The following is a 55,245-nucleotide window of genomic DNA, read 5'->3' as shown; positions in this document are numbered from 1 at the left end:
GCTGGAGCAGGGCGAGAAGCCGGACCTGGCGCTGCGCTTCGACCTCACCGTGCCGCTGGCGCGCTACGTGGCCGAGCACGAGCGCGAGCTGAGCTTCCCGTTCCGCCGCTACCAGATGCAGAAGGTGTACCGCGGCGAGCGCGCCCAGCGCGGGCGCTTCCGCGAGTTCTACCAGTGCGACATCGACGTGATCGGCAAGGACAGCCTGTCAATCCGCTACGACGCCGAGCTGCCGGCGGTGATCTACAGCGTCTTCCGCGAACTGGCGATCGGCCCGTTCACCATCCAGCTCAACCACCGCAAGCTGATGCGCGGCTACTTCGAGAGCCTTGGCGTGGCCGACCCCGAGCAGCAGATGCTGGTGCTGCGCGAGGTGGACAAGCTGGACAAGCGTGGCGCCGACCATGTGCGCGACACGCTCACCGGCGAAGGCTTTGGCTTGGCGCCTGATGCGGTGGCGAAGATTCTCGCCTTCGTGCAGGTGCGTTCCACTTCGCTGGCCGATGCCTTCGACAAGCTCGACGCGCTGGGCGCCGGCCCTGAGGCGCTGGAACAGGGCCGCGCGGAGCTGAAGGAAGTGCTCGGCCTGATCCGCGACTTCGGCGTGCCGGAGACGCATTACGCACTCAACCTCTCCATCGCGCGCGGCCTCGACTACTACACCGGCATCGTCTACGAGACCACGTTGAATGACCACCCGCAGATCGGCTCGATCTGTTCGGGCGGCCGCTACGAGAACCTCGCCGGCCAGTACACCAAGTCGCACCTGCCCGGCGTGGGCATCTCGATCGGCCTGTCGCGCCTGTACTGGCAGTTGCGCGAGGCCGGCCTGGTGCATACCGCGCAGAGCACAGTGGACGTGCTGGTCACGCAGATGGACGAAGCACAGTTGCCCGCCTACCTCGCGCTGGCCGGCGAACTGCGCGCCGCCGGCATCGCCACCGAGGTGGTGCTGGAAGGCGGCAAGCTGGGCAAGCAATTCAAGTACGCCGACCGTGCCGGTATCCGCTTCGCCGTGGTGCTGGGCGAGGACGAACTGGCCAAGGGCGTGGTCACGGTGAAAGACCTGCGTCGCGGCGACCAGTTCGAGGTGGCGCGCGCCGAGCTGGTCAAGACCCTGCGGGTGGAACTGGAACAAGCCGCAGCAATGGGGTGACGGATACATGTCGCGGCTGAAACCGCTCCTGCGAGGCAGCGCGTCGCGGGAGCGGCTTCAGCCGCGAACGGACTGGTTCTTGGCGTCGTTGGGCCTGCGGGCCTGCTGGAGCATTTGTGAGCGAAACCATTCTTCTCGACGGCAGCAGCCTGACCCGGGCGCAGCTGGTGGCAGTGGCCCGCGACGGAGCGAACGTGGCGCTGGATGCGAAACGGCTGCAGCGCGTGCAGCGCGCGGCCGATTTCCTCGCCGACAAGGTCAACTGCGGCGAACCGACCTACGGCGTCACCACCGGTTTCGGCAGCAATGCCGACAAGCTGCTGGGCGCACATCGCGTGCGCGACGAGTTGCCGGGCAGCCGCGCGCAGGTGCCGGAAGGCACGCTGATGGAGGAGTTGCAGCACAACCTGATCACCACCCATGCCGTGTGCGTGGGCAAGCCGTTCGGCGCCGACGTGGTGCGCGCGATGCTGGTGATCCGCATCAACACCTTGATGCGCGGGCACTCGGGCATCCGCGTGCAGACGCTGGAAGCGCTGACCGCGATGCTCAACGCCGGCATCGTGCCGGTGGTGCCGGAGAAGGGCTCGGTGGGCGCCAGCGGCGACCTCGCGCCGCTCTCGCACCTGGCCATCGTGCTGCTGGGTGGCGGCGAGGCGTTTTTTGATGGCGAACGCCTGCCGGGTGGCGAGGCACTCAAGCGCGCCGGCCTGGCGCCGGTGCGGCTGTCCTTCAAGGAAGGCCTCGCGCTCAACAACGGCACCGCGCAGATGCTGGCGACCGGCACATTGGCCTTGCACGATCTCGAACGCCTGCTCGACGCCGCCGACCTTGCAGCGGCGATGACGCTGGATGCCTTCGCGGGCCGCAGCGGCGCCTTGCGACCAGAAGTCCACGCCCTGCGTCCGCATCCCGGCCAGACGGCGGTGGCCGCGCATGTACGCGAACTGCTGCAGGGTTCCACCCTGGTCGATATCCCCTATCACCTGGTGCCGCACTTCCGGCCGTGGACGGCCGAGGCGTGGAGCGAAGGCGACGACCAGGCGCTCAGTTTCGACATCGGCTGGAACTGGGTGCCGGCCAACCAGCGCCATGGCCGCGAGGCGTTCTACGCGCGCTTCCTGCCGTTCAAGGGCGGCAAGAAGCACCAGCCGCAGGATGCCTACTGCCTGCGTTGCATGCCGCAGGTGCACGGCGCGGTGCGCGATGCCTGGGCGCAGGCCTGCCGCGTGTTCGACATCGAGTTGAACGCGGTCACCGACAACCCGCTGATCTTCCCGGATGCCGAGGGTGCGCAGTTCATCGAGGAACAGGTGATCTCCGCCGGCCACTTCCACGGCATGCCGCTGGCACTGGCGATGAGCTACGTGAAGGCGGCGCTGCCGGTGCTGGCCTCGATCTCCGAACGGCGCCTCAACAAGCTGGTCGACCCGGCGACGAACGACGGCCTGCCGGCCTTCCTCACCGGCAACGAGGACGGCACCGATTCCGGCTTCATGATCGTGCAGTACACCGCCGCGGCCCTGGTCAACGACCTCGCCACCCGCGCGCATCCGGCCAGCGTCTATTCGGTGCCAACCAGCGCGAACGCCGAAGACCATGTCTCGATGGGCGCCAACGAGGCGCGCCACGTGATGGAAATGATGGAAGACCTCGGCCACGTGATTGCGCTGGAGCTCTACACCGCGGCGCAGGCGCTGGACTACCGCCAGGAGATGCTCAACGCCGCGCGTCGCCTCGCCCAGCGCGGCGGCTGGCGGGCACTGGCGGCCAAGGTGGCCAACGCACCGCATGAAGGCCAGCCGCACCACGAGCAGTTCGTCGCCGAGGTGCGGCAGCTGGCCGAGGCGCTGGCGGGCACCAGTGATTTCCACGCCGGCGCCGATGTGCGCAAGGCCCACCTCACGCTGCGCCGGCACATCGATTTCCTGCACCGCGACCGCGCGCTGGATGGCGACGTGCGCACCGTCTGCGAACTGCTGCGGCAGGGCGCCTTCCATCCCGGCCACACCGCCTGAACTTGGAGTACGACATGAGCCTGATCCAGACCCCGGTGTCCTACGGCGAGCTGATCGACAAGATCACCATCCTCGAAATCAAGTCGCGGCGCATCGCCGATCCGGCGAAGCTGGCCAACGTGCGCACCGAACTCGACCTGCTCAACGCGACTTGGGCCGCGCACCCCGCATCCAAGACTGACATTCGCGACGAACGCGCACGACTGCTCGCCGTGAACGAGGCGCTGTGGGAGATCGAGGACGAAATCCGCCTCAAGGAAAAGGCGCAGGCTTTCGACGCCGGCTTCGTCGAACTGGCGCGTTCGGTGTATTTCAGGAACGACGAACGCGCGGCAGTGAAGCGCGAGATCAACCTGAAGCTGGGCTCGCAGCTGGTCGAGGAAAAGTCCTATCAGGACTACCGCGCCCCCTGATTCACCCGCAGGGGTGTCCCAGATCGAGTTCGGGGCAGGCTCCATGCGCGAACGCTCTGGCGCTAATCGGAGCAAGCATTCGCGCACGGGGCGTGTTCCTGCGGAAGGTCGCGGCAGCGGTTGGTCGTGCCGTGCCTGGCCCTGGTGAACCCGTACCCCCGCGTCTGCAATGTTGCTCTGCAGCTCGATTCACGACGTGGCTTGGACTAGATTTGCGTCCTTGATTTAGATCGATCCAAAGTTGCGGCCATTCCAAGGGGACAGCTGTCCATGTGCAAGCGGAACCGGAACCGGAACAGCGCCAGGCCGAAGTTCTTCTCCCTCGCATGCCTGTGGGTGTCGGGCAGCCTGCTTGCGTTGGCGACGGCGTGCGCGACGGGGGCGGACACGCCGCCGGCCAATGCGGTCAATCCGCTGATCGGCAGCAGCAAGGGCGGCAACACTTATCCCGGCGCCGTCATGCCGTTCGGCATGCTGCAGTGGAGCCCGGAGAACACGCGCGGGCACCACGTTCGCACCGCCTCGCCCAGCGGTTACCAGTTCGATGCGCAGCGCATTCGCGGCTTCAGCCTCACTCATCTGTCGGGCGCGGGTTGCGCGGGGGCGAGCGGCGATGTTCCCGTGATGCCGATCACCGAGCCGGTCACCACCTCGCCTTCGGTGGATGCCGACGACACGCGTTATGCCGTCGACTTCAGCCATGCCGACGAACAGGCAGCGCCGGGCGACTACCGGCTGGCGCTGGCCAACGGCGTGCAACTGGAACTGGCGGCGGCGATGCACAGCGGCATGGCCAGCTTCACCTTTCCTGCAGGCAAGCCGGCGAACCTGCTGTTCCGCAGCTCGGATTCGGAAGTCGGTAGCAGCGCGGCCGAGACGCGGATCGACTCGGCGCAACAGACGATCAGCGGCTCGGTCACCAGCGGCAACTTCTGCGGCTACCTGGCCAAGGCCGACCAGCGCAGCTACTACACGCTCTACTTCGTCGCCCGCTTCGACCGGCCGTTCACCGCCATCGGCGCCTGGCAGGATGCGGTGGTGCATCGTGGCGCAACCGCCGCGCAAGGCGGTACCGACTACGACGCCAAGGGCTTCCCGACAGCAGGCAAGGGCTCGGGCGTATGGGTGTCGTTCGATCCGGGCAAGGGGCCGGTCGGGGTGCGCGTCGGCATCTCCTATGTGAGCGTGGCGAACGCGCGCGCCAACCTCGACGCCGAGATTCCACAGGGGACCACGCTGGCGCAGGTGCGGGGGCACGCGCGCGACGCCTGGAACCAGGCCCTGGGCCGCATCCGGGTCCGCGGCGGCAGCGCCGACCAGCGCACGGTGTTCTACACCGCGCTGTACCACAGCCTGCTGCACCCGAACGTGTTCAGCGACGTCGACGGCGAATACCGCGGCTTCGACCAGAAGATCCATCGCGTGCAGGGCAACCAGCGGGCGCAGTACGCCAACTTCTCCGGCTGGGACGTGTACCGCTCGCAACTGCAACTGGTGACCTGGCTGATGCCGAAAGTGGGCAGCGACATCGCGCAGTCGCTCTACAACCAGGCGCAACAGAACCGGGGCGAATGGGACCGCTGGACGCACAACAGCGGCGGCACCCACGTGATGAGCGGGGACCCCGCGGTGCCCGCACTGGCGGACATCTACGCCTTCGGCGGGCGCGACTTCGACCTGCATGGCGCGTATGCCTCGCTGGCCCGCGCAGCCACCGTGCCGACCGCGCACGACGGATCGGACGACGGTTGCAACGTGGAATGCGTGGGCGAGCGGCCATCACTGGACCAGTGGCTGAAGCTGCACTACATCGCCACCAAGTCACATGCATGGGGCGGTGCCGCCGAGACGCTGGAGGATGCGACGGCCGACTTCGCGCTGTCCGAATTCGCCGCCGACGTGGGCGACCGGGCAGGGCAGCGGCGCTTCCTCGACCGCGCCGGCTACTGGCGCAACGTGTTCAACACTAAGGCCGCGCCCGACGGTGGCTACATCCAGAACCGCAATGCCGACGGCAGTTGGCCCGCCTTCACGCCGTCCACCGACGACGGCTTCGTTGAGGCCAGCGCAGCGGTCTACGTGTGGATGGTGCCGTTCGACCTGCACGGCCTGTTCGACGCGATGGGGGGCTATGGCAAGGCGACGGCGCGACTGGACCGCTTCTTCCACGACGCCAATGGACACTGGGCCTTCACCAACGCCGGACCGCTGCATGCCGAACTGAACAACGAGCCGTCGGTGGAGACACCCTGGCTCTACGATTTCGCCGGCCAGCCGTACAAGACCCAGGCGACCGTGCGCGCGGTGGTGAACACGCTGTGGAAGAACACGCCGGACGGCATCCCGGGCAACGACGACCTGGGCGAGATGTCGTCCTGGTACGTGTGGTCGGCACTGGGACTGTATCCCGAGATTCCCGGCAGCGCGGACCTGGTCTTGGGCAGCCCGCTGTTCGAGCATGCCGTCGTCCACCGCAGCGGCGGCGACGTGGTGATCGATGCGCCGGGCGCTGCGGCCGACACACCCTACGTGCATGCGCTGCAGGTCGACGGCCAGCCGTACACGCGGCCGTGGTTGCCGACGACTTTCGCCACGCACGGCGGCCGGCTGCGCTTCTCGCTGCAGGCGGCGCCCGACAAGACCTGGGGCAGCGACCTGCGTGTCGCGCCGCCTTCCTTCCCGCCCGACGCCGGGCACGCCGGTACTTGACCGGCACCAGGAGATTCCCGCATGACCGCGAAACAACGCATGGTATTCGTGGCGGCCTGCCTGGCCTGCGGAACGGCGAGCGCACAGGCGCCCAATACGCTCACTCCGCAGGAAAAGGCGCAAGGCTGGCACCTGCTGTTCAACGGCCGCAACCTCGATGGCTGGCATTCCTACCTGCAGAAGTCGCCGGGGAAGGACTGGTCCGTCCGTGATGGCAGCATCGAGCTGCAGCGCGGGAGAAGCGGTCGCGCGGAGGATTTCGCCGACCTGGTCACCGATGGCGAATACGCCAATTTCGACTTGAAGCTGGAGTGGCGGATGACGCCGTGCGCCGACAGCGGGGTGATGTTCTACGTGAACGAGTCGCCGAAGTATGCGCAGACCTACGAGACTGGGCCGGAGATGCAGATCGCCGACCTGGCCTGCACGAAGCTGGACAGCCGCGTGCTGAACGAGCGCTCGGGCGACCTGTTCGACCTGATCTCCTCGCCGGTGGAATGGGTCAACCAGGCGCCGCAGTGGAACCGCTTCGAGATCGTCGCCGACCACGGGCACCTGCAGTTCTTCCAGAACGGCCACAAGGTGATCGATATCTGGCTGTGGACGGACGCGTGGAAAAAGCTGGTCGCCTCCACCAAGTTCAAGGCGTGGCCGGACTTCGGCACTTTCCGCAAGGGACATGTTTCCTTGCAGGGCACTGAGGACAAGGGCACGACGCCGATCCGGCTGCAGTTCCGCGACATCAAGCTGCGCGAGTTGTAGACGAGGCTCGCGGCTTCAGCCGATCCCGAGATGGGCGCTGGCCGCGTCGAAGCGTTCGATCGCGTCGCCGGTTTCGATCAGATCCATCACACCGGGCTTCTCGATCTTCGTGCCCCAGGCCAGCTCGCTCGCAGGCTTGCCCAGATACTTGCGCGCGGCCGCATCGTACTTGTCCACGCACCAGCGTCGATCCGAATAGGGGCCGGAACGATTCGGGTTGCTCGCTGCATGCAGACCCAGCACCTTGGTTCCTACCGCATTGGCCATGTGCATGGGGCCGGAATCCGGGGTCAGCAGCAGCTCGGCGCGTGAGAGTAGCGCCAGCAATTTCTTCAGCGTGTCCTTGCCGGTGAGGTCGAGTGGCGCGTGCTTGCAGTGCGCAAGCACCACGTCCGCCATCGCGCGCTCTTCCGGAGAAGGACCGCCCACCAGCGCCACCCGCCAGCCGCGCGCGGCGGCGTGGTCCATCACTGCCGCATAGCGCTCCGGCTGCCAGTTGCGCAGCGCATGGCTTGACGTAGGACTCACCAGCAGGGTGGGCGTGTCGCCCGGCAACTGCTCCGCGGCCCAGGCCTGCGCCTCGTCGGGGATGGGGATATCCCAGCGCACCTCGGTCTGCTTCAGTCCCAGCGGCTCGCAGAAGCTGCCGATGGCATCGAGCACGTGTTCGCCGCTGCGCGCCGGGATGCGCTCATTGACGACGAGGCCGTGCAGGTCTTTGGCCCGTGCCGCGTCGTAGCCGATGCGCCGGTTCGCCTTGATGCCCAGGCTCAGCAGGTTGGAGCGCAAAGCCACCTGCATCTGCAGCAGCGCGTCGAAGCGCTGGCCGCGCAGTGCCGTCCAGACTTCGCGCATGCCGGCCCAGCCGTTGCCCTTGTCGAAGGTGACAAACTCCACGCCGGGCAGGTCGCCCATCAGCTTGCGTTCCAGCTTGCCCACGATCCACGTGAGCCTGGTCTGCGGCCAAGCCGCCTGCAGCGTGCGCACCAGCGGCACCACATGGGTGACGTCGCCGATGGCGGAGGTGCGCAGCAGGCACATGGAATCGGGAGGGGACATGTAGAATCGCCGGAAGCTGACCGAGACGCACTCGCACCGATGCAAGAGCAACTGCGCGAAGACGCCGAAGGCGCGATTCTGTTCGACGCCGAGGCCTCGCCACAAGTCGACGCCGACTGGTTCGTGCCGGAGCACTGGCGCGAGCAGGGCGCATTGCGCTCGCAGGCGGGCGGGCGCGGCGGCGTTTCCGTGATTGCCACGCCGGCCGGCGAATGCGTGCTGCGGCACTACCGCCGCGGCGGCATGGTGGCTGCGTTGATGGGCGACCGCTACCTGTGGCGTGGCGCCGATGCCACGCGCTGCTTCGCCGAATTCCGCCTGCTGGCCGAGATCGCGCGGCTGGGCCTGCCCGGGCCGGTGCCGGTGGCCGCATGCTACCGTCGGCATGGCCAGTACTACCGCGCCGACCTGATCACCCGACGCATTGCGGACGCACAGACGCTGGCCGAATGCCTTGCTGCCGGCAAGCTGGATGCGGAACTGGCGCGCGAGACCGGCGCGCTGGTGGCGCGTTTCCATCGCGCCGGCATCTGGCACGCCGACCTCAATGCGCACAATGTGCTGGTGACATCCTCGGCGCTGCATCTGATCGACTTCGATCGCGGTCGCCTGCGCGTATCGGCCGAAGGCTGGCGGTTGGCCAATCTCGAACGACTGCATCGCTCGCTGCTCAAGCTGGGCGCTGCAGCCCAGGGCGAGGAAGCGTTTCGCGAGTCCATCTGGACACCTCTCCTCGACGCCTACGAGGCTACCTTCGGCGCATGAACTGGCATCTGCATTTCCTTGGCACGGGCGCGGCCCACGCGGCCGGCGAACTGGGTTCCTCGGCCGCGGTGCTGGAACGCGACGGCGTGCCGGTGCTGCTGGTCGACTGCGGCCCGGACACGCTGGACCGCTACCTCGATGCCTACGGCGCACTGCCGCCCGCGCTCTATGTCACCCACACCCACATGGATCATGTGGCGGGGCTTGAAGGGCTGTTCATCAAGCTGTGGTTCGACGAACACCTGCGCGGCACCATGCGGCTGTTCGCGCACGCCGCACTGGTTCCCTGGCTGCAGACGCGCGTGGCCGACTACCCCGGCGTGCTGGCCGAAGGCGGGGTGAATTTCTGGGAGGCGTTCCGGCTGGTACCGTGCACGCGCGGCTTCTGGCTGGACGGCCTGTGGTTCGACGTGTTCGCCACCCGCCACCACCGGCCCAACACCTCGTTCGGCCTCGCGCTGCCCGGCAGTTTCGTCTACACCGGCGACACCCGGCCGATCCCCGAGACGCTGGCCCGGCATGTCGACGGTGACGAACTGGTGGCGCACGATTGCGGCCTGGTCGGCAACCCCTCGCACACCGGCATCGACGACATCGAGCGCGAGTACGACGTGGCGCTGCGCGCACGGTTGCTGCTGTATCACTACGGCAGTGTGGCCGATGGTGCGACGCTGGTGGCACGCGGCTATCGCGTTGCCTCGGCTGGACAGCGCGTTGCCCTGGGGACGCCGCTGCCGCCGCCCGCGGATGCCGGTTGAGCGCCGTCGTCCCTTGTCAGTCACCGTGGTGGCCGGTATCCTTCCGGCTCTTCACCAGCCGCGATTGGGCTGGTGGGAAGGTTCTGCGTGCGGAGAGGTGTCCGAGTGGTTGAAGGAGCACGCCTGGAAAGTGTGTATACGGCTTATCCCCGTATCGCGGGTTCGACAAATTCGTAGGAACGAATTTGGACAGCCGCAGGCTGGCCCCGAGCGAAAGCGAGGGGTGAGGCTCAGGACGAGCCGAACCATCCCGCCCGGTGCGGGGTGATGCGACAAAGGTTCTGCGTGCGGAGAGGTGTCCGAGTGGTTGAAGGAGCACGCCTGGAAAGTGTGTATACGGCTTATCCCCGTATCGCGGGTTCGAATCCCGCCCTCTCCGCCAGTTGTTGAAAGACGCGACGGCTTCGGCTGGCGCGCCGGGCTCCCTAAAAAGCCCAACGTCCATGGTGGCCCCGTCGGTCCCCCCGCGACGATAGTCCGCAAACCCCGCCAGGTCCGGAAGGAAGCAACGGTAGTGGATGATTCGGGTGCCGGGGTGTGGCTGGCGGGGCCGCCGCCATTTCGGGCGGATCATGCCGGTCGAGGCTGAAGCCGCTCCTACCGAAACCGGCTTCGCCTTGGCACAATCGGGGTTCGCCCCAAGGTAGTCAGGCATGTCCTATCAAGTTCTCGCCCGCAAATGGCGCCCGCGCAAGTTCGCCGAACTGGTGGGGCAGGAGCACGTGGTGCGCGCGCTCACCAATGCGCTGGACACCGGGCGCATGCATCACGCCTACCTGTTCACCGGCACGCGCGGCGTGGGCAAGACCACCATCGCGCGCATCTTCGCCAAGTCGCTGAACTGCGAACGCGGCGAATCGGCCGACCCATGCGGCGAGTGCGCGGTCTGCACCGCGGTGGACGAAGGCCGCTTCGTGGATCTGCTGGAGATCGACGCGGCCAGCAACACCGGCGTGGACGACGTGCGCGAGGTGATCGAGAACGCGCAGTACGCGCCCTCGCGTGGCCGCTTCAAGGTGTACCTGGTGGACGAGGTGCACATGCTCTCCAAGCCGGCGTTCAACGCGCTGCTGAAGACGCTGGAGGAACCGCCTCCGCACGTGAAGTTCCTGCTCGCCACCACCGACCCGCAGAAGCTGCCGGTGACGGTGCTGTCGCGCTGCCTGAAGTTCAATCTCAAGCGCCATCTGCCGGAGCAGATCGCCAGCCATATGCGGCACATCCTCGGCGCCGAGAATATCGCCTACGAGGATGCCGCGATCGAGGAGCTGGCGCGCGGCGCCGACGGCTCGATGCGCGACGGCTTGTCGCTGCTCGACCAGGCCATCGCCTACGGCGGCGGCGCGCTGCGTGCCGACGACGTGCGCATCATGCTGGGCAGCGTGGCGAGCGGACAGGTGCTGGGCGTGCTGGATGCGCTGGCTGACGGTGACGGCACGCGCCTGCTCGCCGAGTGCGTGCAGATCGCCTCGTACTCGCCGGATTTTGGTGGCGTGCTGGGTGACCTCGCCGGCGTGCTGCATCGCCTGCAGCTGATCCAGCTGATTCCCGGCTATCGGCTGGACGAGGAAGGCGCCGATGGCGAGGCGCTGCACGCGCTGGCCGCGCGCATCGCGCCGGAGGACGTGCAGCTCTACTACCAGATCGCCATCGGCGGCCGCCGCGACCTCGCGCTGGCGCCCGATGCGCGCACCGGTTTCGAGATGACGCTGCTGCGCATGCTGGCGTTCCGCCCCGGCGACGAGGCAGTGCACCCGGTGGCGGAGCGTGCGGCACCGCCCGCGCGCGGCGCCGCGCCAGTCGCGCCGCCGGCTCCGGCATATCGGGCCACGCCGCCGGCCCCGGCCGCGGCACCGGCCGTGCGCGAATCCGCTCCGGCTGCGCCGATGCGCGACAGCGGTGGCCTGCCGCACTGGGAAAGCCTGATCGAACAGGCCGGCCTGCGTGGCCCGTTCAGCGTGCTGGCGCAGAACGCGGTGTTGCGCGAACGCGATGGCAACACCCTGGTGCTGGCGCTGCAACCGGCGCACATGGGCATGGCGGTGGAGCCGATGGTCAGCCAGATGGAGGAGCGCATCAGCCAGGCGCTGGGCGAACGCATCAAGCTGCGTTTCGTCGACATCGACAAGACGGCGGCCACCGCCACGCCGGCCGCGCGCGCCACGCAGGCGCGCAACACGGCGCAGGCGGCCGCCGAGCAGTCGATCGAGGACGATCCCTTCGTGCAATCCATGAAACGCGACTTCGGCGCCCGCGTGGTGCCGCAGTCGGTGAAACCCCTGAACAACCCGCAGTAACGGAGCCAGACGATGAGAGGTCAGATCGGCCAGCTGATGCAGCAGGCCCAGCGCATGCAGGAAGACATGAAGCGCGCGCAGGAGGAGATCGCGAAGCTGGAAGTCACCGGCAGCGCCGGTGGCGGCCTGGTGAGCGTGACGATGAGCGGCGCGCACGAGGTGCGCAAGGTGAGCATCGACCGCCAGACCTTCGCCGACGATCCGGAGATGGCCGAGGACCTGGTTGCCGCCGCGATCAACGACGCGGTGAACAAGGTCGCCCAGGCCAGCCGCGACAGGATGGGTGGTGTCACCGCCGGCATGAGCCTGCCGCCGGGTTTCAAGATGCCGTTCTGAACGCAGGAGTGAGTGGAGAGGAGTGAGAAACGAGAGAGAGCATCAGCTTGCTGCTCCTCGCTTTTCTCTCACTCCTCACTTCTCTTCACTCACTACTCGGATCATCCATGTCATCCGGTTCCCCACTTCTTGCCAATCTGATCGAAGCGCTGCGTTGCCTGCCCGGCGTGGGCGGCAAGAGTGCGCAGCGGATGGCGTTCCATCTGCTGGAGCGGGACCGCGAGCGCGGGTTGAAGCTGGCCGATGCGTTGCGCGAGGCGATGCAGCGCATCGGGCATTGCGGGCGCTGCCGCAACTTCAGCGAGGAGCCGCTGTGCGCGATCTGCGCCGGCAGCAGCCGCGACCGCCAGCTGCTGTGCGTGGTGGAGTCGCCGGTGGATCTGGCCGCGATCGAGCAGGCCACCGGTTACCGTGGCCAGTACTTCGTGCTGCATGGCCGGCTGTCGCCGCTGGACGGGCTGGGGCCGGAAGAATTGGGTCTGTCGCAGTTGGCACAGCGGCTGGGCGAAGGCGAGGTGGAAGAACTCATCATCGCCACCAACCCCACCGTGGAAGGCGAGGCCACCGCGCACTACCTGGCGCAGCTGGCCCGTGCCGGTGGCGTGCGGCCGACCCGGCTGGCGCATGGCGTGCCGCTGGGCGGCGAGCTGGAATTCGTGGACCGCGGCACGCTGGCGCACGCGTTCGGCGGCCGCCAGTTGCTGGATTGAGCAGAGTTGCCGATGAGCGCGAACGACGTCCGCGAGCCCGAGCTCAGGCTGGAAATCCCCGCCATCGAGGAATACCGCGCGCTGCGCGTCGCGGCGGGACTGAGCGCCATGACCGCCGAGGGCGCGGCGACCGGCTTGCCGGCGAGCTGGTGCGCGGTGTGCGTGCGCCATGACGGCGAACTGATCGGCATGGGCCGCATCGTCGGCGACGGTGGCCTGTTCCTGTTCGTGGTCGACATCGCGGTGACGCCGGCCTGGCAGGGACGCGGCTGGGGGCGGCACATCATGGCCGCGCTGGTCGAGCAATTGCGCGCACGGGCGCCGGCACGGGCGATGGTCGGCCTGATTGCCGACGGCACCGCTTTCCGGCTCTACGAGCAATTCGGTTTCAGACTGGTGGCGCCGGCCGCGCACGGTATGCTGCTGCGTCTGTAACCGTGGAGAAGAACGACATGGGCGACACCATCTTCGGCAAGATCATCCGGCGCGAGATCCCGGCCGACATCGTCTGGGAGAACGACGAACTGCTGGCCTTCCGCGACGTGAACCCGCAGGCGCCGGTGCACGTGCTGTTCATCCCGAAGAAACCGATCGCCACGCTGGACGACGCCGCGCCGGAGGATGCGGCGCTGTTGGGCCGCCTGCTGCTGACTGCCTCCGACTACGCGAAGCGCGAAGGTTTCGCCGCGCAGGGCTATCGCACCGTGATCAACTGCAACGAATACGGCGGTCAGACCGTGTTCCACCTGCACGTGCACCTGCTGGGCGGCCGGCACATGCACTGGCCACCGGGTTGAGCGGTCTTTCATGGGCACCAATGGAAAACGCCGGCCCATGGCCGGCGTTTTCGTTGCGGCAGTCACTTGCCCGGCGGGGGCGGCGGCGGTGCGGGGCGCACCACGATCACGCGCGGGCGATTCCAGTAGTACGGATAACCGTAACCGTAGCCACCCCACGGACCCCAGCCCGGGCCCCAGAACGGGTCGTAGAAGCCCGGCGGGTAGGGCGTGTTCACGTAGACCGGGCGCTTCGGCCACAGGTACACCACGTTCGCTTCCACGCGCGGATAGGGGTAGTCGTAGTCGCCCACCTTCTGCGTCACCGTGCCGTGGATGGTGCCGGTCACGGTCAGCTCGCGGCCGCGACTGAACACCTCGGGGTCGTAGAAGCCGCTGTGGCAGGCCACGAAGCGGCCCTGGTCGCTGCCCGAGCGGCCCAGCTCCGGCCGCGCCTGGCTGTCCAGCGGACGCGCCAGGATGTAGAAGCAGGTCTGCTGCGGGCCCGGCTCGGTCTTGATGATCTCGCCACCCCAGCGCACCTGGGTGCCACCGGCGCCACCTTGCTGGGCGGCGGCGCTGGAGATGGCGGTGTAGTTGCCTTGCAGCGGTTGCGGAATGGTCACGCAGCCGCCCAGCAGGGCAGCGGCCGCGACTAGCGCGAGGGGACGGTAGAGGGACATGGCGGTATCTCCATCATGGATGTTTGTGTGCACAACCCTATCAACGCTCATTTGACCATGCGGACGACAGGAAAATCCCGTACCGCGCGTTGCAGTGCGCGGAGGGATTCAGACGTCGGTTCGGGGTGGGCATAGCGCAGTTCGAGATAACGGTGCATCAGTTCGGTCAGCCTGTCGTGTTGCGCCGGCAACATGCGGGCGGCGCGTTGCAGGTAGTCCCGCGGTCCTTCGCCGGCCAGTCGTGCCACGCCCTGCCGCGCCAGCTTGCGTTCCAGTTGGCGCAGCGCGGTGCGCGCAGGGTCTTCCGGTTCGCGCCGCCGCCACACCCACGCCAAGCCGGCAGCCATCGCCAGCACGCAGGCCACGGCCAGCAGCAGTGCCAGCGTGGAAGGATCCGTGTCGCGGATGCCGAACGGCTTCAGCAGCCCGCGCTGGCGCAGTGCATCGAAGCCGTTAACGCCCAGGTTCCACCAGCGGTTGACGATGTCCCAGCGGTTGCGCATCGACTGCAGCCAGCCGCTCTGGTACCACGGCAGCTGGCCGGGCGCGGCGGCGGCGGCACCCATGCTGATGCGCTGCGGGCGCACCGCAGCGGTGGGGTCGACCCGTACCCAGCCGTGGCCAGCCAGCCACACCTCGCTCCAGGCATGCGCGTCGGAATTGCGTACCAGCAGGTAACCGCCCAGCGCGTTCCAGTAGCCGCCCTGGTAGCCGGTGACCACGCGGGCGGGAATGCCGGCGGCGCGCATCAGCACGGTGAACGCGGACGAATAGTGCTCGCAGAAACCTTCGCGGGTATCGAACAGGAAATCGTCCATCGCGTCGCGGCCCAGCGGCGCTGGCGCCAGCGTGTAGCGGAAGCCGCCGTCGTGGAACAGCGCCAGCGCGGCCTGCACGATGGCGGCATCGTCGCTGCCGTAACGCGCCCGCCATGAGCGGCCCAGCGCCAGCGTGCGCGGGTCGAAGCCGGCGGGCAGTTGCAGCCAGCGGGCGCGGTGGCGGCCGAGCTTCGGCTCCAGCCGGTAGCGGGTGGCGGATTCCAGCGTGTAGTCGCGCAAGCTGTCCACCGGCTTGTCGGCGATCACCTCGCGGTCGCGGCGCAGGCTGGCACCGGGCGGCGCGGCCAGCGGCACGTCCAGCGTGGGCAGCACGCGCTGCCGGGTCGGTTCCAGGCTGACGTGGTAGCGGATGGTTTGCGCGGCTTCGACCGGTACTGGCAGCTGGTTGGCCACGTCGCGGTAGGTCCAGCTGCTGCCGTCGTAATGACCCATCACGTAGGCGCGGAAATAGCGCAGGTCGGGCGGTGGCGGCGGGCCGTCGAAGCCCACCCGCAGCGCGGGGCTGTCGTCGACCAGCAACTGGGTGAAGCCGGCCGGGGTCATGCGGTCGCTGAGGCCGGTGCGTTGTTCGCCGGTGTTCGGCGCTCCCCACAGCGGCGAGTTCAGCCGCGGCAACAGCAGGAAGGCGAGCAGGGCCAGCGGCAACGCGGCGGCCAGCAGGCCGAAGCCGGGCAGCAGTTCGCGCCACAGTGCCGGCGGCGCGCGCCGACCCGGCTCCAGCGAACGCAGCGCAGCCAGCGGCGGTAGCAGGCCCAGCGCCACCGTGGTGGTGGCGGTGAGGCTCTGGTCGAACAGCAGCGCGGCCATCAGGGTGAAGCAGGCGAAGCTCATGCCCACGCGGGCATCGCGCGCGGTCTCGGTTTCCAGCAGCTTCAGCACCAGCAGGCCCACCGCCAGCGCGGCGCCCGGCGCCTGGCCGAACAGGTTGCCGTACCAGCTCACGATGGACAGCAGCAGCGCGGCCAGCAGCGGCAACTTCAGCCAGGCCGGCGTGCGCGCGCGCTGGCGGCGGCGCTGCCACCAGCGCAGGCCGAGGATGCTCGCCAGCGTGACGCCCAGCCACCAGGGCAGGTGCGGTGCGTGCAGCGCCAGCACGGCGGCGAGGCCGAACGCGACCAGGTCGAAGCTGCGTGGGTCCAGCGGCGTGGCGGCGGACTTCGTCACGGCAACACCGCCAGCGTGCTCATGCAGCGCGCGTAGTGGGCCGGGCCGCTGCCGATGTCGATGCGTTCGTGCGGCAGCTGCAGGCTGTAGCGCCGGCCTTGCGCCTCCGCATCGCCCAGCCAGCGCGCCAGCCGGGCGATGCGCGCCTCGCGATCCAGCGCGCGCAGCGCGTCCCACTCCAGACGCCAGGTCTCGCGCGGCTCCGGGCGGTCGAAATCCTTGACCAGCAGGTCATGGTGGCGGGCGCTGGCTTTCCACGCGATGTGCCGGGGCGCGTCGCCACGGCGGTAGTCGCGCAGCGCGGCCAGTTCCTCGCCCGGCTGCGGACGCAGGCGCTCGCGCGCATCGCCCGGCAGCACCGGCGGCGGCCCGGCGGCTTCCGGCCGGGGCCAAACCAGCACGGACTGCTGCGGGTGCAGCCAGCTCCAGGCGCGGAACAGGCCCAGTGGCCAGCTGCTCCAGATCCGTAGCCGCGGCAGCGCCAGCCAGCCGCGCCGGGTGGTGGCCAGGCGCAGCCGCAGTTCCGTGGTGCCCTGCAGGGCGAAGGCCAGCGACTCGCTGGCGCAGTCGAGTCGTACCGACTCGCGCGCACGCTGCGCCGCGAAATCCAGTACCAGTTCCAGCGGCTCGCCGGCGACGGCATGGCCGGCGCGGATGCCGCGCAGTGACAGGCCATCCAGCGTGCGGAACGCGAGCAGCATGCTCGCGGCGGTCGCCGCGCCCAGCATGCAGGTCAGCAGCAGCGCCGCGTTGTTGGCGTAGTTCAGTGCGCCGACCAGCATCACCAGCAGCAACACGCCAAAGCCCAGCCCGAACGTTGTCGGCACGATGTAGATGCGGCGCCGACCCAGTTCGATCGGCAGCGGCTCGGGCTGGCGCAGGCGGGTGAGCGCGGGCAGGCGACGTTCGGCCCAGACTCTGGCACGTTGCGCGAGCCGGCGCAGGTTGGAGCGCATCAGTCCACCGCCACCTCGGCGAGCAGCTGGCGCGCCAGCGCCTCGCCACCGACGCCGCGTGCGGCCACCAGCCGGTGCGCGGCCAGCGGCACGAACAGCACCTGCAGGTCTTCCGGCAGCACGTAGGTGCGGCCGTCCAGCAATGCCCAGGCGCGGGCGGCGGCGAGCAGCGAGAGGCCCGCGCGCGGCGACAGCCCGGTGCGGATCTCGGCATGGCGGCGACTGGCACCGAGCAGCGCCTGCAGGTAGTCGAGCAGGGCGGGGCTGGCGGTGATCGCCTGCGCCTGCCGGCGCAGCGCGAGCAGGGCGGCGCCGTCCAGCTGCGGCGCCAGCCGGGTCAGCAGGTCGTGGCGCCCGATGCCGGTGAGCAGTTCGCGTTCGGCGGCGGGATCGGGATAGTCCAGCGACAGCCGTAGCATGAAGCGGTCGAGCTGGGAATCGGGCAGCGGGAAGGTGCCGGCGAGATCCAGCGGATTCTGCGTGGCGACCACGAAGAACGGCTGCGGCAGCGCGTGGGTCTGGCCGTCCACGGTGACCTGGCCCTCGGCCATCGCCTCCAGCAGCGCGCTCTGCGTCTTCGGCGTGGCGCGGTTGATCTCGTCGGCGAGCAGCAGGCCACCGAAGATCGGGCCGGGGTGGAAACGGAACTGGCCGGTCTCGCGCTCGTACACGCTGACGCCGAGGATGTCCGAGGGCAGCAGGTCGCTGGTGAACTGCACGCGCTGGAATTCCAGCGCGAAGCTGGCGGCGAGCGCATGCGCCAGCGTGGTCTTGCCCACGCCGGGTACATCTTCCAGCAGCAGGTGGCCGCCGGCGACCAGGCAGGCCAGCGCCAGCTTTACTTGCCGCGTCTTGCCCAGCACCACGCGGTTGAGCTGCGCCTCGGCGGCGGCGAGGCGCTGGCGCAGTTCGTCGCCGGGCGGGGTGGCAGGCAGGGGCTGGCTCATCGGTCGGGCTCGCGGCGGTGCGTGGGTGGGAAGCGGTTCGACGGGGTTGCGGCCAGCGTACCCCGGTTTGCTTCAGGGCACGGCGACGCCCGTCGCGCGCAGCAACCTCGCCAGCGCGATCAGCGGCAACCCGATCAGCGCGCTGGGGTCTTCGCTGTCGATGTGCTCGAACAGGCTGATGCCCAGGCCTTCGCACTTGAAGCTGCCGGCGCAGTCCAGCGGCTGCTCGCGTGCCACGTAGCGTTCGATCTCCTCGGTACCCAGCGTTCGGAAATGCACGCGGGTGTGGTCGACATACAACTGGTGTTGGCCGTTGCGCGCGTCGAGCAGGCACAGCGCGGTGTGGAAATGCACCACGCGGCCGGAACTGGCGGCGAGCTGAGCGCGGGCGTTCGCCACGCTGCCGGGCTTGTCCAGCTGCGTACCGTCCAGTTCGGCGACCTGGTCGGAGCCGATCACCAGCGTATCGCGCAGGCCGCCGGCAACCGACGCGGCCTTGGCGAGGGCCAGCCGCGCCGCACGGGCACCCGGCGCTTCGCCAGGCAGGGCGGCCTCGTCGGTGCCGGGCGGGCGCTCCTCGAATGCCGGCAGCAGCCGGCGCAACAGTTCGGCGCGGTAGCGCGAGGTGGAAGCCAGCACGATGCGGGGCGTGGAGTTCATTCCGCGTCGCGGTGGATGTGTTCGCGCATCGCGCTGTCCAGGTCGCGCTGGGCGGCGTTCAGCGCCTGCAGCAGCGGCTGCAGGCGGTCGCGGCTGGCGCGCATCGCGGCGGCGGTTTCATCCAGTTCGTGCTGGCTGGCGCGGGCGGCGTGGTCGCGGATCCAGATGCGCTGGCGCAGCAGCGCCTGCAACCCGGCGTCCACTGCCTGACGGGCCCCCTGTTCGCTGGCGCCGGGCAGATCGGGGTTGATCGCCATCACCGCATGCGCCTGTGCCAGGCCGGCGCGGCAGCTTTTCAGGTCGGTTTCCAGCCGGTCGGCCAGGTCGAGCAATTGCTGCAGGTCCGCGGCGCGCCGGTTCTGCCAGCGACGCGAGGACAGCGCCCAGGCCGCCGCCGCGACCAGCACCAGCAGGGCGAACACGCCCAGCGTCAGGGAAAGGTTCACGCGGCAACGCCCCGATGGAGTGGGCGTGCAGTCTGCCGCAAGCGGGGCGCATCAGGCAAAATGGGCGAAACGGATGACGCAAGCGCTTGATTGTCGGTTGACTTCGGTCGTTCACGAACTTACCATTCGCCGATTATGTCCGTGACACTGCCAGAGTCCGTGGACGCTTGGCGCATGGTCTCGGCGCGGCGTTCGTTCGAGGGATCGATGCCCGTGGCCGCGCTAGGGCGCCTGCGTGGCGCGCTGGCCGGCGACGTGGGCGATGTGAGCTTCCGGCTGGATTTCGGTCGCGACGAGCAGTTGGGCACGGACTACGTGGATGTCCATGCGCAGGCGCCGCTGACGATGATCTGCCAGCGCACGCTGGAGCCGTTCGTGTTGCCGGTGACGGTGGACAGCCGGCTCGGGCTGATCCGGCGGGAGCGCGACGAGGCGGGTTTGCCGCCCGGTTGCGAACCGCTGCTGGTGACCGAGGATGGTCGCCTGCATCCGGCGGACGTGATCGAGGACGAGCTGCTGCTGGCGTTGCCGCTGGTGCCGGTGAATCCGGACAGCAGCCTGCCCGACGCGGCCATCGATCACGGCGCGACCGGGCAGGACGATGCCGCGGGACAAGAGAACAACCCGTTCGCGGTGTTGCGCGAACTGAAGAAGCAAGCCGGTCGGGGTCCTTGACCTCGATCATCCAGATACCGAAATCAGGTTCAGTTGGAGAACTACCATGGCCGTTGCCAAGAGCCGCCGTACCCCGTCCACCCGCGGCATGCGTCGCGCCCACGACAAGCTGAAGACCGTGCAGCTGTCCACCGACCCGACCAGCGGCGAGGTGCACCTGCGCCACCACGTCACCGCCGACGGTTACTACCGCGGCAAGAAGGTCATCGAGACCAAGGGCGCGGTGTCGGTCGAGGATTGACCGACGCGGCGGATTCCTCTTGCGGAATCCGCCTGACCGAACCGACCGAAACGGCGCGGCGACGCGCCGTTTCGCGTTGTGGGTTCCGCCATTGCGCCCGGACGGTTGCGCATGTACCGCGCAGGGCGTTCAATTCACGATTCACGTTTGACGGAAAACCGCATGGCCCCGATCTACTCCCGCATCATCGCCACCGGCAGCGCGTTGCCCGAGCGCGTCGTCAGCAACACCGATCTGGAGAAGATCGTCGACACCAGCGACGAATGGATCCGCACCCGCACCGGCATCCGCCAGCGCCACATCGCCGCCGACGGCGAGACCACTGGCGACCTGGCCTTCCTCGCCGCGCAGCGTGCGCTGGACGAGGCGGGCGTCAAGGCGTCCGAGCTGGACCTGATCGTGCTGGGCACCACCACGCCCGACATCATCTTCCCGTCCACCGCCTGCCTGGTGCAGCAGCGGCTGGGCGCGAACGGCTGCGCCGCGTTCGACGTCAACGCGGCCTGCTCGGGCTTCATGTACGCGCTCGGCATCGCGGACAAGTTCATCAGGAGCGGCCAGTCGAAGAAGGTGCTGGTGATCGGCGCCGAGACGCTGACCCGCATGATCGACTGGAACGACCGCGAGACCTGCGTGCTGTTCGGCGACGGCGCCGGCGCGGTGGTGCTGGAAGCTTCCAGCGAGCCGGGCATCCATGCCACCTGCATGCACGCCGACGGCGGCTACAAGGAGCTGCTGTGGAACCCGGTCGGCGTGTCCGCCGGTTTCAAGGACGAGCCCAACCACGGCGTGCGCATCAAGATGGCCGGCCGCGAAGTGTTCAAGGTCGCGGTGAAGACGCTGGACGCGCTGGTCGACGAGACCCTGCAGGCCGCCGGCATGCAGGCCTCCCAGATCGACTGGCTGATCCCGCATCAGGCCAATCTGCGCATCATCGAGGCCACCGCCAAGCGGCTGGCGATGCCGATGGAGCGCGTGATCGTGACCGTCGACCAGCACGCCAACACCTCGTCCGGCTCGGTGCCGCTGGCGCTGGACTACGCGGTGCGCTCGGGCAAGGTGCAGCGCGGCCAGAACCTGCTGCTGGAAGCCTTTGGCGGCGGTTTCACCTGGGCGTCGGCGCTGCTGCGGTACTGAAAAGCCAGGATTCGGGAAAGCCGCACCACCAGATGCCCCAGCTCTCCCGGCAAGCCCGGCGGAGAGGGTCGGGGTGCGGAGCCATTGTTTGAACGTGGGAGTAGAACTGCATGAGCACCACCCATTCCAATCTCGCCTTCGTCTTCCCGGGCCAGGGTTCGCAATCGGTCGGCATGCTGGCCGAACTGGCTGCCGCGCATGGCGAGGTGAAGGCGACCTTCGACGAGGCCTCGCAGGGTGCGGGCGCGGACCTGTGGGTGCTCAGCCAGCAGGGTCCGGAAGACCAGCTCAACCGCACGGAGCACACCCAGCCGGCCCTGCTCGCGGCCAGCGTCGCGGTGTGGCGCGTGTGGAACAAGCTCGGCGGCGCGCGGCCCGCGCAGCTCGCCGGTCACAGCCTCGGCGAATACAGCGCGCTGGTTTGCGCCGGCGCCTTGTCGCTGCATGACGCGGCCGCGCTGGTGGCCGAGCGCGGCCGCCTGATGCAGGCGGCGGTGCCGGCCGGCGTGGGCGCGATGGCGGCGATCCTGGGCGGCGACGATGCGCAGATCGCGCAAGTGTGCGAAGAGGTTGCGCAAGGCCAGGTGGTGGCGCCGGCGAACTACAACTCGCCGGGCCAACTGGTGATCGCAGGCAACGCCGAGGCGGTGGATCGTGCACTGGTGCGGCTCGCCGAGCTGGGCGTGAAGAAGGCCATCAAGCTGGCCGTGTCGGTACCTTCGCACTGCATGCTGATGCGCGAAGCGGCCGACAAGCTGGGCGAGCGCATGGCATCGATCCAGTGGCGGCTGCCGACGATCCCGGTGATCCAGAACGCCGAGGCCCAGCGTTACGCCTCGCTGGACGAGATCCGCGGCGCGCTGCAGCGCCAGCTCTACCTGCCCGTGCGCTGGACGGAATGCGTGCAGGCGCTGGCCGCCGGCGGCGCCACGCGCATCGCCGAATGCGGACCGGGCAAGGTGCTGGCCGGTCTGGTCAAGCGCATCGACAAGAGCATCGAAGGCCGCGCCATCGGTGCGCCGGCCGAGTTCGACGCCACGCTGGCCGACTGGCGCGGCTGAGCGGAAACCAGGCTTCGCGAAAGGGCGCGCTTGACGCGCCTTTTCATCGGCGTATTATTCAACCAAAAGGTTGAATGAATGTCGCCATGTCGAACCTCGATCTCGCCTTCGCCGCGCTCGCCGATCCTACCCGTCGCCGCATCGTGGCGCGGCTGACCCGCGGCGAGTTGCGGGTGACGGACCTCGCACAGCCGTTCGCGATGTCGCTGAACGCGGTGTCCAAACACGTCAAGGTGCTGGAGGGCGCGGGCTTGGTCCGCCGCCGCCGCGAGGGCCGCGAACACTACCTGCGCCTGCGCGCCGCACCGCTGCGCGAAGTCGCCAAATGGACCTCGCAGTACGAACGCTTCTGGAACCAGCGCCTCGACGCGCTGGGCACATTCCTCGATCAGCAGCAGGGGAACGACGATGAAGGGTCGCAATGAAAGCGCAATGGGTTCGTTTCGCCTGGAGATCCCTCGCAGCTACGATGCCTCGCCCGAGCGGGTGTTCCGTGCCTGGACCGACCCGGCCAGCATGAAGGCGTGGCTGGCGGAGGGTGGCGACGTGGTGGCCGATCCGCGCCCCGACGGCTTGTTCTACCTCGGCATGCTGTACTCGGGCCAGGTGCGCCCGCACTACGGCCGTTACCTGCGCGTGGAAAGTCCGCGCCTGCTTGAGTTCACCTGGGTGAGCGAGCACACGCACGGCAAGGAATCGGTAGTCACGCTCGAATTCACGCCGCGCGGCAAGCAGACCGAGTTGCGCCTGACCCATGAAGGCCTGCCCGACGAGCGGATGGCGATGGCGCACACCGAGGGCTGGACGTTCTTCCTCGACACGCTGGTCGCACGCCTGGGCGGAATGAATTGAGTCATGTGTCCGATCTGCCTCTGTGTCGCAGCGTGGGCGACGGTTGCGGGAAGTGGCCCGGCCGGAGGCTTGGCCACGGTCCTCGTCGCGAGGCGCCGCATCAAGCGGCTTGGGCAGCCCGGCAGGCTGCCCGGGAAGCCAGTGTCCAACACCATTCAACCCATGCAGAACGAAGGAGGATGTCATGCGCAAGCTGATCGCCGGCATGAAGATTTCCGCTGACGGCAAGATGGAAGGGCCGGAAGGTTACGCCGACTGGGTGGACGCCTGGTCGGAGGATTACGGCCTGACCGCGCAGATCGACGCCTGCGTGCTCGGCAGCGGCATGTATCCCGGTTACGAGCAGTACTGGACCGCGATACGGAACGCGCCGGACGCGGCATTGCCGATGACCGGCAAGTTGCCGACGCCGGCCGAGGTCGCATGGGGCCGCTTCGCCGCACGGACGCCACATTACGTGCTGTCGCGCACCTTGGACACGGCCAACTGGCCGCTGACACGGTTCCTGCGCGATGTGGCCGAACTCGCGGCGCTCAAGCAGCAACCCGGAAAGGACATCTATCTCATGGGCGGCGCCCGAATCACGGCCAGCCTGATCGAGGCCGGCCTCGTCGACGAACTGCGCTTGATCGTCTACCCGTTGATTGCGGGAGAGGGCAAGGCGCTGTTCGCGTCCGTGCGGCAGCGCCGCGGGCTGGAACTGCGCAAGACCGAGACGCTGCACGGCGGCCGACTCGGCCTGACCTACGCGATGGCTTGAGGAGAACCGATCATGACCAGTCACACCATTGGAACCCGCGCGGAGTGGCGTGCCGCACGGCTTGAATTGCTGGAAGCGGAAAAGGCGTTGACCCGGCGCGGCGACGAGCTGGCGCGCCAGCGGCAGGCGCTGCCGTGGGTGCGCGTCGACAAGGACTATCGCTTCGACACCGACGCAGGCAGCGCCACGCTGGAGGAATTGTTCCGCGGGCGCTCGCAACTGCTGGTCTACCACTTCATGTTCGGTCCCGACTACATCGCAGGCTGCCCGTCCTGCTCGGCGATCGCCGACGGCTTCAACGGCTTTGTTGCGCACCTGGAGAACCACGATGTGGCTTTCACGGCGGTGTCGCGCGCGCCGCTGGCGAAGTTGCAGGCGTACAAACGGCGGCTGGGCTGGATTTTCCCCTGGGCGTCCTCGTTCGGCAGCGATTTCAATCTCGACTTCGCGGTTGGCATCACCGAAGAACAGCAGCGCGAAGGCGGAGCGGAGTACAACTATCGACGCGAGGCCGCTGCGCCGGACCCGCAGGCACAGGATGGCCCGAGCACGCAATTCGGCGGCGAACGTCCGGTTTCGCAGTTCGCACGGATGTGCGGCATCGATCCCGCCACCTACATCCGCGAACGGCCCGGCATGAGCGCATTCGTGCGCGAAGACGGCGTCGTTTATCACACGTACTCCAGCTTTGCGCGCGGGTTGGATGGCTTGTGGGGCATGTACCAGTGGCTCGATCGCGCGCCCAAGGGGCGCAATGAAGCGAACGGCATCTGGTGGCGACGCCACGACGAGTACGCCGGCGGAGATGCCGACTGCTGCCGCTGAGCCACGTGCGGCACGAGTCCGTTTCCGTGTAAGGTTCGCGGCTTCGAATCCTGACGGAACACGGTGATGGACAAGACACTGACGGGCGAGATCGCGCTGGTGACCGGCGCCAGCCGCGGCATCGGCGCGGCGATCGCGGACGAACTGGTCGCGATGGGTGCCACCGTGATCGGCACCGCCACCACCGAGAGCGGCGCCGCCGCGATCGGCGAGCGGCTGGCCGTGCATGGCGGCCACGGCCGAATGCTCAATGTCACCGACTCCGTCGCGGTGGAGGCTTTGATCGACGGCATCACCAAGGAGTTCGGTGCAGTGTCGATCCTGGTCAACAACGCGGGCATCACCCGCGACCAGTTGCTGATGCGCATGCCCGAGGCGGATTGGCAGGCCATCCTCGACACCAACCTCAGCTCGGTGTTCCGCACTTCGAAGGCGGTGATGCGCGGCATGATGAAGGCGCGCAAGGGCCGCATCATCTCGATCGCCTCGGTGATCGGCCTCACCGGCAATCCCGGCCAGTCCAACTACGCGGCGGCCAAGGCCGGCATCATCGCGTTCTCCAAGTCGCTGGCGCGCGAGATCGGTTCGCGCGGCATTACCGTGAACGTGGTGGCGCCGGGTTTCATCGATACCGACATGACGCGCGCCTTGCCGGAGTCGGCAAAGGAGGCGCTGTTGGGCCAGATCGCGCTGGGTCGCCTCGGCGAGGCCGGCGACATCGCCAAGGCGGTGGGCTTCCTCGCCTCGCCGGCGGCGAGCTACATCACCGGCGAGACGCTGCACGTCAACGGCGGCATGTACATGGCCTGAGGCGGCGCAGCCGCCTGTGCGACAGTTTCAAACGCCGCCACTCCATACGGCAACGCATGCCAAGACTGTCGCGCAGGCTCGCTTTTTCGGCGACAATTGCGTTTTCGCGTCGGCCGCAGGGCCGGTATCGCAACACCTGCGGCGGATGTGCTGGCAGCCTGACGGCTTGGCCACTACAATCCGCCGGTCTTGCCGGCCGCGGGCCGGCGTACAACACAATTCCCCGTGGGAGGTTTGGCAACATGAGCACCATCGAAGAGCGCGTCAAGAAGATCGTCGTCGAGCAGCTGGGCGTGAAAGAGGATGAAGTCACGGCGAATGCCTCGTTCGTGGACGACCTGGGCGCCGACTCGCTCGACACCGTCGAGCTGGTGATGGCCCTCGAGGAAGAGTTCGAGACCGAGATCCCGGACGAGGACGCCGAGAAGATCACCACCGTGCAGCAGGCCGTTGATTACATCAAGGCCCACACCAAGGAGTGATCGCGCGGTGGCAGGACGGCGCGCTGCGCTGCTGCCCCCGTAGCGGTATCGGAAGCTGCGCCGACAAGGCGCAGTTTTCGTTTCTGCAATCTGCAACGTCCGATCCCGTATGGTGTGCGGCGATGGCGGGCATCCCCGAATGACGAGCAGCGCCATGCATCGGCGCTCCCCGGAACACGAAGGAACAAGAGCATGAGCAAGCGACGCGTGGTAGTGACCGGCATGGGCATCATCTCGCCGGTCGGCAACGACCTGGTCACCGCCTGGGACAATATCCTCAAGGGCGTCAGCGGCATCGGCGAAGTCACCCACTTCGACGCCAGCAACTACGCCACGCGCATTGCCGGCCAGGTGAAGGGTTTCAACCCCGCCGACTGGGTATCGCCGAAAGACGTCAAGAAGATGGATCACTTCATCCAGTACGGCATCGCTGCGGGCACCCAGGCGCTGCGCGATTCCGGGCTGGAAATCACCGAGGCGAACGCGCCGCGCATCGGCGTGGCGGTGGGCGCCGGCATCGGCGGTCTCAACACCATCGAGGACACCTCGATCGAACTGCATGAAAAGGGCCCGCGTCGCGTGTCGCCGTTCTTCGTGCCCAGCTCGATCATCAACATGGTGTCGGGCTACCTGTCGATCATGTTCGGCCTGAAGGGCCCGAACATCGCCTGCGTCACCGCCTGCGCCACGGCCACGCACAATCTCGGCCTGGCCGCACGCATGATCCAGTACGGCGATGCCGACGTGATGGTCGCCGGCGGTTCGGAATTCGCCACCACCGGCACCGCGATGGCGGGCTTCTGTTCGGCCAAGGCGATGTCCACCCGCAACGACGAGCCGACCAGGGCCAGCCGCCCGTGGGACAAGGACCGCGACGGCTTCGTGCTGTCCGATGGCGCCGGCGTGCTGGTGCTGGAGGAATACGAGCATGCGAAGGCGCGTGGCGCGCGCATCTATGCCGAACTGGCCGGCTACGGCATGAGCGGCGACGCCTACCACATCACGGCGCCCAGCGAGGGTGGCGAAGGTGCGGCGCGCTGCATGGAGAGCGCGCTGAAGGACGGCGGCATCAATCCGTCCGAGGTCCAGTATGTCAACGCGCATGGCACCTCGACGCCGCTGGGCGACCTCGGCGAAGTGCTGGCCGCCAAGCGCGTGTTCGGCGACCACGCCTACAAGCTGGCGATGAGCTCCACCAAGTCGATCACCGGCCATCTGCTCGGCGCGGCCGGCGGCGTGGAGGCGATCTTCAGCATCCTCGCGATGCGCGACGGCGTGCTGCCGCCCACGATCAACCTGGATGAACCGGGCGACGGCTGCGACCTCGACTTCGTGCCGAACGCGGCGCGCGAGGCGAAGGTCGACGTGGTGATCTCCAACTCCTTCGGCTTCGGCGGCACCAACGGCACGCTGGCCTTCCGTCGCGTGTGACGACCTGCCATCGACGGTACCTCGACGGCCGGCGCGATCTGCTCGCGCCGGCCGCTGCATTTCCGCAGCGCTATCCATGCCTGCTGGAAAGCGTGCTGCACGGCACCGCCCAGGCGCGCTACGACATCTTGTTCGCGTTTCCGCGGGACAGCCTGACGCTGGCCGCGGACGGCCGTGTGCGCAATGCCAACGGCAGCGTCGTCGGCACGCGTTTCCTCGATACGCTGGACGCCGCCTGGCAGGCTGGGCGCCGGCCGCGCGAGGACGATGGCCTGCCGTTCCACGGCGGCTGGGCGTTGCTGCTGGGCTACGAACTGGCGGGCGAGATCGAACCGAAACTCCAGCTGCGAGCCGACGCCGTGCTGCCGATGGCGCTGGCCCTGCGCTGCCCCGCGGCCGCGATCATCGACCATACGCGCGGCTGCACCGTGCTGGTCGCCGAAGTGGGCAGCGAGCACCTGCTCGATGCGCTGGAGGCCGACCTCGCCGTGCTGCCTGCGCCGGAGCCGTTGCCTGCGCCATGGCGGCTGGTCGAGGACGAGCCGCAACACTTCCTCGACGGCGTGGCGCGCATTCACGAGCATCTCCACGCAGGCGACATCTTCCAGGTGAACCTGTCGCGCGCGTGGCGCGCGCAGTACGTCGAACCGCCGACGCCGGGGGCACTGCATGCCGCCCTGCGACGCGCGAATCCCGCGCCGTTCGCGGGCCTGTTGCAGCAGCCCGGCTGGGCGATTGCCAGCTCGTCGCCGGAACGGCTGGTGGAAGTGCGCGATGGCGTGGCGCAGACCCGCCCGATCGCCGGTACCCGCCCACGTACGGCCGGCGACGACGACGTGGCGCGCATCCGCGAGCTCGCCGCGCATCCCAAGGAGCGCGCCGAGCACGTGATGCTGATCGACCTCGAACGCAACGACCTCGGTCGTGTCTGCGTGCCCGGCACGGTCGACGTGGACGAGCTGATGACGGTGGAGAGCTACGCCCACGTGCACCACATCGTCTCCAACGTACGCGGGCGCCTGCGCGCGGGCGTGACGCCGGGGCAGGCGATCGCCGCGGTATTTCCCGGCGGCACCATCACCGGTTGTCCCAAGGTGCGCTGCATGGAGATCATCGCCGCGCTGGAGGACGCGCCGCGCGGCGCCTACACCGGCGCGCTGGGCTATCTCGACCTGAACGGCGACCTCGACCTCAACATCCTGATCCGTACCTTGACCCTCGCCGGCGACACGGTGAGCCTGCGCGCGGGCGCCGGCATCGTGGCCGATTCGGTGGCCGAGAAGGAACTGGACGAAACACGGGCGAAGGCGCGCGGCCTGCTGCGCGCGCTGGGAGCGGCGGACGCATGATCCTGGTCGACGGCCAACCGCAGGACCAGGTGTCCGCGCAGGATCGCGGCCTGCTGTACGGCGACGGCCTTTTCGAGACGATCCGCTTCACGGGTGCCGTTGCGCCGCTGTGGTCGCGCCACATGCGGCGACTGGCATGGGGTTGCGAACGCCTTCGCCTGCCCGCGCCCGATCCCGGGCTGCTGTGGCAGGAAGCGGCGACGGCGACGCGGGGCCTGGCGGACGCAGTGCTGCGCATCACCCTCACCCGCGGCACGGGTACGCGCGGCTATGCGATGCCCGCCGCACCACGGCCCACCCGCATCGTGGCGGCATTTTCGCTGCCAGTGCTGGACGCGGTGTCATACCGTGACGGCGTGCGCCTGCATCTGTGCGAAACGCGCCTCGCCGAACAGCCGCGGTTGGCGGGCATCAAGCATCTCAACCGGCTGGAGCAGGTGCTGGCACGCGCCGAGTGGAACGATCCGGCGATGGCCGAAGGCCTGTTGTGCGACCAGCACGGCCACGCGATCTCGGCCACCGCGGCGAACCTGTTCGCAGTGGTCGACGGCGTACCGGTGACGCCTGCGCTGGAGCGCTGCGGCGTGGCCGGCGTGTTGCGCGCCGAATTGCTGGAGGCGCTGCCGCGGGTCGAGGTGCGCGAGCTGCCGCTGGCCGAATGCCTGCTCGCGTCCGAGCTCTTCCTAAGCTCCAGCGTTCGCGGCATCCTGCCGGTTCAGGCCGTGGCGGATAAGGTGTTCGCCCCCGGTCCGGTGGCCCGTGCGATGCAGTCGCATTGGCACGAGCTTGGATACCCGATGGAGCAGGCATGACCCGCAAGACCTGGCGCAACGCGATCCTGGTGCTGCTGTTGGCGCTGATTGGCGCCGTAGCTTGGGGCTGGCGCGACTTCAGCCGTTTCGGCGACGCGCCGCTGCATGTCGCCGCGCAGGGCGAAAGCATCGACATCGGCCGCGGCAGCAGCTTCAAGGAAATCGTGCGCCAGCTGCGCGACCAGCAGCTGAGCACCGCCTCGCCGCTGTACTGGCGCCTGGTGGCCGTGCAGATGCGGGTGGCCGGCAAGCTGCACGCGGGCGAATACGCCACGCCGGTCGGCCTCACGCCGCGCCAGCTGCTGGCCAACATGGCGGCGGGCAGGGTGCTGCAGCGCAACTTCACCATCGTCGACGGATGGACCTTCCACGAAGTGCTCGCGGCGCTTGGCAAGGCGGAGAAACTGCAGCACGCGACCGCCGGCCTGGACGATGCCGCGATCATGCAGAAGATCGGCGCGCCGGGCGAACAGCCGGAAGGCCGCTTCCTGCCCGAGACCTACGCCTATGTGAAGGGCGACAGCGACCTCGACATCCTGAAGCGCGCGCACGCGGCGATGGCGAAGACGCTGGACGCGTTGTGGCCGGGCCGCGACAAGGATCTGCCGCTGGCCACACCCTACGACGCGCTGATCCTCGCCTCGATCGTGGAGAAGGAAACCGGCCGCGCCGACGAGCGCGCGAAGATCGCCGGCGTATTCGTGCGCCGGCTTGAAGACCACATGCTGCTGCAGACCGACCCCAGCGTGATCTACGGCATGGGCGACAGCTACCAAGGCAAGATCCACAAGGCCGACCTCACCACCGACACGCCGTACAACACCTATACCCGGCCCGGCCTGCCGCCCACGCCGATCGCGCTGCCGGGCAAGCCGGCGATCATGGCGGCGCTGCACCCCGCGCCCGGCACCGCGCTGTATTTCGTGGCGCGCGGCGATGGCAGCCACGCGTTCGCCGACACGCTCGCCGAGCAGAACCGCAACGTGGCCTGCTACCAGCTCAAGCGGTGCAGCCAGTGAGTGGGCTCGGTCGTTTCATCACGCTGGAAGGCGGCGAGGGCGCGGGCAAGAGCACCTTGCTGGCGGGTCTGCGCGCGCACCTGGAAAGCCGCGGTGTCGACCTGCTGCTGACCCGCGAACCAGGCGGTACCGCGCTGGGCGAGGCGGTGCGCGCGATCGTGCTGGATCCGGCGAGGCGTGAACTGTGCGCCGAGAGCGAATTGCTGCTGATGTTCGCCTCGCGCGCGCAACTGGTGCGCGAAACCATCGAACCGGCCCTGGCGGCCGGACGCTGGGTGCTGTGCGACCGCTACGTGGACGCCAGCTATGCCTACCAGGGCGGCGGCCGCGGCCAACCGGCCGAACGCATCGCTGCGATCGAGCAATGGGCCTGCGCCGGCCTCGTGCCGGACCTCACCCTGCTGCTCGACCTGCCGGTGAGCACCGGGCGGGCGCGTGCCGCGGGCCGTGGCGCGGCGGATCGCATCGAGGTGGAGGCCGACGGCTTCTTCGAGCGTGTGCGCGCCGCGTATCGCGCGCGCGCCGTGGCCGAGCCGCGGCGCTTCCGGGTGATCGACGCCAGCCAGCCGGCCGAGGCGGTACTGCGCGACGCGGTGGCCGCCACGGCTCACCTGTTTGGAGCGGACGCATGAGCGCGATGCCCTGGCACGCGACGGACTGGGCGCGGCTGCAGGCCCGCCGCGAGCGCGATGCCTTGCCGCATGCGCTGCTGCTGTGCGGACCGGCGGGCCTGGGCAAGCGCGCGTTCGCGCAGCGCTTCGTGCGCGGCCTGCTGTGCGAGCGTGTGCAGGACGGCGAGGCCTGCGGGCAATGCCGCAGCTGCCTGCTGCTCGAGGCCGGCACGCACCCCGACCTGGTCACGCTCAGCTTCGGCCTGCGCAGGGACGGCACGCCGCGCACCGAGATCGTGATCGAGCAGATCCGCGAGCTGTCCGCGCGGCTGGCGATGAGCAGCCAGTTCGGCGGTTGGCAGGTGGCGCTGATCGATCCGGCCGACGCGATGAATGCAGCGGCGGCGAATGCTCTGCTGAAGACGCTGGAAGAGCCTTCCGCGCGGACCCTGCTGGTGCTGCTGGCCGATGCACCCTGGCGCTTGCCACAGACGATACGCAGCCGCTGCCAGCGCATCGAGTTCAACGTGCCGCCGCCTGCGGAAGCACGGGCGTGGTTGCAGGGGCAGGGCGTGGCGCAGGCGCAGGCGGCGCTGGAGGCCGCGCTGGGCAATCCCGGCCTGGCGCTGGCTTGGGCGCAGCAGGGCGCGCTGGAACGCCGCGCCGAGGTGCGGCGCGATCTCGCCGCGCTGGCGGCGGGTCGCGGGCAGGTCACGGACATGGCCAAGCGCTGGCTGGACGACGAGGCTGCGCAGCGCCTGTGGTTCGCCGCGCAGGCGGCCGCCGACGAGCGCCGTGCGCAGTCGACGCAGGCCGCGGCGCCACTTGCCAGCACGATGGACGGCGAGGCATTGGTGCACTGGTATGACGCCGCCAACCGCGCGCGTGATGCGTTGCGCGGTCCTTTGCGCGGCGACCTGCTGTTGCTGGAACTGCTGGCGCAATGGCGCTGAACGCAGCGGTGGAACCTCGCATCACGGCGCAGACCCGCCTGCTGGTGGTGGCGCCGCATCCGGACGACGAGACGATCGCGAACGGCCTGCTGATCCAGCGCGTGCGCGCGGTCGGCGGCACGGTGCGCGTGCTGCTGCTCACCAACGGCGACAACAACCCCTGGCCGCAGCGCTGGCTTGAACGGCGCTGGTCCATCGGTGCCGGCGAGCGCGAGCGCTGGGGGCGGCGCCGCCGTGCCGAACTGGCGGAAGCGCTGCACCGGCTGGATGTGCCGGCCACGGCGCTGCAGTCGCTGGGCTGGCCGGACATGGGCGTGCTTGATCGCCTGCTGCAGCCGGACCCGTCGGCGTCGGCCGAGCTGGCGGCGGCGCTGGCCGATTTCGCCCCCGACCTGGTCGCCGTGCCGGCACTGGGCGACCGCCATCCCGATCACGGCGCGGCCCACGTGCTGCTGCGCATGGCGCTGGCCACGTTGGGGCGTGCGCCGATCCTGCTCGGCTACCTGGTCCACGGTCACGACGACGGTACGCCGATGCCCGAATCGCCGGTCACGCCGGCGCAGCAGGCCACCAAGCAGCATGCGTTGGCGGCCTACGCCAGCCAATTGGCCTTGAGCGGCGGCCGCCTGCGCCGGCTGGCCGAACGCCCCGAGCGTCATGCACCGCCCGTGGCGTCAGGGTCGACCCGTGTACTGCCGTGGCGGCCATCGCCCTTGCTGTGGCCGCGCCTGCGGCTGACTGCGGCCAGCACATCCGGCCTGGCACAGCAGTGGCCCTGGCATGCCGCACCGCTGCGGCGCGACGGGCAGGGCGGGTGGCGGCTGGAATGGCCGGCGGCGCGGACGGAGGACGCCTGCTTCGTGCGGCTGTCGCTCGCCTTGCCCTCGCCGTGGATCTTCGACCATTGGGGCTGGCGCGAAGTGTGAGGCTTTGCGCGGCACATCATCGTGGTTAGCATGGAGACTGCCGCATCGGCAGCCGAGCGCGGTCCAGGAGCCCACATGAATCCCGTCGCCGCCCGCCAGGGCATCATCTCGCTGAAGATCAAGGATGCCGCCACGTTGTACAACGCCTACATGCCGTTCCTGCGCAACGGCGGCCTGTTCGCGCCCACCGCCCAACCTTATGCGCTGGGCGACGAGGTGGTGCTGCTGGTGAGCCTGGCCGACGAGAGCGAGCGCCTGTCGGTGGTGGGCAAGGTGGCGTGGATCTGCCCGCCCGGCGCGCAGGGCAACCGCACGGCAGGCATCGGCATCCACTTCAACGACTCGCCGGATGCCGAGGTGGCGCGCCAGCGCATCGAGAACATGCTCGCCGGCGTGCTCAATTCCGAGCGGCCCACCCACACGATGTGAGCAATCCCTGCGCAGCCTTGCGCAATACGGGCGTTTTCATGGTCCGTTGACGCTCGTCAAGCTGTTGTGGCCCCTGCATGCACTGATACAATGCCCCGCTTCACGAACCCGTGTCGTGAAGAGTCGGGCGCCCGTGACTGTCAGCAGACGCGAGCGCGGCCGCAAGGTCCGTGGCCTTCATGGCCTGCCGAAACGAATTGCCGGACCGTCACCCCACGGTCACTGATGCGCCGATGGCGCGGAGGTAGGTTGCATCGTGATTGCCGAATACTGGCCCGTATTGCTGTTCATCGTCGTGGCCGCCGGCCTCGGCCTCGTCCTGTTGGCGGTCGGCATGCTTGCTGGTCCGCGTCGTCCGGGGGCGGAAAAACTTGCGCCCTACGAGTGCGGCTTCGAGGCGTTCGAGGATGCGCGCGCGCGCTTCGACGTGCGCTACTACCTGCTCGCAATCCTGTTCATCATCTTCGATCTGGAAATCGCCTTCCTGTTTCCGTGGGCGGTGGTGTTCAAGCAGATCGGCCTCGTGGCACTCATTGAAATGGCGCTGTTCCTGCTGCTGCTGGTGGTCGGTTTCGCCTACGTCTGGAAGAAGGGAGCACTGGAATGGGAGTGATCTCCTCCATCGACAAGGTGATGCACAACCCGCAACCGCTGGACGTGGTGGATGACATCCTGCGTCCGGCCGGCGACAACCCGGTCGTGCAGCGCGGTTTCGCCACCACCAGCGTCGACGCGCTGATGAACTGGGCGCGCACCGGCTCGATGTGGCCGATGACCTTCGGCCTGGCCTGCTGCGCGGTGGAGATGATGCACGCCGGCGCCGCGCGCCTCGACCTCGACCGCTACGGCGTGATCTTCCGTCCGTCCCCGCGCCAGAGCGACGTGATGATCGTGGCCGGCACCCTGGTCAACAAGATGGCCCCCGCGCTGCGCAAGGTCTACGACCAGATGCCCGAGCCGAAGTGGGTGATCTCGATGGGGAGCTGCGCGAACGGTGGCGGCTACTACCACTACTCCTATTCCGTGGTGCGCGGCTGCGACCGCATCGTGCCGGTGGACATCTACGTGCCAGGCTGCCCGCCCACGGCCGAAGCCCTGATCCACGGCATCCTGCAGTTGCAGAAGAAGATTCGTCGCACCAGCACGATCGCGCGTTCCTGAGGCGTGCCCATGACTGACATGCAAAAGACCTCGCTGGCCGAGCGCCTGGCCGCGCGATTCGGCGACACGCTGAAGATCAGCGTGGTGCGCAATGAAACCAGTGCCGAGCTGGCGGCAGCCGACCTGCTCGCCGTGGCCACCGCGCTGCGCGACGAGCCGGGCTTCCGCTTCAGCGAACTGGTTGACCTGTGCGGCATCGACTACCTCGGGTACGGCCAGGTCGAGTGGGACACCGAGACCGTCAGCGGCTCCGGTTTCTCGCGCGGCGTGGAAGGCGAGGCGATGGGCCGCTTCGACTGGGCCGATCGCCCGCGCGGCGTGGACCAGCCGCGCCGCTTCGCCGCGGTGATCCACCTGCTCTCGATCGAGCACAACCAGCGCCTGCGCCTGCGCGTGTTCTGCGAGGACGACAGCCTGCCGATCGTGCCGTCGGTGACCGGTATCTGGCCGGGCGTGAACTGGTTCGAGCGCGAGGCGTTCGATCTCTACGGGATCGTCTTCGACGGCCACCCGGACCTGCGCCGTATCCTCACCGACTACGGCTTCGTTGGGCATCCGTTCCGCAAGGACTTCCCGCTGATCGGCAACGTCGAGGTGCGCTACGACCCCGAGCAGAAGCGCGTGGTGTACGAACCCGTGACCTCCGTGGTGCCGCGCGTGCTGGTGCCGCGCGTGATCCGTGACGATGCCGACCTCTTGCAGGCCCAGGCCGAAGCCGCCGACGACTGGCGCAGGAACTGATTCGATGGCCCAGGAAATCCGCAACTACACGATGAACTTCGGTCCGCAGCATCCGGCCGCGCACGGCGTGCTGCGCCTGGTGCTGGAAATGGATGGCGAGACCATCGTCCGCGCCGACCCGCACATCGGCCTGCTGCACCGTGGCACCGAGAAGCTGGCCGAGTCCAAGCCGTTCAACCAGTCGATCGGCTACATGGACCGCCTCGACTACGTATCGATGATGTGCAACGAGCACGCCTACGTGAAGGCGATCGAGACCCTGCTGGGGATCGAGGCGCCCGAGCGCGCGCAGTACATCCGCACGATGTTCGACGAGATCACCCGCATCCTGAACCACCTGATGTGGATCGGCTCGAACGCGCTGGACCTCGGCGCGATGGCGGTGTTCCTCTACGCGTTCCGCGAGCGCGAGGAACTGATGGACGTCTACGAGGCGGTGTCGGGCGCGCGCATGCACGCGACCTACTACCGTCCCGGCGGCGTCTACCGCGATCTGCCGTCGCAGATGTCGCAGTACCGCGAGTCGCCGTGGCACAAGGGCAAGGACCTGAAGCGCCTGAACAGCTGGCGCGAAGGCTCGATGCTGGACTTCCTCGACGCCTTCACCGACGACTTCCCGACCAAGGTGGATGAGTACGAGGAACTGCTCACCACCAACCGCATCTGGAAGCAGCGCACCGTCGGCATCGGCGTGATCTCGCCGGAACAGGCCCAGGCCTGGGGCATGACCGGCGCGATGCTTCGCGGCTCGGGCATCGCCTGGGACCTGCGCAAGAAGCAGCCCTACGCGAAGTACGCCGAGATGGATTTCGACATCCCGGTCGGCGTCAACGGTGACTGCTACGACCGTTACCTCGTGCGCGTCGAGGAAATGCGCCAGGCGAACCGCATCATCAAGCAGTGCGTGAAGTGGCTGAAGGCCAATCCCGGGCCGGTGATGGTGGAGAACTACAAGGTCGCCCCGCCGAAGCGCGAGGAGATGAAGGAGAGCATGGAAGCGCTCATCCACCACTTCAAGCTGTTCACCGAAGGCTACGGCGTGCCGGCCGGCGAGACCTATGCCGCAGTCGAGGCGCCGAAGGGCGAGTTCGGCTGCTACCTCGTCTCCGACGGCGCCAACAAGCCGTTCCGCGTGCACCTGCGCGCGCCGGGCTTTGCCCATCTGTCGTCGATCGATCCCATCGTCAGTGGGCACATGCTGCCCGACGTGGTGGCGATGATCGGCACCTACGACCTCGTGTTCGGCGAAGTTGACCGCTGAGCCGGCACGACGGAGAAACGCATGAAAGCCACCGGACATTACGACCAGGTCAGGAACGTCGATCCGCTTGCCGTGCTCAATGAGCACACGCGCCAGCACATCGACCATTGGCTGACCAAGTTTCCGCCGGACCGCAAGCGTTCGGCGCTGATCCAGGCGCTGTTCGCCGCGCAGGAACAGAACCGGGGTTTCCTCACCGACGAGCTGATCACGGCGGTGGCGAAGTACCTCGACCTGCCCGCGGTATGGGCCTACGAGGTGGCCAGCTTCTACTCGATGCTGGAGACCAAGCCGGTCGGCCGCAACAACGTGGCGATCTGCACCAACATCTCGTGCTGGCTCAACGGCGCCGAGGATCTGGTGAAGCATTGCGAGAAGAAGCTGGGCATCAAGCTCGGCGAGAGCACCCCGGACGGCCGCGTCTACCTCAAGCAGGAGGAAGAGTGCATCGCCGCCTGCGTGTACGCGCCGGCGATGACGGTGAACGGCCATTACCACGAGCGGCTCACCACCGAGAAGCTCGATGCGATCCTGGACGGGCTGGAGTAAGAACGATGGCGAGCACCACAGGTCCGGTCGGACCCGCACCCCAGGACCACCAGGTCGTCTACACCACGCTGCATTTCGACAAGCCGTGGGCGATGGCCAGCTACGAGCAGGTCGACGGCTACAAGGCCTGGCGCAAGATCCTCGCCGAGAAGCCCGATCCCGCCGGCCTGATCGAGGAAATCAAGAAGTCCAGCCTGCGCGGCCGCGGCGGCGCGGGCTTCCCCACCGGCTTGAAGTGGTCCTTCATGCCGAAGGGCACGATGCAGAAGTACATCCTGTGCAACTCGGACGAGTCCGAGCCCGGCACGGCCAAGGACCGCGACATCCTGCGCTACAACCCGCACGCGGTGATCGAGGGCATGGCCATCGCGTGCTACTGCACCGGCTCGACCGTGGCCTACAACTACCTCCGTGGCGAATTCCACCACGAGCCGTACGAGCACCTCGAAGAGGCGCTGAAGGAAGCGTATGCGGCCGGCCTGCTCGGCAAGAACGTGCAGGGCAGCGGCATCGACGTGGATATCTACAACGCGCTCGGCGCAGGCGCCTACATCTGCGGCGAGGAAACCGCGCTGATGGAGTCGCTGGAAGGCAAGAAGGGCCAGCCGCGCTTCAAGCCGCCGTTCCCGGCCAACTTCGGCCTGTACGGCAAGCCCACCACGATCAACAACACCGAGACCTATGCCTCGGTGCCGGCGATCCTGCGCAACGGCGCCGACTGGTTCCTGGGCCTGGGCAAGCCGAACAACGGCGGCCCGAAGATCTTCTCGGTCTCCGGCCACGTCAACAAGCCGGGCAACTTCGAGATCCGGCTCGGCACCTCGTTCAGGGATCTGCTGGCGCTGGCCGGTGGTGTGCGCAACGGCAACCAGCTCAAGGCGGTGATCCCCGGCGGTTCCTCGATGAAGGTGCTCAACGCCGAGGAAATGCTGGCAGCCACGATGGATTACGACTGCCTGCAAAAGGCGGGTTCGGGCCTCGGCTCCGGCGCCGTGATCGTGATGGACGAGACCACCTGCATGGTCAAGGCCTGCCATCGCATCGCGCGCTTCTACATGGCCGAGTCCTGCGGCCAGTGCACGCCGTGCCGCGAAGGCACCGGCTGGATGTACCGCGTGCTCGACCGCATCGTGGAAGGCAAGGGCACGCAGGACGACCTGCATCGCCTCAAGGCCATCGCCGGCCAGATCGAGGGCCACACCATCTGCGCGTTCGGCGAAGCCGCCGCGTGGCCGGTGCAGGGCTTCCTCGCCAAGTTCTGGAACGAATTCGAATACTACGTGCAGCATGGTCGCTCGATGACCGAGGACCGGTTCGCCGCCAACCGTGGAGTCGCTGCATGAGTGCGCAGCCCACCAGCAATGTCGCCCCCGACCTCGTCAGCATCGAGGTCGACGGCAAGCCCGTGCAGATCCGCAAGGGCGCGATGATCATCGAGGCGGCCGACGCCATCGGCATCGCCATCCCGCGCTTCTGCTACCACCGCAAGCTGCCGATCGCCGCGAACTGCCGCATGTGCCTGGTGGACGTGGAGATGGGCGGCCGCCCGATGCCCAAGCCGCAGCCGGCCTGCGCCACGCCGGTGGGCGAGGGCATGAAGGTCACCACGCGTTCGGACAAGGCGTTGAAGTTCCAGAAGGACGTGATGGAGTTCCTTCTGATCAACCATCCGCTGGACTGTCCGATCTGCGACCAGGGCGGCGAGTGCGAGCTGCAGGACGTGGCGCTGGGCTACGGCCGCAGCGTGTCGCGCTACACCGAGCGCAAGCGCACCATCGCCGATGAAAATATCGGGCCGCTGGTCGCCACCGAGATGACCCGCTGCATCCAGTGCACGCGCTGCGTGCGCTTCACCAGCGAGATCGCCGGCAGCTACGAGCTGGGCGGCATGAGCCGCGGCGAGAACCTGCAGATCGGTACCTACATCGGCAAGACCGTCGAGACGGAACTGTCGGGCAACATCATCGACGTCTGCCCGGTCGGCGCGCTCACCAACAAGCCGTTCCAGTTCCAGGCGCGCGCCTGGGAACTGATCGCCAAGCCGTCGATCGGCTACCACGATGCGCTGGGTTCCAACCTGTGGCTGCACACCCGCCGCGGCGAAGTGCTGCGCACGGTGCCGCGCGACAACGAATCGATCAACGAGTGCTGGCTGTCCGACCGCGACCGCTACAGCCACCAGGGCATGTACGCGGCCGACCGCGTCCAGCAGCCGGAAGTGAAGCGCAACGGCCAGTGGCAGCCGACCACCTGGGAGGACGCGCTCGCCGTCGCCGCCGAGGCGCTGAAGAGCGTGCCGGGCAGCGAGCTGGGCATGCTGGTGCATCCGGCCACCACGAACGAGGAGGCCGACCTGCTGCTGCGCCTCGCGCGCGGCCTGGGCAGCGCCCACGTCGACCATCGCCTGCGCCAGCTCGACTTCGCCGACAGCGCCGTAGCCACCAGCTTCGGCCTGCCGGTGGGCGAGGTGGCGCAGGTCAAGGCCGCGCTGCTGGTCGGGTCCGACCTGCGCCGCGAGATGCCGCTGCTCAACCATCGCCTGCACCAGGCGACCAAGCAGGGCGCCAAGGTGTATGCGGTCAACCCGGCCGCGTTCGAGTTCAATTACAAGCTGGCCGGCGCCGCGATCGTGCCGCCGCAAGGCATGGTCGACGCGCTGCTGGCACTGGCCCGCGCCGCCGTCGCGGAAGGCGCCGCCGCGCCGGCCGCGCTGGTCGATGCGATCAACGCCGCGGCCAGCGACGAGGGTGACCACGCCGCGATCGCCGCGCTGAAGGCGGGCAGGGCGGTGGTGATCCTCGGCGAAGCCGCGGCCACCCATCCGGAGGCCTCGTGGCTGCGCGCGATCGCGCGCTTCATCGCCACCGCCACCGGCGCCGGCTACGACGAACTGCCGGTCGGCGCGAACGCGATCGGCCTGGCCCAGCTCGGCGTGGTGCCCGGCAACGGCGGCCTGGACGCACTTGCCATGCTGGCGCAGCCGCGCAAAGGCTACGTGCTGTACGGCGTGGAGCCGCCGCATGACTTCGCCGACGGTGCGCTCGCGTTCGCCGCGCTGCGCGGCGCACAGCAAGTGGTGGCGTTCAGCGCCTACGCCAGCCCCGCGCTGCGCGAGGTGGCAAACGTGATCCTGCCGATCGCGTTGCTGCCGGAAACCGACGGCACCCTGGTCAATGTCGACGGCCTCGCGCAGGCGGTGCAGGCCGGTGCGAAGGCGCCAGGCGAAGCCCGTCAGGGCTGGAAGGTGCTGCGTGCGCTGGGTGGTCTGCTACGGCTCGCCGGCTTCGAGTTCGACGATCTCGCTGGCCTGCGTGACGGCATCGTGGCGCGCGGCGCCCCGGCACGCGACTCGCTCGCCGCGCGCAAGCCGGTCGCCGGCCTCGTCCGCCTCGCCACCTGGCCGATCTACCGTGGCGACGCGGTGCTGCGCCGGGCCACTGCGCTCAATGCGCATCCGTTGAACCGTGCGCCGGCCGCGCGCCTCAACGCGGACGAAGCCACGCGGCTGGGCCTGGCCGAGGGCGCGCAGGTTCGCATCGCCGACACGACGCTGCCGCTGGTCGTGGATCACGCCGTACCCGATGGTGCGGTGTGGGTCGAGGCCGCGCAGGACATCACCGCCACGCTGCCGCCCTACGGCGCAGCCATCACCTTGAGCAAGGCGTAAGGCACATGGGCGAACAGCTACTCAACCAGCTTGTCTGGCCGATCATCTACATCCTGTGCATCGTGTTGCCGCTGGTGATCGCCGTGGCGATGTTCGTGTACTGGGAGCGCAAGGTCATCGGCTGGATGCACGTGCGCATGGGGCCGAACAAGATCGGTCCGTTCGGCCTGCTGCAGGCCTTCGCCGACGTGGTGAAGCTGCTGCTGAAGGAAGTGATCCTGCCGAGCAAGGCGAACCGTGCGCTGTACTACCTCGCGCCGCTGCTCGCGCTGGTCCCGGCGCTGGCGGCGTGGGCGGTGATCCCGTTCGGCACCAGGATGGTGCTGTCGAACGCGAACGCCGGCCTGCTCTACCTGCTGGCGATGACCTCGCTGGGCGTGTACGGCATCATCCTCGCCGGCTGGGCCTCCAACTCGCGCTACGCGCTGCTCGGCGCGATGCGTTCGGCGGCGCAGGTGATCTCCTACGAGTTGGCGATGGGCCTGTGCCTGGTCTGCGTGCTGGTGCTGGCCGGCTCGCTCAACCTCACCGACATCGTCAACGCGCAGGCCGGCAACAAGGGCATCTTCAGCTGGTTCATGTGGCCGCTGCTGCCGGTGTTCGTCGTCTACTTCATCTCCGGCGTGGCCGAGACCAACCGCGCGCCGTTTGACGTGGCCGAAGGCGAGTCGGAGATCGTCGCCGGCTTCCACGTGGAGTACTCCGGCTCGGCGTTCGCGCTGTTCTTCCTCGCCGAGTACGCGAACATGATCCTGGTGAGCTTCCTCGCCTCGATCCTGTTCATGGGCGGCTGGCTCAGCCCGTTCCCCGAGAGCTGGGGCTTCATCGGCCACGGCAACTTCCTGTGGCTGTTCATCAAGGCCTTCGCCTTCGCCTTCCTGTTCCTGTGGTTCCGCGCGACCTTCCCGCGCTACCGCTACGACCAGATCATGCGGCTGGGCTGGAAGGTGTTCATTCCGATCGCGATCGTCTGGGTGCTGGTGGCCGGTTGCATGAAGTACTACGGCATCGCGGGGGTCTGAGAAAGCCGATGAAACGCGTAACCAGTTATTTCAACAGCCTGCTGCTGGCCGAGCTGCTCAAGGGCATGGCGCTGACCTGGCGCTACATGTTCAGCCCGAAGTACACGATGCGCTACCCGATGGAGCACATCCCGAAGTCGAACCGCTTCCGCGGCCTGCACGCGCTGCGCCGCTACGCGAACGGCGAGGAGCGCTGCATCGCCTGCAAGCTGTGCGAGGCGGTGTGCCCGGCGCTGGCGATCACCATCGATTCGGCGCCGCGCGAGAGCGACGGCCAGCGCCGCACGACGCGCTACGACATCGACCTGTTCAAGTGCATCTTCTGCGGTTTCTGCGAGGAGAGCTGCCCGGTGGACTCCATCGTCGAGACCAGCATCCACGAGTACCACTTCGAGCATCGCGGCGAGAACGTGGTGAACAAGCAGCAGCTGCTCGCGATCGGTGACCGCTTCGAGCAGCAGATCGCCGCCGATCGCGCGCAAGACGCGGCGTACCGCTGAGGATGGAACGTCATGATTGATCCGAACCTGCTCCAACTCGTCTGCTTCTACGTCTTCGGCGCGGTTACCGTGGCCGCCGCGCTCGCGGTGATCACCCTGCGCAACTCGGTGCATGCGGTGCTCGCGCTGGTTTTGACCTTCTTCAGCACGGCCTGCATCTGGATGCTGGCCGAGGCGGAGTTCCTCGCCATCGCGCTGATTGTGGTCTACGTGGGCGCGGTGATGGTGCTGTTCCTGTTCGTGGTGATGATGCTCGACATCGACCAGGAGAAGCTGCGCGAGGGGTTCGTGAAGTTCCTGCCGGTGGGCCTGGTGGTCGCCGTGGTGATGCTGGTGGAGATGCTGGGCCTGATCGGCGTGCGCGTGATGCACGCGCAGACGATGGGCGCGAACCCGGCGGGCGACTCCAACACCGCGTGGCTGGGCAAGGCGCTGTACACGCAGTACCTGTTGCCGTTCGAGATCGCCGCGCTGATCCTCACCGTGGGCGTGATCGCCGCGGTGGCGCTGACCCTGCGCCAGCGCACCGGCAGCAAGCGCCAGCTGGCCAGCGAGCAGGTCGCGGTCAACCCGCGCGACCGCGTGCGCGTGGTGAAGATGGCGGCCGAGAGACCCGCCGGTGCCGCCCCGGCCCAGGAGCCCCAGCCATGATTACCCTTTCCCACTTCATCGTGCTCGGCGCGATCCTGTTCTGCATCGCCGTCGCCGGCCTGTTCATCAACCGCAAGAACGTGATCGTGCTGCTGATGGCGATCGAGCTGATGCTGCTGGCGGTGAACATCAACTTCGTGGCGTTCTCCCGCTTCGGCCACGACGTGGCGGGGCAGGTGTTCGTGTTCTTCATCCTTACCGTGGCCGCGGCGGAATCCGCGATCGGCCTGGCGATCCTGGTGCTGCTGTTCCGCAACCGCAGCACGGTCAACGTCGCCGAAATCGACAGCATGAAGGGTTGATCCGATGGCGCTTTCCACATCCATCCTGCTGGTCATCGCGCTGGCGCCGCTGGTCGGCTGCCTGCTGGCCGGCTTCCTCGGCAAGCAGATCGGCCGTGCCGGTGCGCACAGCGTCACCATTCTGGGCCTGCTGATTTCCTGCGGCCTGTCGTTCTACGTGCTCTACCAGCTGGTCTGGGGCGGCGCCGCGAACTACGACCAGAACCTCTACACCTGGTTCGAGATCGGCAAGTTCAACGCCAGCGTGGGCTTCATGGTCGACCGCCTCACCGCGATGATGATGGTAGTGGTCACCTTCGTCTCGCTGCTGGTGCACGTCTACACCATCGGCTACATGCACGACGACCCGGGCTACCAGCGCTTCTTCAGCTACATCTCGCTGTTCACCTTCTCCATGCTGATGCTGGTGATGGCGAACAACTTCCTGCAGCTGTTCTTCGGCTGGGAGGCGGTGGGCCTGGTGTCGTACCTGCTGATCGGTTTCTGGTACAAGCGGCCGACCGCGATCTTCGCGAACCTCAAGGCCTTCCTGGTCAACCGCGTGGGCGACTTCGGCTTCCTGCTGGGCATCGCCGCGGTGCTGACTTTCCTCGGCACGCTGGACTACGCCACCGCGTTCGCGGCCGCCCCGACCCTGGTCGGCAAGACGCTGGCGATCACCCAGAACGTGCAGTGGGATGCAGCCACGGTGATCTGCGTGCTGCTGTTCATCGGCGCGATGGGCAAGAGCGCCCAGGTGCCGCTGCACGTGTGGCTGCCCGACTCGATGGAGGGCCCGACCCCGATCTCCGCGCTGATCCATGCGGCGACGATGGTGACCGCGGGCATCTTCATGGTGGCGCGCATGTCGCCGCTGTTCGAGCTGTCGCAGTCCGCACTCAGCTTCGTGATGGTGATCGGCGCCACCGGTGCGCTGTTCACCGGCCTGATCGGCATCGTGCAGAACGACATCAAGCGCGTGATCGCGTATTCCACGCTGTCGCAGCTGGGCTACATGACGGTGGCGCTTGGCGTGTCGGCCTACGCCGGGGCGGTGTTCCACCTGATGACCCATGCGTTCTTCAAGGCGCTGCTGTTCCTGGGCGCCGGCTCGGTGATCATCGCGATGCACCACGAGCAGGACATGCGCTACATGGGCGGCCTGCGCAAGTACATGCCGATCACCTGGATCACCATGTGGATCGGCTCGCTGGCGCTGGTGGCGATCCCGTTCACCTCGGGCTTCTACTCCAAGGACGCGATCATCGAGGCGGTGGGCGAGTCGCACCGCTGGGGCGCGGCCTATGCGTACTTCTGCGTGATGGCCGGCGCCTTCGTCACCGCCACCTACACGTTCCGCCAGATGTACCTGACCTTCCATGGCAAGGAGCGCTTCACCGTGGTGCACGACCACGGCCATGGCCACCATGTCGAGCACATGGACGACCACGGCCACCACGAGCAGGGCATCATGCACGAGACGCCCAAGGAATCGCCGTGGGTGGTGACGCTGCCGCTGGTGCTGCTGGCGATTCCGTCGCTGCTGGTGGGTTTCTTCACCGTCAAGCCGATGCTGTTCGGTGGCTGGTTCGGCTCGGCCATCCGCGTGAACGGGGCGAACGACGTGCTGGGCGAGATGGGCCACGAGTTCCACGGCGCGCTGGCGATGGCACTGCACGGCTTCTGGAGCCTGCCGTTCGGCCTGGTGGTGCTGGCTTTCGCGATCACCACGTACATCTATCTGTTCAACACGTCGGTGGCGGACAAGCTGAAGAACGCGCTGAACCCGTTCTACCAGATGCTCAACCACAAGTACTGGTTCGACGCGGTGTACTACGTGCTGTTCGCCCGCGGGGGCGTGAAGCTGGGTCGCCTGTTCTGGAAGGCGGGCGATGCCGCGGTGATCGACGGCGTGATGATCGATGGCACCACCGCCATGACCCGTCGCCTCGCCTCGGGCATGCGCCGGCTGCAATCGGGTTACCTCTACCAGTACGCCTTCGCGATGATCATCGGCCTGATCCTGCTGCTCGGCGGGTACTGGCTGTTCGGCCCGATGCTGGCTGCGCAATAAGGGAAGCAAGCAAACATGTTCAATCACTTGCTCAGCCTGCTGATCTGGCTGCCCATCGTCGGCGCGGTGCCCGTGCTGCTGGCCGGTGCCGCCCGCCCCAACGTGGCGCGCTGGCTCGCGCTGCTGTTCATGGTGCTCACCTTCGTGGTGAGCCTGTTCCTGCTGCCGCAGTACGACGCCACGCAGGGCGGCATGCAGCTGGTCGAGAGCCATCTGTGGATCGCCTCGCTGAACGTGCACTACGGCCTGGCCGTGGACGGCATCTCGGTGGCGCTGATCCTGCTCACCACCATCGTCGGCATCCTCGTGGTGATCGGCGCGTGGGAGGTGATCCAGAACAAGACGCACCAGTACATGGCCGCGATGCTGGTACTCGAAGGCCTGATGATCGGCGTGTTCTGCGCCACCGACGCCTTGCTGTTCTACGTGTTCTTCGAAGCGATGCTGATCCCGATGTTCATCCTGATCGGCATCTGGGGTGGCCCGCGCCGTGTCTACGCGACGCTGAAGTTCTTCATCTACACGTTCCTCGGCTCGATCTTCATGCTGATCGCGCTGTTGTACCTGTACCACAAGGCCGGCACGTTCGACCTGCGCACGCTGGCGGCGTTGCCGCTGACGTTCACCGAGCAAGCCTGGATCTTCTTCGCCTTCCTGCTCGCGTTCGCGATCAAGGTGCCGATGGTGCCGGTGCACACCTGGCTGCCGGACGCCCACGTGGAGGCGCCGACCGGCGGCTCGGTGGTGCTGGCGGCGGTGATGCTGAAGGTCGGCACCTACGGAATGCTGCGTTTCATCCTGCCGATCGTGCCGGATGCCGGTGCGCATTTCACGTGGGTGGTGGTGCTGCTGAGCCTGGTCGCGATCGTCTACATCGGCTACGTGGCGCTGGTGCAGGAGGACATGAAGAAGCTGGTGGCGTACTCGTCCGTGGCACACATGGGCTTCGTCACGCTGGGCATCTTCATCGCCTTCATGCTGGCGCGCGAGCTCGGCGACGTCGACACGGCACGGCTGGGCATGCAGGGCGCGATGGTGCAGATGATCTCGCACGGCTTCGTCTCCGGTGCGATGTTCACCTGCATCGGCGTGATGTACGACCGCCTGCACACTCGCCTGATCAAGGATTACGGCGGCCTGATCAACGTGATGCCGTGGTTCGGCTTCTTCTACGTGCTGTTCGCGATGGCGAACTGCGGCCTGCCTGGCACCAGCGGCTTCGTGGGCGAGTTCATGGTGATCCTGGCCAGCTTCAAGGCCAGCCCGTGGATCGCGTTGTTCGCCGCGTTCACCCTGATCATCGGCGCGGGCTACACGCTGTGGCTGGTCAAGCGCGTGCTGTGGGGCGAGATCCACAATCCGCACGTGGCCGAGATGAAGGACATCAGCGGCCGCGAGACGCTCGTGCTGGGCGCCTTCGCTGCACTGGTGCTGGCGCTCGGCATCTGGCCGGAGCCGCTGATCCACTTGATGGACAGCTCGGTGACGCAGCTGGTGCAGCAGCTGGCCATCCACAAGATCTGATCGGGATAGAACATGCCAACCTTCAACGACATCCTGGTCCTGTTGCCGGAGTTCTACCTCGTGGCGGCGGCGTGTGTGCTGCTGCTGGCGGATGCCTTCATGAAGCCGGAGCAGCGCTGGTCGCTGCACTGGCTCTCCATCGTGGTGCTGCTGATGGCCGGCTTCCTGGTGATCGCGGGTCAGCCCGACGTCACCGTGACCGCATTCGGCGACATGTTCATCCGCGATCAGACGTCCGAGATCCTCAAGGTATTCGCGCTGCTGTGCACCGTGCTGGTGTTCATCTACGCGCGGCCGTACCTGCTCGACCGCAAGCAGTTCGTCGGCGAGTTCTACACGCTGATGATCTTCGCCACGATCGGCGTGATGCTGCTGGTCTCGGCCGGGAACCTGGTGATGATCTACCTGGGACTGGAACTGCTGACGCTGTCGTCCTACGCGCTGGTGGCACTGAACCGCGACTCGCCGCTGTCCTCGGAGTCGGCGATCAAGTACTTCGTGCTGGGCGCGCTGTCCTCGGGCATGCTGCTGTACGGCATGTCGATGGTGTACGGCGCCACCGGCACGCTGGACCTGGCCCAGCTGCACGCCGCGGTGCCGCAGAGCGCAATGCCGCACCTGCTGGTGTTCGGCCTGATCTTCATGCTGGTGGGTATCGCCTTCAAGCTGGGCGCGGCGCCGTTCCACATGTGGATTCCGGACGTCTACCAGGGCGCTTCCACCCCGGTCACCACCTTCATCGCCTCCACCTCGAAGCTGGCGGCGTTCGGCATGGCCTGGCGCCTGCTGGAAACCGGACTGGGCGACCTGTCGCAGCACTGGCAGCCGATGCTGGCGGTGATCGCGGTGCTGTCGATGGCAATCGGCAACCTGGTCGCGATCGTGCAGACCAACCTCAAGCGCATGCTGGCCTACTCGACCATCTCGCACATGGGCTACCTGCTGATGGGCCTGGTCAACGCGGGGCCGGAAGGCTATTCCGCGGCGATGTTCTATGCGATCAGCTACGCGTTGATGAGCACGGTGGCGTTCGGCGTGATCCTGGCGCTGGCCCGCGCGGGCTTCGAATGCGAGGAGATCGCCGACCTCAAGGGCCTGAACCAGCGCTCGCCGTGGTTCGCCGCGCTGATGGCGCTGGCGATGTTCTCGCTGGCCGGCGTGCCGCCGCTGTTCGGCTTCTACGCGAAGTACCTGGTGCTGCAGGCGGCGATCGACGCGCACATGCTGTGGCTGGCGCTCGCCGGTGCGGTGTTCGCGATCATCGGCCTCTACTACTACCTGCACGTGGTCAAGGTGATGTACTTCGACAAGGCGGAAGAGGGTGGCGCCGATCAGTCCGCGCCCGACATGTCGATGCGCGTGGTGCTCTCGCTCAACGCGCTGGCGTTGCTGGTGCTGGGCGTGTACTGGGGACCGCTGCTGGGCTGGTGCCGCCACTCGTTCGGCCTGGGTTGATCGAAGGATTTGATCGAAAGTCCTTCTGCAAGGCTTGCGGTAAATGGCAAGTCTCGCTAGAATCTTCGGACTCTGATGCGGGGTGGAGCAGTCTGGCAGCTCGTCGGGCTCATAACCCGAAGGTCGCAGGTTCGAATCCTGCCCCCGCTACCATGTTTATCTGCAGTTCTGATGCGGCGACCTCTGCGATGAGGTCGCCGTTTTCGTTTGGCGCGACGGTGATGCGCTCGCCGAGCAGATCGCGCAGGGCATTGCGTGCGGCGGGGATGTCGCGGGTGACGTTGGCAAGATCAGTGACGATGGCGTGCCAGCGTTCGCGCAGGCGCGGGATGACATGCGCTGGCTGGTGGTGGCGCGCGCTGGTGATGGCGTCGCTGGCTTGCTTGACGGCCGCTTCGGCGGCGAGCAGCTCGGCTTGGGTGCTGGGCGTGATGATGCCGGCGCGCAGGGCGGCGAGGATGTTGCCGCGCACGCGCTCGGCGACGGCCAGTGCGCGCTGCAGTGTGGATGTATCGGGCATCGCACGCTTGAGGGCGTCAGCCACGGCGCGCTGTAGGCGCTGAAAGGAGGCATCGGTGAGCAACTGCTCGCGCACAGCGGCGAGCAATGCATCTTCCAGCGCGGTGCGTGGAACGCGCAGGCGCGAGGGGCATGCGCTTTCGCCGCGATCCTTGTGCGTACTGCAACCGTATCGGTAGCGGTCGACTACCACCATGGCGCCGCCACAGCATGCACAGCGCAGCAGCCCGCTGAGCAGGTGCCTGGGTGGTCGGCCTGGGCCGGCGTGCGGGGTACCTTTGCGCTTGGGCCTGGCACCGCGGATGCGCGCTTGGGCGGCGCTCCACGTAGCCGCATCGATGATGGCAAGCTCCGGGTGCTCGGTGGTGATCCACTCGGCCTCTGGCCGATTCTGGCGCAGGCGCCGGCCGGTATCCGGATGCTTCACCCAGCGGCTGCGGTTCCACACTTGGCGGCCAACGTAGATAGGGTTGGCGAGGATGCCGATGCCCCGCGCGGTATCGCCGTAGATCACGGACATGGCCCAGGTGCTGCCACGCGGCGACGGCACGCGCTCGCGGTTGAGTGCGTCGGCGATCGCACGCGGACTCTGTCCGGCGATGTAGGCGGCATAGATCCGCCGCACCACGGCGGCTTGCCCATCATCGATGACGCGCTGACCGACGGCGGAAACCCGGTAGCCGTAGGGGAGACCGCCGGCGCTCGCACCCTGCAGCGCGCGACCGGTGAGACCGCGATGGGTTTTCTCAGCTAAGTCATCAAGGTACAGCTCTGACATCAAGCCGCGTAGCCCGACATCCGCTTTGTGCGATTTGCGCGCAGTGTCTACGCCGTCACCGACACCGATCAGTCGCACGCCGGCGAACTTGAGCCGCCGCACCGCCATGGCACATTCGGCGCTGTCGCGACTGAGGCGCGAGAGATCGTCGACCAACACCACGGCGTAGCGTGAGGCATCGGCCAGCAGGCGCCGGTAACCGGCGCGGTCGTTGCGCGCGCCACTGGTGGCGGCGTCGGTGTACTCCACGGGCGCGGGCCAGCCTTGGCGAGCGCAATAGGCGCGGCAATTGCGAAGCTGATCGTCGAGGCTGGCGTCGCGTTGCTGGTCGCTGGAATAGCGCGCGTAGGCGGCGGTAAGCATGGCGCGAGATTAGGGCGCGGCGGCCGCGGCAGGCAACGGGGCGGGATTCTGTCGCGCTGGCGAAGGATCGTTGCAGGATGCGGTTTCCGTGGTCAGATAATCCGACACGATCCGGGCGGCTAGGGCATCGATGAGGGTGGTGAGTGACATGCGCCGCGAGCTCCACTGGAGGTGCAGATATTTTCCGGCCCGTCGCCAAGGTGGGTGTGCTCGAAACAGGTGATTGAATGGGCTGCATGTCGACAAAGTGACGCGGTTAAGCGTTGAACTGGATTGGCGCCTGTCCCTTGCTGGGGATATCGGAAGACTGCCGGGAAGACTCGACCCATGAAGTGCGCGCCGCTGATCGCATTCAGTTGTCGCTGGAGGGTTTCGTCCGTGGCATCGGACATTCAGGGGCAAAGACGCCAGATTGATCGGGCGGCCAAGGTTTGTCGCGCGACGACAGGGTCGGAAGCCTCGGGCGAGGCGACTGGCCGATGGTGCTTCTGGATTTCGATAGGCGCTGGATCAGTAGCCGCGCCTCCGCCGTAACGCCCGCAGAAGTCCCTCGCCGAACGCCATGGCGATAATGCCAAACGTCCACAGAAGCGCTGAGGCAAGAAGCGCGATGACACCGCCGGCGAAGCTCATCCCTAGAAACAGGGCGCCGTGGTAGTCGAGCCAATGGCGTGGCGATAGCTCCGGTGCAAATCCTTGAGCTGCCCATTCGATCCAGCTGAACAGGCTGATGACGATGCAAAGGGTCGGGGCGCCGAGGATCAGGCGCAGCATGGCGGGCGATTCACGACCCGCATGAACGGGGAGACGGTTGTTCGACATGGCTGGGCCTCTGCTAGCGGACCTGGGGGCTGATCGTCAAAGTGGTCAGCGGTAGCGCCATCGCCGATATGACCCGATGATGGCGCCGCCCAGCATCACCGCCAAGGAGCCCAGACCCCACAGCACGGCCACGACAGCCAGGACGGCGAACACGCCAAGGGAGATCGATGCAGCCAGGGCGATGGAATGGCTCACCCATTGGGTCGGTGAAAATTCGGGTGCCTTGCCGGCGACCGCCCAGCCGACCTGGGCGCACAGTAGAAGGAGGCCGGCTAAGACGGGAGCGCCAATGAGCAGGCACTGCTCGACGGCAGGTTTGTTGCCTTCGATTTCGGAGGGTCGATCGTGGGACATGGGTTTCGCCTCTATGGACGGAGGAGGAAGTGGACGCCATGCACTTCGGTGTCGTGGATTCTTCCGCTGGCGGAAGCGTGGAAGGACGAAAGCACAAAAGCCGAGTTGCGCAAGTTCACTTCAAGCGGGCAAAGAGCCTCGGCCGAGCGAGATCGATCGCGCGAGTGCCCGTCGTGTGGTGGGCCCGGCGTGGGGCGCGATGGAGGAGACTTTGCGTCCGGTGGTTTGACCAGCGTGAGCCTCCCGCGTGGCTTGATCGCATCGATGGCGGCGCGAAACGCTTCGGCCGGGCCAAAAAGGCACAAGTGGAGGAGTTGGCGATCCAAGGCTTCGCGACCGCCTTGGATGAGCTTCAACGGTCGGCGCGTAGGATCGCTCATTCCTCCAACATACCCAGCCCTTCGGTTTGCGCAATGCCCCCGGCGGGGGGCATGCGACGGCTAGGTGCATCGCTTGGCGTGAAGGCAGCCGGTGTCCATGCACGACTTGGACGCATGCCGATGGAGCAGGTGCCTGTCCAAGGCGGACAACGTGGCCTCTCGCTGTCAGGAGCCGACATCGAGGCCACCACGGTGTATCCGGGGTAGTTTGGCAAGCAACCCTTGAAGTGGGCTTGCGCGATTGGGCTTCTATGGTTGGCTGGCAGCCATCCTTCGATCAGGAACGCGCCATGCATCGTCGCCCCATTGCCAGGACGGCCTGCACACCCGCCTCTTGCGGGCCATTGCCTGTCACAGTCCGACTTCGCCTCGGTCAAGTAAACCATGGGCGGCGCGCTAGTCGGTCTGGACGCTCCGATCTACGGCAACGTCTACGGTGGCGCGGCGTTCGGCCACACGACGATGAACGCCGACGTCGCCAGCCTCGCGGGTCACACCAACGGCATCGGCAGTACGTTCTGGCCCCAACACCGGCGCGATCGGCGCCAGCTTCAGCATGCAGATCAACGGCCGCTGGAGCTGGTACCTCAACGCCGCCACGCAGGCCGCGCGTGGCCGCGAACATGACGTGACCGCGAATGCGGGGATCGAGTACCGATTCTAATCAGGTAGTGCAGCCCGGCGGAGACGCCGAGCGGCCTTGGTGCAACGCACGTTTTTTCAATCGGCACCCGCTCGCGAGTGGGTGCTCTTTCACGAGGGGGTTCAGCCATGAAGCATGCTTTGGTTCGACTGATGGTGTGTGCACTGGTGCCGGTGTCGCTGCAGGGGTGCAACGGTAGCGGCGCTGCGCCGCAAGGGGCGGTTCCATCGACCGTCGCCACGGCGGCGACCCAGGCATCTCCTGATCAGACGCGTATCTGCGAAGTGAGCAAGTGGCAGAAGGATGTCACCGCGGCGAAGTGCAGCGCCGGCCAGAAGGTAGTGTTCCTGCCGGATCACTGGGGCAACGAGCAACTTCCCATCCTGTTCGCGGCGGTCAATTGCGACTTGCGATACACCGTGGCGCTCACCAACGGTGGCGTGGCCTGCATCTATGCCGGTCCGCTGGCTCCGGAGCACAACGATACCGCCCCGGCATCGGCGGCCTCGTCAGCGCCACATTCGGCTCCCGCGCATTGATCGGGAGGCGTATGGAAGGCACCGTCAACAGCTTCCTGCCCAGCAAGGGATACGGTTTCCTGCGTGGCGACGATGGGCGCGACTACTTCGTCCATCACAGCGACATCGTCGGAGAGCATACGGTGATCGAAGGCCAGCGCGTGGCCTTCGAGGAGTCGGCCACGCCCAAGGGGTATCGCGCGCGTCGCGTGTGCCCGGTAAAGCTGGCCGGCGCGACCGGCTACGTCTTGCCCGATGATGTCCTGACAACGCGCCACCCGACCATCAGGGGTTGGGAGGTGCTGGTGGAGAGTCGTTGGGTCGTGGGTGGCTCATCGCGTGAATCGCCAGATGCAGCCATGCGGACCCTTCAGGAGCGTGCACGTCGCATCGGCGCAACGGCGGTGCTGGAGGTGGAGTACAGCAAGACCCGAGGCGCCGAGTCAGGGTCCGGACACGGAACGCACTACTTCACCATCCATCACTTCGATGGGCGTCCAGTCGTTGTAGGCAAGCCGAGCGTCCATGGCAACCATCGTCTGGACACGCTGGTCGGTCTGGACGAGCGGGCGGCACAGCTCAAGAGGGAGCTGGTGACCAAGACGCGGAAGTCCCGGACCATCGCAACGCTTGTTGCTGCCTCCATCTTCGTAGCGCTCGGTCCCATGGGCCTGTTCGTGTCGCGGATCCCCGCTTTGGTGGGTCTGTTCGTTTTTGTGTTCGCGGCTATTTTTCCCATCGTGATCTGGACGCTGATAGCCAAGGATCACGACAGCTGGCTCGCATTGGACGACTAGAAGAAAGGGGCGACTCGGCATGAGAGATCATGGGTCATGCCGCGATGCCGGGCAGGCCGGCGTACCCGTGCACTTGTTTTTTCGGGCCGCGTGAGCAGAACAAGAAGGGGTTGACGTGCCTTTCGAGAACGAGCAGAGTCCGTCACACGTACCGTCGCAGGCCTCGCCTCCGGTGCGTCCGTACGACCTCATGTTTCACCTCCGCCCGCGGTCCTAAAATTTTGGATCGTACGATCCAAGAACGCGCATCCTTTGTTTGGAACGATCGTTTTATCGGTCGTACGCCAACATGCCCGTACGATCCATCAACTCAGCGAGCCGCGGCGCGCAGCGTCGCGGTTAGGGTTGGCTGGAATCCCCGCCGCAAGGTGCTGGGTGAGGTCGAATGACCAAGTGCGTCGGATGAGCCATGGATGGTGAAGACCTCGCCGGCCAGGGGAGTCGAATGTTGGCCGCGGTCATGCGTGGCTGGTAAAAGGGTCTGATCAACAGTTGTCGAAGCGCGACGCTTCCGAAATGCCAGACTTGAAGATCACGTCGATCTCATTCCTAATCGCGTAGTAGGCGCGCTGGCTGGTGTCCATCACGTTCACCAGCCGGTAGACCGGGAAGGCCATCACCAAGAGAAGGACCAGTCGAGCGGAGAGACCGGTCGAGAGGCCAGAGAGCGCCGGGAAGGCCAAGCCAATGCAGACCAGGGTGATACAGGCGAGGGCGAGCGTGTCGCAAAGCGCGCCGCGCCGGAGGTAACGCAGAGCTTCCTTCCTTTTTTCAACCAGGTCCATCTTGTCCCGCGCGGACATCCGCTCAAGGCGCCGACAAAGGCCGAGGATATCGCCAAGGCGCGCATCAGCGCGGCTGCGCTCGCGCTTGTTCATCAGGAATCGAAAGGCCGGCATCGGGTTCGTCGTTGGAAAGTATGGTGCCGCATTCCGCATGGGAATACAGCAATCGATATGAGACAGGCTTACCATGACGTCGGGCGCGCGCAAGCGCCGCCCAGATCGTGACGTCGGCGACGCGAAGGGTAGCTTCACGATCACCACGTGCGAGCATTGCTTGCCGGGCATGTACACACCCTCTGCCAGCATCCCCAGTCCCGATCCCTTCCGGGCAGCGACGTCCGCCCGATGCGCCTCCAGCAGCGGCGCGATCGACGTCCTCCCCTGAACCTTCATCCGGTCCTTCCACGACGCGGGTGCGCGCTCCACGAGGGCGTCCATCAGCGCACGGGAGGCGCACAGGATCAGCGTCGCCTCGGCAGGGTCCACGCCGGCCGACAACTCGAGCATGACCTCGGCCAGGTAGGCGTCCTCCGAACCCGGGTCCGACACCATCGCCGGTACGCGCAGCACGGC

The 55,245-nt window shown here is 67.4% G+C and carries 57 protein-coding genes, 2 tRNA genes and 1 other RNA gene (1 of these 60 only partly in view); 50 read left to right on the top strand and 10 right to left on the bottom strand.

Annotated features, from left to right (window positions below; all coding sequences use genetic code 11):
• From hisS to B0E52_RS10150, 5 genes are all read left to right on the top strand, one after another.
• On the top strand, window positions 1–1,156 hold the 3' portion of the coding sequence (gene hisS / locus B0E52_RS10170; RefSeq protein WP_077483711.1) for a histidine--tRNA ligase. It extends 218 nt beyond the left edge of the window; the window shows 1,156 of its 1,374 coding nt (coding positions 219–1,374); the start codon falls outside the window, past its left edge; its stop codon occupies window positions 1,154–1,156.
• A 116-nt stretch (window positions 1,157–1,272) separates the two neighbouring features.
• A complete protein-coding gene (locus B0E52_RS10165) occupies window positions 1,273–3,174 on the top strand; it encodes an aromatic amino acid ammonia-lyase (protein ID WP_077483710.1) in 1,902 nt (633 codons plus the stop codon).
• Window positions 3,175–3,188: 14 nt separating this feature from the next.
• A complete protein-coding gene (locus B0E52_RS10160; protein ID WP_077483749.1) occupies window positions 3,189–3,587 on the top strand; it encodes a DUF6165 family protein in 399 nt (132 codons plus the stop codon).
• A gap of 270 nt (window positions 3,588–3,857) precedes the next feature.
• Window positions 3,858–6,296, top strand: a complete 2,439-nt coding sequence (locus B0E52_RS10155; protein WP_077483709.1) for a GH92 family glycosyl hydrolase — start codon at window positions 3,858–3,860, stop codon at window positions 6,294–6,296.
• Between the two features lie 21 nt (window positions 6,297–6,317).
• Entirely contained in the window at window positions 6,318–7,058 is a 741-nt protein-coding gene (locus B0E52_RS10150) for a DUF1080 domain-containing protein (protein ID WP_077483708.1), read from the top strand.
• A 15-nt stretch (window positions 7,059–7,073) separates the two neighbouring features.
• On the opposite strand, the gene B0E52_RS10145 is transcribed toward B0E52_RS10150, so the two are convergent.
• Window positions 7,074–8,117 (bottom strand): glycosyltransferase family 9 protein, encoded by a 1,044-nt coding sequence (locus tag B0E52_RS10145; RefSeq protein ID WP_077483707.1) that lies wholly within the window; start codon window positions 8,115–8,117, stop codon window positions 7,074–7,076.
• A gap of 39 nt (window positions 8,118–8,156) precedes the next feature.
• Here B0E52_RS10145 and B0E52_RS10140 point away from each other — a divergent pair, with 39 nt between their 5' ends.
• The 9 genes from B0E52_RS10140 to B0E52_RS10100 all read left to right on the top strand — a co-directional run bounded on the left by B0E52_RS10140 (window position 8,157) and on the right by B0E52_RS10100 (window position 13,780).
• Window positions 8,157–8,882: a 3-deoxy-D-manno-octulosonic acid kinase gene (locus B0E52_RS10140; protein ID WP_077483706.1), complete on the top strand. Its 726-nt coding sequence runs from the start codon at window positions 8,157–8,159 to the stop codon at window positions 8,880–8,882.
• On the top strand, window positions 8,879–9,640 hold the full coding sequence (locus tag B0E52_RS10135; RefSeq protein ID WP_077483705.1) for an MBL fold metallo-hydrolase: 762 nt from the start codon (window positions 8,879–8,881) through the stop codon (window positions 9,638–9,640). The genes B0E52_RS10140 and B0E52_RS10135 overlap by 4 nt, the downstream gene beginning before the upstream one ends.
• Window positions 9,641–9,929: 289 nt before the next feature.
• Window positions 9,930–10,022, top strand: a tRNA-Ser gene (locus tag B0E52_RS10130).
• A gap of 71 nt (window positions 10,023–10,093) precedes the next feature.
• An RNA gene (ffs, locus tag B0E52_RS10125) (signal recognition particle sRNA small type) lies at window positions 10,094–10,190 on the top strand.
• A gap of 103 nt (window positions 10,191–10,293) precedes the next feature.
• Window positions 10,294–11,937, top strand: a complete 1,644-nt coding sequence (gene dnaX, locus B0E52_RS10120) for a DNA polymerase III subunit gamma/tau (RefSeq protein ID WP_077483704.1) — start codon at window positions 10,294–10,296, stop codon at window positions 11,935–11,937.
• A gap of 12 nt (window positions 11,938–11,949) precedes the next feature.
• Window positions 11,950–12,273, top strand: a complete 324-nt coding sequence (locus B0E52_RS10115; RefSeq protein ID WP_077483703.1) for a YbaB/EbfC family nucleoid-associated protein — start codon at window positions 11,950–11,952, stop codon at window positions 12,271–12,273.
• A 107-nt stretch (window positions 12,274–12,380) separates the two neighbouring features.
• The gene (gene recR, locus B0E52_RS10110; protein WP_077483702.1) at window positions 12,381–12,983 is read left to right on the top strand and encodes a recombination mediator RecR; all 603 of its coding nucleotides are present in this window, start codon (window positions 12,381–12,383) and stop codon (window positions 12,981–12,983) included.
• Window positions 12,984–12,995: 12 nt separating this feature from the next.
• Window positions 12,996–13,418, top strand: coding sequence for a GNAT family N-acetyltransferase (locus B0E52_RS10105; RefSeq protein WP_077483701.1), 423 nt, complete (start codon window positions 12,996–12,998; stop codon window positions 13,416–13,418).
• A gap of 17 nt (window positions 13,419–13,435) precedes the next feature.
• Window positions 13,436–13,780 carry a histidine triad nucleotide-binding protein gene (locus B0E52_RS10100; protein ID WP_077483748.1) on the top strand — a complete coding sequence of 115 codons (345 nt, stop codon included), beginning with the start codon at window positions 13,436–13,438 and terminating at the stop codon, window positions 13,778–13,780.
• Between the two features lie 62 nt (window positions 13,781–13,842).
• On the opposite strand, the gene B0E52_RS10095 is transcribed toward B0E52_RS10100, so the two are convergent.
• The 6 genes from B0E52_RS10095 to B0E52_RS10070 form a co-directional block, all read right to left on the bottom strand.
• Complete coding sequence (locus tag B0E52_RS10095) at window positions 13,843–14,442, bottom strand: Slp family lipoprotein (protein WP_077483700.1); 600 nt, start codon at window positions 14,440–14,442, stop codon at window positions 13,843–13,845.
• A 47-nt stretch (window positions 14,443–14,489) separates the two neighbouring features.
• The gene (locus tag B0E52_RS10090; RefSeq protein ID WP_077483699.1) at window positions 14,490–16,445 is read right to left on the bottom strand and encodes a DUF3488 and transglutaminase-like domain-containing protein; all 1,956 of its coding nucleotides are present in this window, start codon (window positions 16,443–16,445) and stop codon (window positions 14,490–14,492) included.
• The gene (locus B0E52_RS10085; RefSeq protein ID WP_254426759.1) at window positions 16,442–17,401 is read right to left on the bottom strand and encodes a DUF58 domain-containing protein; all 960 of its coding nucleotides are present in this window, start codon (window positions 17,399–17,401) and stop codon (window positions 16,442–16,444) included. The genes B0E52_RS10090 and B0E52_RS10085 overlap by 4 nt, the downstream gene beginning before the upstream one ends.
• Window positions 17,401–18,348, bottom strand: coding sequence for an AAA family ATPase (locus B0E52_RS10080; RefSeq protein ID WP_077483698.1), 948 nt, complete (start codon window positions 18,346–18,348; stop codon window positions 17,401–17,403). Before B0E52_RS10080 ends, B0E52_RS10085 begins: the two co-directional genes overlap by 1 nt.
• Before the next feature lie 72 nt (window positions 18,349–18,420).
• The gene (locus B0E52_RS10075) at window positions 18,421–19,008 is read right to left on the bottom strand and encodes a Maf family nucleotide pyrophosphatase (RefSeq protein ID WP_077483697.1); all 588 of its coding nucleotides are present in this window, start codon (window positions 19,006–19,008) and stop codon (window positions 18,421–18,423) included.
• Window positions 19,005–19,454 (bottom strand): hypothetical protein, encoded by a 450-nt coding sequence (locus B0E52_RS10070; RefSeq protein WP_077483696.1) that lies wholly within the window; start codon window positions 19,452–19,454, stop codon window positions 19,005–19,007. The genes B0E52_RS10075 and B0E52_RS10070 overlap by 4 nt, the downstream gene beginning before the upstream one ends.
• 174 nt (window positions 19,455–19,628) lie before the next feature.
• Between B0E52_RS10070 and B0E52_RS10065 the strand changes: the two genes are divergently transcribed.
• The 34 genes from B0E52_RS10065 to B0E52_RS18700 all read left to right on the top strand — a co-directional run bounded on the left by B0E52_RS10065 (window position 19,629) and on the right by B0E52_RS18700 (window position 49,269).
• Window positions 19,629–20,129 (top strand): YceD family protein, encoded by a 501-nt coding sequence (locus B0E52_RS10065; RefSeq protein ID WP_077483695.1) that lies wholly within the window; start codon window positions 19,629–19,631, stop codon window positions 20,127–20,129.
• Window positions 20,130–20,175: 46 nt separating this feature from the next.
• Window positions 20,176–20,370: a 50S ribosomal protein L32 gene (gene rpmF / locus B0E52_RS10060; protein WP_077483694.1), complete on the top strand. Its 195-nt coding sequence runs from the start codon at window positions 20,176–20,178 to the stop codon at window positions 20,368–20,370.
• 162 nt (window positions 20,371–20,532) lie between these two features.
• Entirely contained in the window at window positions 20,533–21,507 is a 975-nt protein-coding gene (locus tag B0E52_RS10055) for a beta-ketoacyl-ACP synthase III (RefSeq protein WP_077483693.1), read from the top strand.
• Window positions 21,508–21,617: 110 nt separating this feature from the next.
• On the top strand, window positions 21,618–22,568 hold the full coding sequence (gene fabD, locus B0E52_RS10050) for an ACP S-malonyltransferase (RefSeq protein ID WP_077483692.1): 951 nt from the start codon (window positions 21,618–21,620) through the stop codon (window positions 22,566–22,568).
• Window positions 22,569–22,654: 86 nt separating this feature from the next.
• Window positions 22,655–22,993: a metalloregulator ArsR/SmtB family transcription factor gene (locus tag B0E52_RS10045; protein WP_077483746.1), complete on the top strand. Its 339-nt coding sequence runs from the start codon at window positions 22,655–22,657 to the stop codon at window positions 22,991–22,993.
• Between the two features lie 7 nt (window positions 22,994–23,000).
• Window positions 23,001–23,420: an SRPBCC domain-containing protein gene (locus tag B0E52_RS10040; protein WP_217316676.1), complete on the top strand. Its 420-nt coding sequence runs from the start codon at window positions 23,001–23,003 to the stop codon at window positions 23,418–23,420.
• Between the two features lie 184 nt (window positions 23,421–23,604).
• Complete coding sequence (locus B0E52_RS10035; RefSeq protein WP_077483690.1) at window positions 23,605–24,180, top strand: dihydrofolate reductase family protein; 576 nt, start codon at window positions 23,605–23,607, stop codon at window positions 24,178–24,180.
• A gap of 12 nt (window positions 24,181–24,192) precedes the next feature.
• A complete protein-coding gene (locus B0E52_RS10030; protein WP_077483689.1) occupies window positions 24,193–25,005 on the top strand; it encodes a DUF899 domain-containing protein in 813 nt (270 codons plus the stop codon).
• A 66-nt stretch (window positions 25,006–25,071) separates the two neighbouring features.
• A complete protein-coding gene (gene fabG / locus B0E52_RS10025; protein WP_077483688.1) occupies window positions 25,072–25,815 on the top strand; it encodes a 3-oxoacyl-ACP reductase FabG in 744 nt (247 codons plus the stop codon).
• Between the two features lie 242 nt (window positions 25,816–26,057).
• Window positions 26,058–26,297, top strand: a complete 240-nt coding sequence (gene acpP / locus B0E52_RS10020; RefSeq protein ID WP_077483687.1) for an acyl carrier protein — start codon at window positions 26,058–26,060, stop codon at window positions 26,295–26,297.
• Window positions 26,298–26,489: 192 nt separating this feature from the next.
• A complete protein-coding gene (gene fabF, locus B0E52_RS10015) occupies window positions 26,490–27,728 on the top strand; it encodes a beta-ketoacyl-ACP synthase II (RefSeq protein ID WP_077483686.1) in 1,239 nt (412 codons plus the stop codon).
• Entirely contained in the window at window positions 27,725–29,077 is a 1,353-nt protein-coding gene (locus tag B0E52_RS10010) for an aminodeoxychorismate synthase component I (RefSeq protein ID WP_077483685.1), read from the top strand. Before fabF ends, B0E52_RS10010 begins: the two co-directional genes overlap by 4 nt.
• The gene (gene pabC, locus B0E52_RS10005) at window positions 29,074–29,889 is read left to right on the top strand and encodes an aminodeoxychorismate lyase (protein WP_077483684.1); all 816 of its coding nucleotides are present in this window, start codon (window positions 29,074–29,076) and stop codon (window positions 29,887–29,889) included. Before B0E52_RS10010 ends, pabC begins: the two co-directional genes overlap by 4 nt.
• Window positions 29,886–30,908, top strand: coding sequence for an endolytic transglycosylase MltG (mltG, locus tag B0E52_RS10000; protein WP_077483683.1), 1,023 nt, complete (start codon window positions 29,886–29,888; stop codon window positions 30,906–30,908). Before pabC ends, mltG begins: the two co-directional genes overlap by 4 nt.
• Window positions 30,905–31,540 carry a dTMP kinase gene (tmk, locus tag B0E52_RS09995; RefSeq protein ID WP_077483682.1) on the top strand — a complete coding sequence of 212 codons (636 nt, stop codon included), beginning with the start codon at window positions 30,905–30,907 and terminating at the stop codon, window positions 31,538–31,540. The genes mltG and tmk overlap by 4 nt, the downstream gene beginning before the upstream one ends.
• Window positions 31,537–32,472 (top strand): DNA polymerase III subunit delta', encoded by a 936-nt coding sequence (holB, locus tag B0E52_RS09990; RefSeq protein ID WP_077483681.1) that lies wholly within the window; start codon window positions 31,537–31,539, stop codon window positions 32,470–32,472. Before tmk ends, holB begins: the two co-directional genes overlap by 4 nt.
• Window positions 32,463–33,398 carry a PIG-L family deacetylase gene (locus tag B0E52_RS09985; RefSeq protein WP_077483680.1) on the top strand — a complete coding sequence of 312 codons (936 nt, stop codon included), beginning with the start codon at window positions 32,463–32,465 and terminating at the stop codon, window positions 33,396–33,398. Before holB ends, B0E52_RS09985 begins: the two co-directional genes overlap by 10 nt.
• A 75-nt stretch (window positions 33,399–33,473) precedes the next feature.
• A complete protein-coding gene (locus tag B0E52_RS09980; RefSeq protein WP_077483679.1) occupies window positions 33,474–33,827 on the top strand; it encodes a PilZ domain-containing protein in 354 nt (117 codons plus the stop codon).
• A gap of 256 nt (window positions 33,828–34,083) precedes the next feature.
• Window positions 34,084–34,440, top strand: coding sequence for an NADH-quinone oxidoreductase subunit A (locus B0E52_RS09975; protein WP_077483678.1), 357 nt, complete (start codon window positions 34,084–34,086; stop codon window positions 34,438–34,440).
• Window positions 34,431–34,988 carry an NADH-quinone oxidoreductase subunit B gene (locus tag B0E52_RS09970; RefSeq protein WP_077483677.1) on the top strand — a complete coding sequence of 186 codons (558 nt, stop codon included), beginning with the start codon at window positions 34,431–34,433 and terminating at the stop codon, window positions 34,986–34,988. Before B0E52_RS09975 ends, B0E52_RS09970 begins: the two co-directional genes overlap by 10 nt.
• A gap of 9 nt (window positions 34,989–34,997) precedes the next feature.
• The gene (locus B0E52_RS09965) at window positions 34,998–35,729 is read left to right on the top strand and encodes an NADH-quinone oxidoreductase subunit C (RefSeq protein ID WP_077483676.1); all 732 of its coding nucleotides are present in this window, start codon (window positions 34,998–35,000) and stop codon (window positions 35,727–35,729) included.
• Window positions 35,730–35,733: 4 nt separating this feature from the next.
• Window positions 35,734–36,990 carry an NADH-quinone oxidoreductase subunit D gene (locus tag B0E52_RS09960; RefSeq protein ID WP_077483675.1) on the top strand — a complete coding sequence of 419 codons (1,257 nt, stop codon included), beginning with the start codon at window positions 35,734–35,736 and terminating at the stop codon, window positions 36,988–36,990.
• A gap of 21 nt (window positions 36,991–37,011) precedes the next feature.
• Window positions 37,012–37,539: an NADH-quinone oxidoreductase subunit NuoE gene (gene nuoE / locus B0E52_RS09955; protein WP_077483674.1), complete on the top strand. Its 528-nt coding sequence runs from the start codon at window positions 37,012–37,014 to the stop codon at window positions 37,537–37,539.
• Between the two features lie 5 nt (window positions 37,540–37,544).
• Window positions 37,545–38,882 (top strand): NADH-quinone oxidoreductase subunit NuoF, encoded by a 1,338-nt coding sequence (gene nuoF, locus B0E52_RS09950; RefSeq protein WP_077483673.1) that lies wholly within the window; start codon window positions 37,545–37,547, stop codon window positions 38,880–38,882.
• On the top strand, window positions 38,879–41,206 hold the full coding sequence (gene nuoG, locus B0E52_RS09945; protein WP_077483672.1) for an NADH-quinone oxidoreductase subunit NuoG: 2,328 nt from the start codon (window positions 38,879–38,881) through the stop codon (window positions 41,204–41,206). The genes nuoF and nuoG overlap by 4 nt, the downstream gene beginning before the upstream one ends.
• A gap of 5 nt (window positions 41,207–41,211) precedes the next feature.
• Entirely contained in the window at window positions 41,212–42,228 is a 1,017-nt protein-coding gene (gene nuoH / locus B0E52_RS09940) for an NADH-quinone oxidoreductase subunit NuoH (protein WP_077483671.1), read from the top strand.
• An 8-nt stretch (window positions 42,229–42,236) separates the two neighbouring features.
• Complete coding sequence (nuoI, locus tag B0E52_RS09935) at window positions 42,237–42,728, top strand: NADH-quinone oxidoreductase subunit NuoI (RefSeq protein WP_077483670.1); 492 nt, start codon at window positions 42,237–42,239, stop codon at window positions 42,726–42,728.
• Window positions 42,729–42,740: 12 nt separating this feature from the next.
• The gene (locus B0E52_RS09930) at window positions 42,741–43,379 is read left to right on the top strand and encodes an NADH-quinone oxidoreductase subunit J (RefSeq protein WP_174575553.1); all 639 of its coding nucleotides are present in this window, start codon (window positions 42,741–42,743) and stop codon (window positions 43,377–43,379) included.
• Window positions 43,376–43,681: an NADH-quinone oxidoreductase subunit NuoK gene (gene nuoK / locus B0E52_RS09925; protein WP_077483669.1), complete on the top strand. Its 306-nt coding sequence runs from the start codon at window positions 43,376–43,378 to the stop codon at window positions 43,679–43,681. Before B0E52_RS09930 ends, nuoK begins: the two co-directional genes overlap by 4 nt.
• Before the next feature lie 4 nt (window positions 43,682–43,685).
• On the top strand, window positions 43,686–45,734 hold the full coding sequence (nuoL, locus tag B0E52_RS09920) for an NADH-quinone oxidoreductase subunit L (RefSeq protein WP_077483668.1): 2,049 nt from the start codon (window positions 43,686–43,688) through the stop codon (window positions 45,732–45,734).
• 15 nt (window positions 45,735–45,749) lie between these two features.
• On the top strand, window positions 45,750–47,258 hold the full coding sequence (locus B0E52_RS09915) for an NADH-quinone oxidoreductase subunit M (RefSeq protein WP_077483667.1): 1,509 nt from the start codon (window positions 45,750–45,752) through the stop codon (window positions 47,256–47,258).
• Between the two features lie 12 nt (window positions 47,259–47,270).
• Entirely contained in the window at window positions 47,271–48,713 is a 1,443-nt protein-coding gene (nuoN, locus tag B0E52_RS09910; protein ID WP_077483666.1) for an NADH-quinone oxidoreductase subunit NuoN, read from the top strand.
• 76 nt (window positions 48,714–48,789) lie between these two features.
• Window positions 48,790–48,866, top strand: a tRNA-Met gene (locus B0E52_RS09905).
• 181 nt (window positions 48,867–49,047) lie between these two features.
• Entirely contained in the window at window positions 49,048–49,269 is a 222-nt protein-coding gene (locus B0E52_RS18700) for a hypothetical protein (protein WP_254426758.1), read from the top strand.
• Window positions 49,270–50,883: 1,614 nt separating this feature from the next.
• On the opposite strand, the gene B0E52_RS09895 is transcribed toward B0E52_RS18700, so the two are convergent.
• Window positions 50,884–51,147, bottom strand: a complete 264-nt coding sequence (locus B0E52_RS09895; RefSeq protein WP_077483665.1) for a hypothetical protein — start codon at window positions 51,145–51,147, stop codon at window positions 50,884–50,886.
• 93 nt (window positions 51,148–51,240) lie between these two features.
• Complete coding sequence (locus tag B0E52_RS09890) at window positions 51,241–51,549, bottom strand: hypothetical protein (RefSeq protein WP_077483664.1); 309 nt, start codon at window positions 51,547–51,549, stop codon at window positions 51,241–51,243.
• 1,151 nt (window positions 51,550–52,700) lie between these two features.
• On the opposite strand from B0E52_RS09890, the gene B0E52_RS18325 reads away from it, so the two are divergent.
• Both B0E52_RS18325 and B0E52_RS18770 read left to right on the top strand, forming a co-directional pair.
• Window positions 52,701–53,111, top strand: a complete 411-nt coding sequence (locus B0E52_RS18325; protein WP_139351633.1) for a hypothetical protein — start codon at window positions 52,701–52,703, stop codon at window positions 53,109–53,111.
• 11 nt (window positions 53,112–53,122) lie between these two features.
• Entirely contained in the window at window positions 53,123–53,887 is a 765-nt protein-coding gene (locus B0E52_RS18770) for a cold shock domain-containing protein (RefSeq protein ID WP_077483662.1), read from the top strand.
• A 485-nt stretch (window positions 53,888–54,372) separates the two neighbouring features.
• On the opposite strand, the gene B0E52_RS18565 is transcribed toward B0E52_RS18770, so the two are convergent.
• Window positions 54,373–55,245 (bottom strand): helicase C-terminal domain-containing protein (locus B0E52_RS18565; protein ID WP_343124499.1); only part of this gene is annotated, 873 nt, incomplete at its 5' end.

It is taken from the genome of Rhodanobacter sp. C06 (assembly GCF_002001105.1).
In the GTDB taxonomy this organism is placed as follows: Bacteria; Pseudomonadota; Gammaproteobacteria; order Xanthomonadales; family Rhodanobacteraceae; genus Rhodanobacter_A.
The sequence above is the reverse complement of the archived record's forward strand: the minus strand, read 5'-3'. Positions and strand labels throughout refer to the sequence as shown.

Excerpts from the sequence above, each read along its gene's own strand:
- B0E52_RS10160 (WP_077483749.1), top strand. The coding sequence starts at position 3,189 with ATGAGCCTGATCCAGACCCCGGTGTCCTACGGCGAGCTGATCGACAAG.
- B0E52_RS10155 (WP_077483709.1), top strand. The coding sequence starts at position 3,858 with ATGTGCAAGCGGAACCGGAACCGGAACAGCGCCAGGCCGAAGTTCTTC.
- B0E52_RS10150 (WP_077483708.1), top strand. The coding sequence starts at position 6,318 with ATGACCGCGAAACAACGCATGGTATTCGTGGCGGCCTGCCTGGCCTGC.
- B0E52_RS10145 (WP_077483707.1), bottom strand. The coding sequence starts at position 8,117 with ATGTCCCCTCCCGATTCCATGTGCCTGCTGCGCACCTCCGCCATCGGC.
- B0E52_RS10140 (WP_077483706.1), top strand. The coding sequence starts at position 8,157 with ATGCAAGAGCAACTGCGCGAAGACGCCGAAGGCGCGATTCTGTTCGAC.
- B0E52_RS10135 (WP_077483705.1), top strand. The coding sequence starts at position 8,879 with ATGAACTGGCATCTGCATTTCCTTGGCACGGGCGCGGCCCACGCGGCC.
- dnaX (WP_077483704.1), top strand. The coding sequence starts at position 10,294 with ATGTCCTATCAAGTTCTCGCCCGCAAATGGCGCCCGCGCAAGTTCGCC.
- B0E52_RS10115 (WP_077483703.1), top strand. The coding sequence starts at position 11,950 with ATGAGAGGTCAGATCGGCCAGCTGATGCAGCAGGCCCAGCGCATGCAG.
- recR (WP_077483702.1), top strand. The coding sequence starts at position 12,381 with ATGTCATCCGGTTCCCCACTTCTTGCCAATCTGATCGAAGCGCTGCGT.
- B0E52_RS10105 (WP_077483701.1), top strand. The coding sequence starts at position 12,996 with ATGAGCGCGAACGACGTCCGCGAGCCCGAGCTCAGGCTGGAAATCCCC.
- B0E52_RS10100 (WP_077483748.1), top strand. The coding sequence starts at position 13,436 with ATGGGCGACACCATCTTCGGCAAGATCATCCGGCGCGAGATCCCGGCC.
- B0E52_RS10095 (WP_077483700.1), bottom strand. The coding sequence starts at position 14,442 with ATGTCCCTCTACCGTCCCCTCGCGCTAGTCGCGGCCGCTGCCCTGCTG.
- B0E52_RS10085 (WP_254426759.1), bottom strand. The coding sequence starts at position 17,401 with ATGCGCTCCAACCTGCGCCGGCTCGCGCAACGTGCCAGAGTCTGGGCC.
- B0E52_RS10080 (WP_077483698.1), bottom strand. The coding sequence starts at position 18,348 with ATGAGCCAGCCCCTGCCTGCCACCCCGCCCGGCGACGAACTGCGCCAG.
- B0E52_RS10075 (WP_077483697.1), bottom strand. The coding sequence starts at position 19,008 with ATGAACTCCACGCCCCGCATCGTGCTGGCTTCCACCTCGCGCTACCGC.
- B0E52_RS10065 (WP_077483695.1), top strand. The coding sequence starts at position 19,629 with ATGGTCTCGGCGCGGCGTTCGTTCGAGGGATCGATGCCCGTGGCCGCG.
- rpmF (WP_077483694.1), top strand. The coding sequence starts at position 20,176 with ATGGCCGTTGCCAAGAGCCGCCGTACCCCGTCCACCCGCGGCATGCGT.
- B0E52_RS10055 (WP_077483693.1), top strand. The coding sequence starts at position 20,533 with ATGGCCCCGATCTACTCCCGCATCATCGCCACCGGCAGCGCGTTGCCC.
- fabD (WP_077483692.1), top strand. The coding sequence starts at position 21,618 with ATGAGCACCACCCATTCCAATCTCGCCTTCGTCTTCCCGGGCCAGGGT.
- B0E52_RS10045 (WP_077483746.1), top strand. The coding sequence starts at position 22,655 with ATGTCGAACCTCGATCTCGCCTTCGCCGCGCTCGCCGATCCTACCCGT.
- B0E52_RS10040 (WP_217316676.1), top strand. The coding sequence starts at position 23,001 with ATGGGTTCGTTTCGCCTGGAGATCCCTCGCAGCTACGATGCCTCGCCC.
- B0E52_RS10035 (WP_077483690.1), top strand. The coding sequence starts at position 23,605 with ATGCGCAAGCTGATCGCCGGCATGAAGATTTCCGCTGACGGCAAGATG.
- B0E52_RS10030 (WP_077483689.1), top strand. The coding sequence starts at position 24,193 with ATGACCAGTCACACCATTGGAACCCGCGCGGAGTGGCGTGCCGCACGG.
- fabG (WP_077483688.1), top strand. The coding sequence starts at position 25,072 with ATGGACAAGACACTGACGGGCGAGATCGCGCTGGTGACCGGCGCCAGC.
- acpP (WP_077483687.1), top strand. The coding sequence starts at position 26,058 with ATGAGCACCATCGAAGAGCGCGTCAAGAAGATCGTCGTCGAGCAGCTG.
- fabF (WP_077483686.1), top strand. The coding sequence starts at position 26,490 with ATGAGCAAGCGACGCGTGGTAGTGACCGGCATGGGCATCATCTCGCCG.
- pabC (WP_077483684.1), top strand. The coding sequence starts at position 29,074 with ATGATCCTGGTCGACGGCCAACCGCAGGACCAGGTGTCCGCGCAGGAT.
- mltG (WP_077483683.1), top strand. The coding sequence starts at position 29,886 with ATGACCCGCAAGACCTGGCGCAACGCGATCCTGGTGCTGCTGTTGGCG.
- holB (WP_077483681.1), top strand. The coding sequence starts at position 31,537 with ATGAGCGCGATGCCCTGGCACGCGACGGACTGGGCGCGGCTGCAGGCC.
- B0E52_RS09985 (WP_077483680.1), top strand. The coding sequence starts at position 32,463 with ATGGCGCTGAACGCAGCGGTGGAACCTCGCATCACGGCGCAGACCCGC.
- B0E52_RS09980 (WP_077483679.1), top strand. The coding sequence starts at position 33,474 with ATGAATCCCGTCGCCGCCCGCCAGGGCATCATCTCGCTGAAGATCAAG.
- B0E52_RS09970 (WP_077483677.1), top strand. The coding sequence starts at position 34,431 with ATGGGAGTGATCTCCTCCATCGACAAGGTGATGCACAACCCGCAACCG.
- B0E52_RS09965 (WP_077483676.1), top strand. The coding sequence starts at position 34,998 with ATGACTGACATGCAAAAGACCTCGCTGGCCGAGCGCCTGGCCGCGCGA.
- B0E52_RS09960 (WP_077483675.1), top strand. The coding sequence starts at position 35,734 with ATGGCCCAGGAAATCCGCAACTACACGATGAACTTCGGTCCGCAGCAT.
- nuoE (WP_077483674.1), top strand. The coding sequence starts at position 37,012 with ATGAAAGCCACCGGACATTACGACCAGGTCAGGAACGTCGATCCGCTT.
- nuoF (WP_077483673.1), top strand. The coding sequence starts at position 37,545 with ATGGCGAGCACCACAGGTCCGGTCGGACCCGCACCCCAGGACCACCAG.
- nuoG (WP_077483672.1), top strand. The coding sequence starts at position 38,879 with ATGAGTGCGCAGCCCACCAGCAATGTCGCCCCCGACCTCGTCAGCATC.
- nuoH (WP_077483671.1), top strand. The coding sequence starts at position 41,212 with ATGGGCGAACAGCTACTCAACCAGCTTGTCTGGCCGATCATCTACATC.
- nuoI (WP_077483670.1), top strand. The coding sequence starts at position 42,237 with ATGAAACGCGTAACCAGTTATTTCAACAGCCTGCTGCTGGCCGAGCTG.
- B0E52_RS09930 (WP_174575553.1), top strand. The coding sequence starts at position 42,741 with ATGATTGATCCGAACCTGCTCCAACTCGTCTGCTTCTACGTCTTCGGC.
- nuoK (WP_077483669.1), top strand. The coding sequence starts at position 43,376 with ATGATTACCCTTTCCCACTTCATCGTGCTCGGCGCGATCCTGTTCTGC.
- nuoL (WP_077483668.1), top strand. The coding sequence starts at position 43,686 with ATGGCGCTTTCCACATCCATCCTGCTGGTCATCGCGCTGGCGCCGCTG.
- B0E52_RS09915 (WP_077483667.1), top strand. The coding sequence starts at position 45,750 with ATGTTCAATCACTTGCTCAGCCTGCTGATCTGGCTGCCCATCGTCGGC.
- nuoN (WP_077483666.1), top strand. The coding sequence starts at position 47,271 with ATGCCAACCTTCAACGACATCCTGGTCCTGTTGCCGGAGTTCTACCTC.
- B0E52_RS18700 (WP_254426758.1), top strand. The coding sequence starts at position 49,048 with ATGCGCTGGCTGGTGGTGGCGCGCGCTGGTGATGGCGTCGCTGGCTTG.
- B0E52_RS09895 (WP_077483665.1), bottom strand. The coding sequence starts at position 51,147 with ATGCTGCGCCTGATCCTCGGCGCCCCGACCCTTTGCATCGTCATCAGC.
- B0E52_RS09890 (WP_077483664.1), bottom strand. The coding sequence starts at position 51,549 with ATGTCCCACGATCGACCCTCCGAAATCGAAGGCAACAAACCTGCCGTC.
- B0E52_RS18325 (WP_139351633.1), top strand. The coding sequence starts at position 52,701 with ATGAAGCATGCTTTGGTTCGACTGATGGTGTGTGCACTGGTGCCGGTG.
- B0E52_RS18770 (WP_077483662.1), top strand. The coding sequence starts at position 53,123 with ATGGAAGGCACCGTCAACAGCTTCCTGCCCAGCAAGGGATACGGTTTC.